Source organism: uncultured Psychroserpens sp. (assembly GCF_947503375.1).
Lineage (GTDB): Bacteria > Bacteroidota > Bacteroidia > Flavobacteriales > Flavobacteriaceae > Psychroserpens.
The window spans coordinates 57,672-115,342 of record NZ_CANNDQ010000002.1 but is presented as its reverse complement, the minus strand read 5'-3'; the positions used below and the strand labels follow the sequence as shown (position 1 = coordinate 115,342).

Here is a 57,671-nt window from a genome sequence, read left to right as displayed (position 1 = left end):
GGTCATCATATGTGGTTTTTAACGTCTTGAATTCTTGTTTGATCTGTTCTGTATCGTTAGTATAAGTAGCCATACCCATAACACCAGTTATAGAAACGTTTTTTAATTCAGAAAAGTCTTCAGATGTAATTAATTCTTTTGCATCTAAAGGAGACATCCCAAATTTACTGTCTTCTTTAGCAATTTTTATTTGTAATAAGCAGTCAATAATTCTATTGTGTTTTTTTGCTTGTTTGTTAATTTCCTTAAGTAATTTTAAACTGTCAACCGCATGGATTAAACTTACAAAATCAGCCATATACTTGACCTTGTTACGCTGTACATGACCTATCATGTGCCATTGTATATCTTTAGGCATTAGTTCATGTTTTTCGACCATTTCTTGAATTTTGTTTTCTCCAAAAATACGTTGTCCAGCAGTATAAGCTTCCATTAGATCACTTACAGGCTTAGTTTTTGATACCGCAACTAAAGTGACATGATTAGGAAGTTGAGCGTTAATATTCTTTAAGTTATCTTGTATATGCATGATCTCCTTTTGATTAAAACTCATAAATAGTGACGCCGCTTCTTAATTTAGGTTCAATGAACGTGCTTTTAGGAGGCATTTTAAGACCGTCGTCTGCAATTTGTTTCATTTCATTAATATCTACAGGAACCATACCAAAACCTACAGCAAACTCACCATTGTCAATTTTATCTTTAACATTGATAATGTCTTTTTTTCCGTTGATATAGTCTATTCTATCATCGTTACGTAGGTCTTCAATACCGAGTAAAGGTTGCAATATTGTATTATATAAGATTTGCGGATCAAGGGCATCTAAGGCTGTCTTAAAATTATAGAGCGATTTTCTAAGGTATAATGAATAAAATTCGCCATCTAAGTACATGCTGAAATGATGTTTCTTTGAAGGCTTGTAAGGCATTATGCCTCGATTTTGAATCCTAAAGATGGTATCAAGTTGTATAAGAAACTCTTCTTTAGTTAAACCATTTAAGTCTTTGACTAACCTATTGAACTCATGTATACGCAATTCTGATTCGGGAATTAAAAACGTCATAAAATAATTATACGATTCTGTACCTTCATGTTTTTCGTTGTCTCGTTTTTCGTCTTTATAGAGTAAATATGATGATGCAGATCTATGATGACCATCTGCAATATAAATTGTAGGCATAGAATCAAATTCATTTTGGATGATCTCAATCAAATTGGGATCTTCTAATTTCCAGAGGTAATGTGTATCTCTGTAAGTTGTCGTGAATTCAAATTCAGCACGTTCTTTTTGTACGTCTTTTATTATTGTTGAAATGGTTTTATTGTCTGGATAGGTGAGTAGTACAGGTTCAGCATTAAATCCTACTGTTTTTAGATAATCTTTAAAAACCTGCTCGCGATACTCGATCGTATCTTCATGTTTTTTAATGACATCCTTTTCATAGTCTTCTGCACTTGCCGCAGCTACAATACCATTAAAGATCTGATGATCTCTGTCAACAATCTTATAAATGTAATACGTTGGAGTGTTATCGTGAACAAAAACATTATCTTCTTTAAACTCCAAATAGCGATTTCTCACTAATGCATAGCGTTCGGTTCCAGTAATTTCTCGGTCGTATTTATACCCAGGATTAACGATGTGTAAAAACGAAAACGGATTATAATCCAAACGTGCTTCACGCTCAGCTTGTGTATAAGTTTGATACGATCGTGAAGCAACAAGGCTTACTTTGTCTCGTGTTGGTCTTACCGCTTTAAAAGGACGTATTTTCGCCATGATTTCGTCTTCAGGTTTAAGCAGATAGATATAGACAATTAATCAAACTCTGCTAATTTTGACTATTTGAATTGTTTCGCTACTTTTTCAGCTTTTCTGCTTTCAGAATAGTCGTAGAAACCTTCACCAGACTTAACACCTAATTTACCAGCTCTAACCATATTCACTAATAATGGGCATGGTGCATATTTTGGGTTTTTAAACCCTTCATACATCACATTGAGAATTGACAAACAGACATCTAATCCAATAAAATCTGCCAATTGTAAAGGTCCCATTGGATGTGCCATACCTAATTTCATAACGGTATCTATTTCATTAACTCCAGCCACACCATTATATAAGGTTTCGATGGCTTCATTTATCATTGGCATTAGTATACGATTTGCCACAAAGCCAGGATAATCATTTACTTCGGTAGGTATCTTACCTAAGGTTTTTGATAATTCCATAATGGTATTAGTCACGTCATCACTAGTGTTATAACCACGAATGATTTCTACTAATTTCATTATTGGAACCGGATTCATAAAGTGCATACCAATTACCATTTCTGGTCTTGAGGTTACTGCTCCAATTTGTGTAATTGAAATTGAAGATGTATTGGTTGCTAGAATGGTATCATCAGGGCAATCTTCATCAAGTTGTTTGAAAATCTTGAGTTTTAGGTCAATATTTTCAGTTGCAGCTTCAACGACAAGCCCAGCATACTCAACACCTTCTGTAATACTTGTAAATGTTGTGATGTTATCTAAGGTGGTTTGTTTATCGGCTTCAGAAATTTTTTCTTTAGCAACCATTCTGTCTAAATTTTTTGCTATGGTATCTAAACCTCGTTTGAGTGATACTTCGCTAATGTCTATAAGTTGTACTTTAAATCCAGACTGCGCAAAGGTGTGGGCAATTCCGTTTCCCATAGTTCCTGCGCCAATTACTGCTACATTTTTCATATTTATAATAACTGTTTATTTTAATTTTTTTCCATGCCATGGACAAAACATCCAATTCCCATTATGCGCTTTTTTATCAACAGGACAAATCTTTTTTTCAACTAAAGATGATAGTGGTAAGTAATAGTCAAAATTTGTAGTGTTTACTTCTAAGGTAAATTTTGATGTTTCAAGATTTGTGGGAATGATATCGTTAGAGTTGTCAAAAACAAAAATCTCAATACTATTACCAAAATCCCCTAACATTTTTGCTAGCATAGGTTTGATACTACTTACTATAGTTTCAATATCATTTGGTAACATCTCAATTGGTGCATATTGCGTATCGTCAACAATTAAATGGATTGATGTTAAGGTATTCTTTTTAATACCAGTTATATGAGAAATAGTGACATCTGTGACTGCAAAAATGCTATAATTTTCTATAACTGCATTAATCTCATCAATCAAGCTTTGATTTCCATAAGGGCTATCTTTGAGTGCTAATTCCCAATATGATTTTGGAAGCCAAAATGCTTGTTTTATATTTTTTTCGTCTTTAGTGGTTTGGATCAAGTTCCTTATCAAGTCTGTTAATTCAACATGTTCGGCTTTGGTTTGAGCACTATAGATGTTAAAGACAAATAAAGCAATGGTAAGAGTAAATAATTTGAAAACTTTCATGATAGACTGCTAAAATTGATTGATTATCATCGTAGCAACGCGTAGTGCTTCTGTGCCATCATGTAAGGTTACAATTGGAGAGGTATTATTATTTATGGCGTCTGCAAAGGTTTCTAACTCATCAAGAATAGCATTATTATTGGCTATCTCTGGGTTGTCAAAATAAATTTGCTTTTTGATGCCTTCTGCATTTTGTAAGATCATATCAAAATCTCCAGGCTGTTCTGGCGCATCTTTCATTTTTACGACTTCACATTTCTTTTCAAGAAAATCGACCGAGATGTAAGCATCTTTCTGGAAAAAACGAGTTTTTCTCATATTTTTTAAAGAAATACGACTTGCTGTTAAATTAGCGACACAACCATTTTCAAATTCAATTCTAGCGTTGGCAATATCTGGTGTGTCACTTATAACTGAAACACCACTTGCAGATACATTTTTAACTTTGGATTTCACAACACTTAATATGATATCAATATCGTGAATCATCAAGTCTAATACTACAGGAACATCTGTACCTCGAGGGTTAAATTCTGCCAATCGATGTGTTTCTATAAACATTGGATTGTTTATCTGATCTCTAACAGCTATAAAGGCAGGGTTAAAACGCTCTACATGACCTACTTGACCACGAATATCATGTTCGGCTAATAATTCTCTAATGTGTTCTGCTTCTTCAACTGTATTAGTAATAGGTTTTTCTATAAAAATGTGCTTGCCTTTGGCAATTGCCTTTTTGGCACAATCGTAATGTGATAATGTAGGTGTTACAATATCTACCATATCAACGGCATCTATAAGTGCTTCAATAGAATTAAAGTATGTGTAACCAAACTCTTCTTCTACTTTTTTAGCGTTAGTTTCATCTGCATCATAGAACCCAATAAGGTCATATTTTTCAGATTGATTGAGAAGTCTCAAATGAATTTTACCAAGATGCCCAGCACCTAGTACACCAGCTTTTAGCATTGTATTACGTTTTCAACAAAAATAAGGTTTTTAGTCGTTTTTTTTTACGAATTCTATAATAAAATATACTAGTTTTTACACCGTTGATAATTCCGATAGATTTAACTTTTAGTATAAAAATGTTTGAATTATTTTTACATGGTAAACCTAACTGCTTTGAAAGACACGTTTAAACATCAAGGACTGCGACAACAACTAGTGAATACTCTAAAAATCAAGGGTATTACCGATGGTTGTGTGTTAGATGCTATCGGGAAAATTCCAAGACATTTATTTATGGATTCCAGCTTTTTAGATCATGCATATCAAGACAAGGCTTTTCCAATTGCTGCAGATCAAACGATTTCTCAGCCTTATACAGTAGCATTTCAAAGTGAGTTACTTCAAATTACTTTAGGTGATAAAGTTTTAGAAATTGGAACAGGAAGTGGTTATCAAACTGCAGTTTTATGTGTATTAGGAGCTAAAGTTTTCAGTATTGAACGTCAACACGAACTTTATAAAAAAACCAGTAAATTTTTACCTAAATTAGGTTACAGAGCCAAAAAACTCATTTTTGGAGATGGTTATATAGGTTTAGAAGAGGAAGCGCCTTTTGATAGTATTATAGTTACTGCTGGAGCACCCTTTGTACCTAAGCCATTGTTAAGTCAATTAAAAATTGGTGGTCGTTTAGTTATTCCGGTAGGAGAAGATGTGCAAATCATGACGTTGTTTATTAGAAAAGGCGCAAAAGAGTTTGAGCAGCATGAGTTTGGGGAGTTTCGATTTGTACCACTGCTTGAGGATAAGAATTAAAAGAACTTCAACCCAAACAAAATGGCATCACTTTGAAATCCGCTTTGATAAGAACGCAAATAATCAATTCGTAAAAATCTAAATTTACCCCAACCAATGTTATCAAGACCAATCGTGTATTCTTGATAAGGTTTATTGTCTGGTGTTGACAAAGCGTGAGCACCAATAACTAAATTGAAATTGAGTTGCTTCAATAGTGGTAGCTTACCAAGAATAAATCCATTAAAATCATGTTCGGCATGCAATTCTACATAAGACTCATTGGTACTTCCTGTATAATATGGTAAGTTATTAAAAACATTTAAGTACGAACCTGAACCTATTTGGGTTTGATTTCCGTTGAAATGTTGAAAATCTACAAATGCAATGTTATCTGCGTTGAAGAATTTTCCAACTCTCATGTTATATTGAAAGCGACCTTTGTCTGCAATATCAAACCCTTGCCTTACACGTAATTTAATTTGATCAAAGTTATAATCATCTACTGATGATGAAACCCCTTTTTCGTAACCTAAAATTACCGTTGGATACTTTGAACTAGGCACATTGAACTTACCATTTGGATAACTCAAATAATTTTGTGCGAAATTGATTCGAGCACTTAGATTTAATTTCAACATATTATGTGTTTGAAAAGGAGCAATACTAAAAGCCGTTTCGTCAATTGGATTGTTACTTGTGTATACTCTATTATCTTGTGGAAACCAAACTTGATCTGTGGTGTTAAATAATGCTTGACGTCTTTGGTAACTTAAACTTGTGTTTATTCTGAAACCATTGAACAATTCGTTTGAATAAACGATCTGTATGTAACTGTTTTCATAGATCTTCATGAAATTTTGTTCAGAAAACAATGAGAAACCATTATTTAGTAATTTTGATATAGGATTACTTGCATTGAATTGTTGCGTAATAATGCCACCAGAAAGTGTTAAGTATGGTCTACTTTTATTATTAAATTTATAAGTAGTAGAAACAGTAGCACGTAAGCGTTGGTCACTAAACCCATAGTTAATATTACCTCTTATACTAAAATAACGTTCAAAGTCATCATAACCCTTTGTATAAAAAGCGCCAATATTAGCATTCCAACCTTGAACAGTATTGAAACTTATGGCCTCTAGCGGTGTCGTTATTCCTACGCGCCAATTCTTATATGAATTATTATAGGTATAACCTCCAATAATATCTCCTAGTTTGAATTTATTATTGACACGATCAACCGAGTCTTGATATATTTTAGAGTCTTTGATAATTTGTATGCTATCTTTCTTTATATAATCTGTAACTTCTTCTTGTGTTAATGGAACTGGTCTTGTGTTGCTCCAAAACAGAGAATCTTTTTTATTTGCTTCATCTGCAAAGCTTACAATTTCTCTTGAGAAATCTTTGCGAGTCAATTCTGGATTAAATAAGTAATTACTATAAACAGCAGTAAAACGGCCATCACCTTTAATACTAAAAAGACCGTATTTAAAATCGATATTCTGAGATATTTTTGCCCAAATACCATCTGTTTCAGAATAGGAGAAATTTTGTGTGATACTAATTTTATCTGCTGCTGGAATTCGAGCTTGGACTCCAGTAATTGTTAGTTCTAAAGCATAAATGGTCCACTGGTCTTCAACAATGTATATAAAGCCCTCAAAAACCGGATCGTTTTCTCGCTTAGGAATTGCTTTAATTTTATTAATTAAATTTCCTCTATCATCATAAAAGACACCTTCAAGTTTATAGCGATAATATCTAAAAGCATTATTTGCAATAGGCGAGATCATTTGGTTTCCTAACTCTATAGTATTGTTATAAAAATCATAGTCGACATCTATGGCATTATTAAAGCTAAAGCCATTATCATCACCGCTTACTTTGGAAGCTATAATATTTTCTTTGAGTTTATCGGGTCTTAAAAAATCCAGTTTTGAAACGGTTTCAGATAAGTAAATAACACCACTTCTTGTTGAATCAAGTCCTCCACCTAAATCACCAAGCTCTTGACCTAGTATTTTTTCAGGAGCTTCTTTAATACGTATTAAACCACGAGAATAAAAATTAGCTTTGTAGCTTTTAATTTTTTCAAGGTTTTCTTTTCGTTTTGCAATAGCTTGTCTTATAATCTTATTTGCAGGATTTTCTTCAGAGTTAATAACCACTTCGTTAAGTGAAATTTCTTCATCTACCATAGTAGTGTCTATCGTAAAAGGGAATGAAGTAATCTTTACGGTTTTCTTTATCGTTTTATAACCTAAAAATTGAAAGACAATAGTATATGTATTGGGTGTTTTGATATTAAGTTCGTAATTGCCATCTTCATTACTAGTGGTACCTGTATATGTGTTTTCAATAAATATATTAACAAACGGTAACGGTTTATTTTTACTATCGGTTACTGTGCCTTTGATTTGAGAAAAACCATTGATTGTAATTAGTAAAAAAAGAAAGAGCGTTACTGGTAGTTTTTGTGTCATTTAGAGTTTAGGTTGTAGGTGTGCAATTATATAGACGACATTTATTGTCAAAAGGTTGCCTGAGCGTTTTTCAAACTTAACTATAAAAGTAAATGTATAATTATAAAGAGGATAAATTACTTATAAATTTTCTTAATGCGATCTAGATTACGCTTATTATCACGATCTTTTATTGTTTCGCGTTTATCAAATAGTTTTTTTCCTTTTCCTAATGCAATTTCTAGTTTTGCTAATCCTTTTTCGTTAATAAAGAGTCTTAATGGAACAATAGCATTACCTTTTATATTGACTTCCTTTTCTAATTTTTTTAGTTCTTTTTTGTTGAGCAACAATTTGCGCTCTGCTTTAGGCTTATGGTTGTAATAATTTCCATAGATGTATTCTTGTATAGTCATATTTATAACAAACAATTCGCCTTTATCATTAAACTCACAAAAACTTTCTGCTATTGAGGCTCTACTATCACGAATGGACTTTATTTCTGTTCCAGTCAAAACAATGCCAGCTGTGTACGTGTCAAGAATTTCGTACTCGAATTTTGCTTTTTTGTTCTTTATATTTACTGGGTTTTGCATAAGATACAAAGGTAATTATTTTTGGTTGTTATTAAAGCATTAATATTCCGACTTAAGAGTAATATTATTTCTTTTGTATGTGAAATCAAAAGATTTACTTTTTCTGAATGTATAATAAATTGAATTATTAATGATGAACCTAAGAATAAAGCTAACCGTAGTATTGATCTCATTTTTGATATGTGGATTAGATAGTAATTCTCAAGAATCTGCACAAGGTATTATAGATAAAACCATTGAAGTATCTGGTGGAGATAACTATCATAATTATATAATGGAATTTGATTTTAGGCATAAGCACTATGTGTCAAAACGAAATAACGGCGTATTTGAATATGCTAGAATAGTAAAGGATAATGGCAAAAAAGTGATTGCTTCCTATGGTAATATGAAGCCTTTTTTACTTACGATTAATGGAGAGCAAAAAGATATTTCAAAAGAAAAAGCTAAAAGTATTCAAAACAGTATTAACTCTGTAAATTATTTTGCGTTATTACCATACGGCTTAAATGATAAAGCGGTATTTAAAACCTATAAAGGTGTAAACATAATAAAAGGTACTAAGTATTATACTATTGAAGTTAAGTTTTCTGAAGATGGTGGAGGAAAAGATTTTGAAGATGTATACCTGTATTGGATTAATACGACAACGTATAAAGTAGATTATTTGGCATATTCCTATTTAGTGGATGGAGGAGGTGTGCGGTTTAGAGAAGCATACAATGAACGTTATGTGAATGGTCTTCGATTTGTTGATTATAATAACTACAAATCGAACGATAAATCTATTGAACTTTCAGAGTTACCTCAATTATTTATGGATGAACAATTAAAACTGTTGTCTAAAATTGAATTAGAGAATATAAGTGTTAATTAATGTGAAGTACTTGGTCTATTTTTTTTTCATCAAAAAGAGTTACAATAAATAAGCTCCCATTGTCATTATCATCCATATATTGATATTTTTGTTCGCCTAAAATGGTATTCACAAAAATTGGAGTTGTATTGCTATGACCAACAATTAGAACAGTTTTACCTTGTGTGTCTTCAGCAAATTCTTCAGAATATAAATGCCTTGGATCGTAGAATTGTAATTCAATGCCTTGAGCTTTAGCTGTAGGTGTAGCAGTTTGCTTGGTTCGGTTGTAATTGGTTGAATAAACAGCATCAAACGTAACGTGCTTAAAAACCTCACTCCAATTGTTTGCTCTTTCATGTCCAGCTTGTGTTAGATTAGGATCTCTATCAGTTTTATCACTTCTATCCTTTTCTGCATGACGAATGAGATAATAGGTCGTAATTTCACTCGTTGTTTCATTATCTTGTGAATATGTAGTAAGTGAAAATAAAGATAAAGCAAGTATTAGTATGTATTTCATTTTTATGAAGCTTGATTGATGTTTTTGATAAAAGTATTTAAAATTTCTTTAATAACTATTTTAGGCAAGTTCTAATGCAATTTCAATCATTTCTTTGAATGTTGTTTCTCGTTCGCTAGAAGTAGTTTTTTCTCCAGTCACTAAAGAGTCTGAAATGGTAAGGATACTCAGCGCATTAACATTATGCTTAGCTGCAATGGTATATAATCCAGCCGATTCCATTTCAACACATAGCACACCAAATTTTGACCATTTTTTGTAAGATTCAAAGTCATCAGCATAAAATTCATCACTAGTTAAAACATTTCCTGCTTTTAATGGAATCCCTTTTTGTTTCGCAATTTCAACAGCACTTTGAAATAAGCCAAAGTCTGCAGTAGGCGCATAATCTGCACCACCAAAGCGTAATTCGTTAACTCCAGATGTGGATGAAGCTGCCATTGCTAAAACAATATCTCTAAGATTAACGTGCTTTTGATATGAACCAGCACTACCAACGCGAATTAAATTTTTTACATTGTACTCTGTGATCAGTTCGTGAGTATAAATAGAAATGCTAGGGACACCCATTCCTGTTCCCATTGTTGAAATAAGCTTCCCATTGTACGTGCCAGTATATCCTAACATTCCCCTTACTGTGTTAAAACATTTAGGGTTTTCAAAAAATGTTTCAGCTATCCATTTGGCTCTTAACGGATCTCCTGGTAGTAATATGGTTTCGGCAATTTCACCTTTCTTAGCTTCTATATGTATGCTCATGAGCTAAAGATAGAAAATTTAGTAGTTTGTTTGAGCTTAAGCTTCAGATAGTTGCTCGTTAATAATAGATACACCTTTAGATGTCCCAATTCTTTCAACACCAACTTCAATATACTTTTGTGCAGTTTCTAAATCTGAAATCCCGCCAGATGCTTTGATTTTTGCTCTATTCTTAATGGTTTTTTTTATAATTTTTACAGCAGTTAATGTAGCACCACTTTTGGTGAAACCTGTAGATGTCTTTATAAAATCTACCTTAGCATCTAAACAAATCTCGCTAGCTTTAACAATATCATTTTTTGAAAGCTCGCTTATTTCAATAATCACTTTTAGAGGTGTTTTACCAATAGCGAGTTTCACATCACTTATATCTTTAAAGACTTCAACAAAATTTTTACTCTTCAGAAAACCTATGTTGATAACCATATCAATTTCATGAGCACCAGCTTCTATGGCATTTGTAGCTTCAAACACTTTTGATTCTGTTGATGTGGCACCTAATGGGAACCCTACAACTGTACAGATTTTTACTGTAGAATCTTTTAACAATTGTTTTGCTAAAGGAATGTAACAACTGTTTATACAAACAGAATAAAATTTATATTTTTTGGCTTCATTACAGAGATCGATGATATCTCTTTCAGTAGCGGAAGATTTTAATAACGTATGATCTATGTATTTAGATACATCCATATATAATGCAGGTTTTAATAAAATTATTGGGTTAAAATTTGGTTAGAATTTTAACTCAATGTATTCATTGATTCTAGGTAAATTGGGAACTAATAGCATACAAATTTAATATATTTATACATTACACTAATGGAAAAACTTAAATTTTATTGTCTTTTTAACGACTTTTTATCTAATTATTAACAGAAACAATTCGCTATTAGATAATTATGTTATCAATTCATTTCATTAATGTTTTTCGCGTTGTTTGGGATCATAAAAAAATTGTTTAGAAATTACTCGTTCATTTTCCCAGATTTGATATGCCAATTCTTCAATATGAGTTGAGGTTCCATCTAGCCATTTGAAACAAAACTTCCAACAAATAATAACACGATTATTTTCTATAAAATAAGGTCTGATGCACTTGGAACTCATAGCCATTGTCTTGGCTAAAATCTTCTTCTCATTCTTAATTAGAAGTGTTCTGCCTTTACGAGGTGCTTCATTGTTTTCTTGTATTGAAGCATTCTCACTATAAAAATTTGCAATGGCTTTATCGTGATTATTAGCTTCTACTTGTGCAATAAATTTTTCTACAGTACTAATACTAGGCATTTTGTATCGTGTTTTTAATTGTTCTTAAAACGGATATTCTATCTTCAAATCTTGTACTATCAACTGGATTTATAATAGATTTAAAAAAACTCATAAATTCTTCTGAATGTGGTTCTTTTTCCTGCTTTAGAAGATTAAAATGTGTGAATCCACACCAGATCACAGATTTCAAGTGACTTTTATCAGAATTGTACATGCGCATTTCAACCTTTAAATTACTGGTGTCAAATGCTATCAGCTGAGATTCTAAGACTACTTTTTCCATTAAAAATGCAGGTTTTAAATAGGCTATTTGATTACTATTAGAAACCCAACTTTTGCCTAAATTTCGAGCCATTTTGTATATGTCTATGTCATATATGTTTATCAATTGATCCTCACGATGATTCATGAAGTAATTGATATAACTGGCATTATTAAGATGATTAAAAGGATCACAATCTTGAAATCTAATTGTTGCTGTACTTGATACTGTTTTTGGTAAATTCATTTTATTAAGTGTTTAAAAATATACCAATCGGTATATTTATAGTTAAAAAATTTTAAGCTTTCATTTCGTTTGAAATCATTTGGTCAATTTGATCCATCGTGTCTTTCATATAAAAATCATCGTTCATTGTATAGGTCATAAACACTGCACCTTGAATCAACGTATCTAAGCGTTTGGCATAATGCATTGCATTTATTTCGGTAGAAATTTCCCCAATTTCGATTCCATCTTCAATAATTGCGGCGACTTGATCTTGTATCCTTTCAACCACTACTCGAACATTTTCAAGTAATAACGTATTTTGATTATTCGCATCAACTCCGACATTCAAAACTGGACAGCCTCCTAATTGTTTACTGTAAGCATAATAATTTCTGTAAAAATCTGATATTAAAAATAACTTCTCAATAGGTGAGTCACTTTTTGATATATATTCAGAAATTTTAGACATCATTTGCTTTACATTATATTTAAATGCAGATATGGATAAAGCTTCTTTATTTTTAAAATGACCATAAATTGCACCTTTAGTAAAACCTGTAGCGTTAGTTATGTCACTCATACTTGTTGCAGCGTAGCCGTTTTTATTGAAAATTGGAGCAACAGTCTGTAATATATGAAGTTTAGTATGTTCTGATTTAGTTAGCATAACACAAATATATAAAAAATATACCGAATGGTATATTTTGCTCAAAAAAGTTAATTAAACAGGCTCAGCATAAGTGGTTTCGTTTTCTTTTTCAATAATCTTATGAACCCATTGTATGGCTTCACTCAAGCTTTCAAAAATACCAAAGGGTCTATTATAAAATTGACTTTCATATTCTGCACTTGCTCGCATTTTTTCGTCGCCAGGAATGATAGCTATTGCCACTAAATTTGAAATTTTTTCAGCTTCCTTATATACCAAAGGATTTACAGAGTAGGAGGTGACTCTGTTAGAAATATAGGCCATGTTTTTATCAGAAAAATGTTCCTTTAAAATAACTTTGAACTCTTCAGTTTCTTCTTGATCAATTAAAGCACCTTCTTTGACTTGTTTGATTAGAAAATCATCAAAAATAAATACCTCTGCGTGACCAATGTCATAATAGCGAAACATGCCCATAAATTTGTGTTTTTAGGATTAGAATATTAAAGTAATAAAATTAGAATTTTTTAAAAAGTTTTCTTTGTAAAAATCGATTAAAAACAAAGTTTTTAAACTATGACTTTTGTCAGATTTTATAATTAGAGTCTAAGTTATTTTTGTGATAAATATTAAATCAAATAGATTATGAAAAAAATAATTTTTAGTGTATTAGCAAGTTGTTTATTTTTATTTAATGCGCAAGCTCAAGATGAAGTCAAATCTGATGGTGACTACAGCAAATGGCAAGCACGTTTTAGGTTGATTGCTGTCGTACCATCTCCAGGTGATGATATTGATGGTGCTGATGTAGACATTTCTACAACGTTTGTGCCAGAACTAGATTTTAGCTATTTCTTAAATAGAAATCTTGCTCTAGAGTTAATATTAGCAACAACAAAACATGAAGTCGAGATAGAAAATGGAGCAGATTTAGGTTATGTTTGGTTATTACCACCAACACTTAATTTTCAATACCATTTTTATGCTGAAGATTTTAAACCTTACGTTGGTGCTGGTATTAATTATACCATATTCTATTCAGCCGATCCAGGTGATCTAAATGCTATTGATTATGAAAACACTGTTGGATTTTCACTTCAGGCAGGAGTAGATTATAATTTAAACGATAAATGGTTTTTAAACCTAGATATAAAAAAACTATTATTAAAAACTGATGTGACTCCAAATAATGATTCGGCGAGTAAAGCAGAGGTTGAAATAAATCCTCTAGTTGTTGGTCTTGGTCTTGGTTTAAAGTTTTGATTGAAATTAGATTAACATGAAGAAAGGGTTGCTTGATAGTAACCCTTTTTTATTAAAAAAGCAACGCTCATTTTTATTTCTAAAACTTACGTTGCTTTTCACTAACCAACCACTTAAAAGACTACTATTAACTTATTTTGTTACAGTTAAATCTTATATTTCTTCTGATATGAAACTGGCTTCATTTCTGAAAACTAATTTATCATCAAAGGCATCTAATAAAATGATACTATCTGTGGTTACTTGACCAGATAGAATCTCTTTACTCAAGGCATTCAAAACCTCTTTCTGAATGATACGTTTAACGGGTCTAGCACCATATTCAGGATTGTACCCTCGTTCAGCTAAGTAACTTATTGCTTCAGGAGTAGCATCAAAGGTTATTCCTTGTTTAGCAATCATTTTTTGCACCCCTTTTAATTGTAAACCAACAATAGCTTTGATATTACTTTTAGTCAATGGCGTAAACATAATGGTATCGTCTATTCGATTCAAAAACTCAGGACGAACACTTTGTTTTAATAGTCCTAATACATCAACTTTAGCAGCTTCCATAGCAGACTCTATGTTGTTTGTAGCCTCAAATCGTTCTTGAATAATTTGACTTCCCATGTTTGAGGTCATAATAATTATTGTGTTTTTAAAATCGGCTACACGACCTTTGTTATCAGTTAATCGTCCTTCATCTAAAACCTGTAACAAGATGTTAAATGTATCTGGATGCGCTTTTTCAATCTCATCGAGCAACACTACTGAATAAGGTTTTCTTCTTACGGCTTCAGTCAACTGCCCACCTTCATCATAACCAACATACCCTGGAGGTGCACCAACTAATCGGCTTACACTATGACTTTCTTGGAACTCACTCATATCAATTCTAGTCATTGCATTTTCATCGTCAAACAAGTACTCTGCCAAAGCCTTGGCTAATTCAGTTTTGCCTACACCTGTAGTTCCTAAGAATAAGAATGTACCAACTGGTTTTTGTGGATTTTGTAATCCTGCTCTGGAACGTCTTACGGCATCACTTACAGCAGTAATAGCCTCTTCTTGGCCAACGACGCGCTTATGTAATTCATCTTCTAACTTTAAAAGCTTTTCACGTTCAGTTTGTAGCATTTTAGTAACTGGGATACCTGTCCATTTTGCTACTACTTCAGCAATATCATCATAGGTAACTTCTTCTTTAATTAATGAACTTTCATTTTGATTTTGCAATAATTCTTTTTGAAGTGCCTCTAATTGCTCTTGTGCCTCTTTTATTTTACCGTATCTAATTTCTGCAACTTTACCATAATCACCTTCGCGTTCAGCACGCTCAGCTTCAAGTTTATAATCTTCAATATTAGATTTTGTTATTTGTATATTATCTACAACTTCTTTCTCACTCTTCCATTTGGCATTAATTTCGTTGCGCTCTTCTTTAATATTCGCTAAGTCTGCGCGTAAAGCTTTTAATTTTGCTTCATCTTTTTCTCGCTTAATGGCTTCGATCTCAATCTCTAGTTGCATGATTTTTCTATCTAATGCATCTAATTCTTCAGGTTTTGAGTTAATCTCCATACGCAACTTTGAAGCCGCTTCATCCATTAAATCTATAGCTTTGTCTGGAAGAAAACGATTGGTAATGTAGCGTTCTGATAATTCTACTGCACCAATGATGGCTTCATCTTTAATACGAACTTTATGGTGTGTTTCATACTTTTCTTTAATACCTCTAAGAATTGAAATAGCACTTTCAGTATCTGGCTCATCAACCATTACTTTTTGAAAACGACGCTCTAAAGCTTTATCTTTTTCAAAGTATTTTTGATACTCATCAAGAGTAGTTGCACCTACTGCTCGAAGTTCTCCTCTTGCTAGAGCAGGTTTTAATATGTTTGCTGCATCCATTGCGCCTTGTCCGCCTCCAGCACCAACCAACGTGTGGATTTCGTCAATAAATAATACAATATCACCTTCACTTGTAGTTACTTCTTTAATGACTGCTTTTAAGCGCTCTTCAAATTCGCCTTTAAATTTTGCTCCAGCAATAAGCGCTCCCATGTCTAGCGCATATATTTGCTTATCAATCAAATTTTCAGGAATATCACCATCTACAATGCGGTGAGCTAAACCTTCGGCAATTGCGGTTTTACCAGTGCCAGGTTCGCCAACTAGAATTGGGTTGTTTTTGGTGCGTCTTGATAAGATTTGAAGTATTCTTCTAATTTCTTCATCGCGACCAATGACTGGATCTAGTTTTCCATCTTTAGCCAATTGATTCAGGTTTTTTGCATACTTATTAAGTGAATTATATGTGTCTTCCTGACTTTGAGATGTTACTCGGTCACCTTTTCTTAGTTCTTCAATAGCGGCTTTTAACCCTTTTTCTGTTATGCCTTGATCTTTAAGCATTTGAGAAATCTTACTGTTCGATTTAAAGATGGCGAGTATTAGATGCTCAACTGAAACATAATCGTCGTTCATTTTTTTAGCAATAATTGAGGCTTCATTTAGAGATTTACTAGCCTCGCGAGAGATCATCAAGTCAGCTCCAGAAACTTTTGGAAAACTTTCAAGTTGTTTATCTAATGTTAATTTTAAGATTTCAATATTAACATTTAACTTTTTAAGTATAAACGGTAATACGTTTTCATCAACTTCAAAAATAGCTTTTGTAATATGCTCGTTTTCAATTTGCTGATGTCCTAAGCTTTGGGCAAGCTGCTGTGCTTGCTGAATGGCCTCTTGAGATTTTATGGTATAATTATTAAAATTCATATATCTATAACTGTTATTTTATTAGTAATTTACGAAAGCATTAAGTCAATAATCTTACCAATTGTATAATGTAAGGATTAAACGACAAAATGACTGAATTAGTGTGTAAAAATATGACGTTTAGTCAGTTTGTAAGATTTACATCTGCCTGCAACTATTAAGATAAAATACAAATGTATAAGGCATAAAAAAAGAATTAAAATGGGATTTTTTAAAAACATATTTGGCACTTCAGACCCTAAAGAAGAAAAAAATTTGCCTTGGCAAGCATTAACTGATGTATCTCAACTTGATGAGATAGAAAAGTGCTCAAAAACCAAAACGCAAGTTATTTTTAAGCACTCTACACGCTGTGGTATTAGTAGTATGGTTATGAATCAATTTGTGAGTATGTATGATATTGATGCAGATTTAGATTTGTATTATTTGGATTTGTTGAGTCATAGAGATGTCTCTAATGAAATAGGATATAGGTTTCAAGTGATGCATCAATCACCGCAGCTGTTAGTCATAAAAAATGGAGTTACAGTAGCTCATGCATCTCATGGAGCTATTACTGATATTGAATTAAGTCGTTTTGAGTAAATAAGCTGTAGTATTTCTAAAAAAAACATACTCGTAGATTTAGACAAGAGATTCATAGATTTGGAAAAGTAAAATCTGTTATAGTTGCTCAACTTTGTATTGTAATTAAAACAATAGAAAACATGAGACAAAAAACAGCGCTTATTACAGGAGCTAGCCGAGGTTTAGGACGAGATATGGCAATAAACCTAGCTAAGCAAGGTATTAATATTATTTTTTCATACCATAGCAACAAATCAAAAGCAAATGAGGTCGTAAGAGAAATTGAAGCTCTAGGGCAAACCGCAACTGCTTTTCAATTTAATGCAAACTACTATAATGGTGGACAAGATTTTATCAATGAAGCTACACAATACCTTCAGAATAAATGCAACGATTCAAATTTTGATTTTTTAATCAATAATGCAGGTACAGGTACTTATAATTTAGTTGAAGATACTTCAGAAGTTCAATTTGATGAAATGATGAATGTACACCTTAAAAGTGTTTACTTTTTAACGCAAGCAGCATTGCCCTACATTAACGAAGGTGGACGAATTATAAATATTTCAAGTGGTTTAGCTCGTTTCAGCTTACCAGGTATGTCAGCTTATGCCATGATGAAAGGTGGAGTAGAAGTTTTTACACGTTATTTGGCTAAAGAGCTTGGGAGTCGTAAGATAACTGCTAATGTTGTTGCACCAGGCGCAATTGCAACTGATTTTGCTGGAGATAGTAATAAAGACAAAGAAAAGTCAGCTTTAATTTCTAGTGTCACTGCGCTAGGTAGAGTTGGGCAAGCTGAAGATATTGGAGGGGTAGTTGCCTTTTTGTGTTCTGAGAAAGCAGGTTGGATTAATGGGCAACGTATTGAGGTATCTGGTGGTATGCTTGTCTAAAATCTTTTCTTTAAATTTATAAAAATGAAAGCAATTAAACATTTTAAAAAAGTAGCAGATTACCATAGACTAGCCAATATTATGGCACCTGAGCATCCTTTGATTAGTTTAATAGACTATGCTCAAGTGAGATATCCAGATGATATCTCAAATTTAAAATGGACTCAAGATTATTATACTATTGGTCTCAAACGTAATGTCTCGTATAAGTTTGTTTATGGGCAACAAGTTTATGATTTTGATGAGGGTATAATGACGTTTGTGTCTCCCAATCAAGTCATGAGCTTAGCTGAGAATCCTAACGTTAAACATGGTGGAGCTTCTGGGTGGTTATTATTGATTCATCCAGATTTTTTATGGAATTCACCAATGGCTGGTCAAATAAAAGCATATGATTTCTTTGGTTATGCTATCAATGAAGCGCTTTTTCTTTCAAAAAAGGAAGAGCAAATGATGACTGAGCTTTTAAAGAATATTCAGCGCGAATACCAATCTAACATAGATAAGTTTAGTCAGAAAATCATCATTTCACAGCTAGAGTTACTTCTTAATTATGCTGAACGTTTTTATGAACGACAATTTATTACACGTCAGATTACTAATCATAGTATATTGGGTAAATTGGAAAAGACGCTGACCGATTATTTTGTTAGTAACAATCTGATTGAAAAAGGTTTGCCAACTGTGCAATGGCTTTCAGATAGCCTCAATTTATCTCCAAATTATTTAAGTTTTATGCTAAAATCTTTGACTGGTCAAAGTACACAACAGCACATTCACGATAAGTTAATTCATAAGGCCAAAGAACAGCTTTCTAATTCAAATTTCACCATTAGTGAAATAGCTTATAGCTTAGGTTTTGAACATCCAGCTTCATTTTCTAAACTTTTTAAGAATAAAACAGCGATGTCTCCTATAGAATTCAGAAAAGCCTTCAACTAATTAAAATTTTACTAGTTAATAAGAAAAAGCTTCCACTATTTGATGGAAGCTTTTTTATACACCTAAGTTAACTTTTTCGTATTTGATATGAATTGATGATGTCTTTTAATTTTAATTTTAGATCTTCTCCTGTATCATATACCATTTGAGCATCAGTAGGGAAGTGAACCCTTCTATTTCTAGTCAAGTTATACTCTCTTCTGTTTAAAGCTCTTTTATCACCTCTAACTGTTGCGTAAACATGCTCAAATACAAATTCGCTGTCAATCGGGAATGCTTCAAGAGTCAGATTTGTTCTCAAATCGGTATAAACTACATCTGCTATTACCTGTGTTGATTTAAATTGGTTCACTTCAAAGTAACGTGCTCTTACATTTATAATCTTATCTATCTTTATCTTGTTTCCAAGACTATCAACCATTATATTGCCATCACTATCTGTTTGGTATTCCCAACCATCGACAATAGCTTTTTGTTTTAACTTTTGCGTTCTGTTAATTTGCTCTGGCGAAATATGGATGCGTTTTAATTGTAGTTGCATTGCATAATCATAGTTTAAGTCTGACACTGAATTAGCATGATAAACAGTCCAAAATTTATTTAAGCCGTAAGTATCGAAGTTTAGTAGATCTACCTCCAGTTGCTGTGGAATAATTTGACGTGTTTGATTTTCAATGGACACAATAACATGATCAATCCCTTTTTGATGCGCCTCGGTCATCAGAATTCTGGTTTCTTCAAAATTTGGATTGATGCTTTCAATATAGTTGAAGATATCATACGCTTTTCTAGCATTGTATTTGTCTTCAGAATCTAGAAGTGTAATACCTTCATCTATTAAATACTCTGAGGTCTTGTATCTATAATCTACAATTTCTGATGTGTAATCGCTAAACTTTAAGCTAAGTGCTTTCCCATTTATTTGTAAAGGTAATACACGTTTGATCGCATCTTGTCTTGCTTTGAGGTCTAAATAGGTTTCATATATGGTTTTATATTGCTCAGGATTTCCATCTTTTTTAAGATGTTCTATCTCTTGCAAGTCTTCTTCTAAAACTTTGTAATATGCGTCTTCGAGCATAACAATATAGTCTTGTTTACGCTTTTTATCTTTGTTGTTTTCGAGTTTACGTAACGCATTATTGATTGCTTGGTCATAATTACCATGACTAATTGCTTGTTCAATTTGTTTTCTTCCGCTACATGATGTTAGTACCAGAAGAAGTACTGTTGTAAGTAGTAATTGCTTCATAATTCTGGATTTTTAATTGATTGTTTGTAGTATGAAATCCAAATATGATGCCAAACAAAAACGCAATGTGGAAACTGTTGGTCTCCACATCGCGTTTGAGGCTTTTTATAAACTATAAATTATTTCTTTTTCTTCGGGTTAAAAACAGGTAATAGTTGTGTTTTTACAGAACCAAACCCAATTCGAGTGCCATCGTTTTCACAGTAACCTCTCATGATGACAGTATCGTAATCATTTATGAATTTACGTTCAGTGCCATCTTTCATTTTTAGAGGTTTAGTACCTTTCCATGATAACTCTAACATAGAGCCATAAGAATCTTCTGTAGGGCCAGATATGGTTCCACTTCCCATCATATCACCTGAGTTAACAGGACAGCCATTAACCGTATGGTGTGCCAATTGTTGAGACATGTTCCAATACATATACTTGAAGTTAGATTTACAAACAGTAGTTTCCTTTGCGCCTTTTGGCTGAATTGCTGCCTCTAAATGAATGTCAAAACTCTTTTTACCTTTAGATTGTAAATATTCTAATGGTTTAGGGTCTTGCTTAGGGCTCTCAACTCTAAAAGGTTCAAGTGCATCAAGGGTAACAATCCATGGCGACATTGAAGAGGCAAAGTTCTTTCCTAAAAAAGGACCTAATGGAACATATTCCCACTTTTGTATATCACGAGCAGACCAATCATTGAATAGTACTAATCCAAAAATGTATTCTTCAGCTTCTTCAATAGGAATTGGTTCTCCAAGATCATTAGCATCAGTAGTAACAAATGCCATTTCCAATTCAAAATCTACAAGCTTTGAAGGGCCAAATACTGGAGAGGTTGCGCCTTCAGGCATAGTTTGACCTTGAGGGCGATGAATAGGAATACCAGAAGGAATGATAGATGAGCTACGACCATGATAGCCTACAGGCAAATGAAGCCAATTAGGCATAAGTGCATTCTCTGGATCTCTAAACATCGTCCCAACATTTGTAGCATGCTCTTTACTCGCATAAAAATCTGTGTAATCACCAATTTGAATAGGTAATTGCATCTCTATCTCATCTAACCTGAATAATACAATCTCTTTGTGAGGATTGTTGTTTTTTAAAGTATCGTTTTCTACATCAAAAATTTCAGCAATTCGATTTCGTACCAATCGCCATGTTTTTCTACCATCAGCTATAAAGTCGTTTAATGTATCCTGAAGGAAAATATCATCAGTAAGTGGGATTCCTTTAAAATATCCCAATTGATGTAAAGCTCCTAGGTCTATTGCTGTATCTCCAATTCGAGTACCAATTGTGATAATGTCATCTCGTGTTAAAAATACTCCGAAAGGAATATTTTGGATAGGAAAATCTGAATTCTTTCCCACATGCAACCAAGATGTACGATCAGGATTATTTGCTGATAAAGGCATAATTTAATGTATTGCGTTGTTATAATTTTCTATTCAAACCTACATATTTTTTTTGTTTTTGATTGTATAAAATCACAAAAAATAGATTTAAGATTCAACTGTTGATAACCTGCTCATAAAACACTGCGTTAAACTAAATTTTTTAAAACCTTTTAAAGTAATGATTTCTTATTTTTGATAAATTTTTAATTTAAACTCGATATATGCAACGCGATCAACAAATTTTCGAACTTATAGATGCTGAAAACGATAGGCAGATAAACGGATTAGAACTTATTGCTTCTGAAAACTTTGTAAGTAATCAAGTTCTGGAAGCTGCTGGTTCTGTATTAACAAATAAATATGCTGAAGGGTATCCAGGTAAGCGCTATTATGGTGGTTGTGAAGTTGTTGACGAAGTTGAGCAAATAGCGATAGATAGAGCTAAGGCTTTATTTGGTGCTGCATGGGCAAATGTACAACCACATTCTGGAAGTCAGGCCAATACTGCGGTATTTGCTGCATGCCTAAAGCCTGGAGATACTATTTTAGGATTTGACTTATCTCATGGTGGACATTTAACTCACGGTTCACCAGTAAATTTCTCAGGAAAATTATACAATCCTACATTTTATGGTGTCAAAAAAGACACAGGTCGTATTGATTATGATATGCTATCTGATGTAGCAGAAAAAGAAAAACCAAAACTTATTATAGCTGGCGCCTCTGCATATTCAAGAGATATGAATTTTGCTAAATTTAGAGAGGTTGCTGATAATGTTGGTGCAATCTTGCTTGCCGACATTTCTCATCCTTCAGGATTAATTGCCAAAGGGATTTTAAGCGATCCATTGCCACATTGCCATATCGTAACTACTACTACGCATAAAACACTCAGGGGTCCGAGAGGAGGTATGATTATGATGGGTGAGAATTTTGAAAACCCATTTGGGCTACGACTTAAAAACGGGAACCTTAGAAAGATGTCTGGTTTGTTAGACTCAGGAGTGTTCCCAGGAAATCAAGGTGGACCATTAGAACACATCATTGCAGCTAAGGCTATTGCTTTTGGTGAGGCACTTTCTGATGATTTTATGCATTATATGCTTCAAGTTAAACACAATGCTACTGCTATGGCTAAAGCTTTTGTTGAAAGAGATTATCATATCATATCTGGCGGAACGGATAATCATATGATGTTGATTGACCTAAGAAATAAAGACGTTACTGGTAAAGATGCTGAAGAAGCTCTTGGTAAGGCAGATATTACAGTTAACAAAAATATGGTGCCTTTTGATGATAAGAGTCCATTTATAACTTCAGGAATTAGAGTTGGAACAGCTGCTATAACAACAAGAGGTTTAAAAGAAGCAGATATGGAAACTATAGTTGGCTTTATAGATGAAGCCATTGTAAACCATCAAGATGATACTAAGTTAGAAGCCATAGCTGAAAAGGTAAATGAAATGATGCACACTAAGCCTTTATTTGTTTAACTTAAGAGATGATCTGAAAAAGCCTTTCAACAGAAAGGCTTTTTTTTAATCTTCATCTAATGTAGTATGTTGGTAAGCTCCCAGATCTGAAGGTGTACTTCTATTCATTCCTAAAAGGTCTGTGGGTATAACAAACATTGGATTTCCTTGAGCATTAGCTGCCGAATTATCTCCAATTCTCATATCATTTTCAAAAGGAAGTTTGAAATCTGGATCATCATTTAAAATGATATTATCAAAACGAGTGATGTCGTTAAAATTTAGCGGACTGTTATTAACATCATATCTAATTAAACAGTTTGTGAATTTGAAATTGAAATCACTACCGTTTTCACTAGAAGCATCTATTTCGGCATTGTCGTTTCCATAAATAATACAATTGTTGAAATTCGCCTCTTCAAGATTGTTTGTAAGCACTGAATTGTCTGGGTTTACAAAGAAGTTATTCACTAAAACAGACGGAAATTGTCTAAAACTTGAATTCCAATAATTAGCTAAAGTACAATGCGTAAAATTATATTTCCCACCGAAAGTGCCAGCAAATGACGATTGCCCAGAATTATTGATTACGAGGTTTTCAGCAGTTATAGAAGTTGCACGTGCAAGAATACCAAAATTACTTGAATTATAGATCTGCGAATTGGTGATGGTCAATTTGTCTTCTGAAGCACTTTGATCACCTTCACATAGAATGCCAACAGTACTGTTTTTAATTGTAGCGTAATTGATATCGTTGTCAACACTTCCGTTAAATAAATAAATTGCAGACCATTGTCCAGGCACATCTTCAAAAATAGGTTCGAGACGATCACCTTCAAAAATGACTTCGTTTTCTAATAGATCTTGATCTGTACTTAAGGCGCCATTGACCTTTAACGAAGCATTATTAGTGACTAATAATCCTGAATTGGCATGAAAATGTACACGAGCACCAGCTTCAATAGTGAGAACATCACCATCGTCTACGGCAGCAAAACCATAAATTACATATGGTTTTTCATTTGTGAATGTGAGCTCGCTATCTTCAAGAAAACGTCCTTGAAGATTTGTTTGGTCTGGTGTGCCATCACCATCAACATCAAAGGTTAGTGTTTCAATGATGCCTGTACTATTGTCTCTATCTGGAAAAATAAATACGGCGTCTTTAACTAGTGTTACTAGTTCTACTTTTTGAAGGTTGTTACCACTATCAAACTCAATAGCATCTGTATATATAAATTGGTTATCTGCCGCTACTACTGATGCAATATCGAATGTGGTTTCTATGAATATAAATAAACTGTCATTAGCCAAGAGTTCAACATTTTCAAATACTTTACCAGGCATTCCATCTACATTTAGCCTATAATTTGATGCTTCACCTTCAGCCAGTCTAACACTTGGAATAGAAATATCATCATCACTTCTATTGTATACTTTTAAATTATAGGTGCTTGAGCCTATATTTGTAAATACAGTATCTAAATACACCGTATCTTTTGAGAATGTAAGATTTCCAGTACTTGGTGAGAAATCAAAGTCTTTTCGACAAGAACTCCAAAATATTAAAATAACTAATGTAAGTAGGACGTAAAAAAATCTTTTCATAGATATAAATTGAGTAATTAAAAATACTCTAGTGCTATTTATGTGCTAAAAATATAACTTTTGAAGTCAATATATAGTATAAAAACAGATTTTTAGTTCAAATATTATATATTTCAATTTTGTTTTTTTGAAGCTTCAATAAGTGCTAAAAACTCTTCGCTACAGGTGACAAGGATTTCTAATAACTCTACCTGTTTATCTTTTGCTAATAATTTTGAGTCTATGCCTTTGGCATCACAATAATCAAAGAATAATGGTTGTATTTCTTCAGTGATGTTCAAGTCAAAAGCGAGTAACTTTTTATTAAAGAACCGATCGTTTTCAAAAAGTGTGTTTAGATCTTGATATGTTATTGGAACTAAGCGTTCCTCTTCAATTTTTTTCTTTTTAAAAAGTTTACCAATAAGACCAATTATGGCAAGGATGTTTCCACCATTTGCTGATGGTTTTGAATACAGGTGAGGATTACGTTTCATATCCTCTTTGATTTGAGATTTTAGTCTTGTTCCTAGTACAATAGAGTCAAATTCTTTTTCGCGTTCATCCCTTAGTAATACTTCATCTAATTCATTTACAGCCTTTTTGATTTCTATAACAATGATGTCATCAAAATGTTTTTTCTCAATGACCATAAAAGCTTTAGTATGAAAAAGTGAACTTACATATAATGAATCTTTAACTGAGGCTTTAATTTTAAAATCACCTTTATCATCAGTATACGTAATACTGTTTTGAGTAATATTGACTACTAGAGCACCTTTAACTGTTGTTTCGGCATCATATACCTTTCCGTTAATATTTTGTGAGATAACCGTTATAGGAAATATAAAGAACAATAGAGCTGCAAGTTTCTGCACTGGCATTATTTTGAATGGTTAGTTATTCAAATAAATACATTTAAAATGATACCGAATTCCTTATTAAGAGAATTTAACAGGTAGTTTAAATTATTTTTAACTAAATAATGTTTTTATTTCTGGAATAATTCGAGTTGGACGATTGGTTTCAACAGCCATTAAGCACCAAATTGTTTCTGAAGTCGTCAATAATTTATTCGAATTATAATTATAGACCTCTACAATACGTGTAGACTTAACACCATCAGATAAAGTGACAAAAGTTTTAAGTAGAAGCTCATCACCAAGTAAAGCTTCACCTTTATAATGAATATGGTGACTAATCATTACCCAATAATAGGTGTTTAATAGATTTGCTGATGCTTCTATATTCCAATGTTGCTCTGCAATGTCTTGAACCCATTGTACGTAACGTACATTATTCACATGTTTGCGCTCGTCTAAATCTTTAGATGAGACTATAATTTGTTTTTCAAAAATTTGCATGAGCGCTTATTTGATCACGCTAAAATTAACTATTATTCTTTCTTTCTGAAAATATTTGATAGCGAATACAAGAGTTTGCCAACGACGGTGCGTTCTATTTTACCATCTCGTATTTGTTGCCGTTTTAATTTTTGAAAGGTTTTTTCTTCTTGAAGCTTTCTTTTATAAAACGCAAAATAATTTTTGGTTCTTTCTTTTCGTTTTTTTATTTGATAATTTACTGTTTCATTAGTATAACTATATTCAGTATCGGAGGATGTAGAAATCATACCTACAAACACAACATCTCCCATAAGATCTTCTTCTAATGCAACGTTTAATTTATTATTTCTAGATTGTAATATTCTCATTTCTTTTGTTTCGAAACCTAAGAAACTAAACTCTAGAACTTGACCAGACTTAACTTTTAACTTGTAATTGCCATCAAAGTCAGTTTGAGTGCCTGTAGTCGTTCCTTTTATAACAATGTTTACTCCAGGCAGAGGAAGACCATCATATTCGCTAATTACAGTTCCAGAGATCACTTTTTCTTTTAAGATGGAAGCTACGACCTTTCCTTTTAAATGCTTGTGATTTATAGAGTCTGTTTGTGTAATTTTTGGAGTATTTTGTGCCTTTATTTCTTGAGTTCCAAAGACTAAAAATGTAAATAAAGATGAGGCAATGAAAGACAAATAGTTATTTTTTTCTTTACGACGTAATACGAGCCCTCTATTGAGTTGAGTGCTTTTAAAACGACCACAAATTGCCAGGTTTTGTTCAAAGGCTTTTACGATATGTTCGTCTGTTTTAGCTGTGAAATCAAAAACAGTCTTTTCACAGGCCTTACAATGACGACCTTTCTCTTGAGGTGTCATTTGGCTCCAGTCTTCATGACATGGTTTAGGGATGTTAACGGTTAGTGTTTTTCTCATAGTACAAAGAACCATAAGAAAAATTATTTTTTAAACAGCCAATTAGTAAAATGGTCGTTTGAGTGAGTGAGCGCTACTTTTTGAATACTTCTACCTCAAATAGTTTATCCCAACGTTTACCTGTTACAAAAATGGTTTTAGTTTCAGGGTTATAGGCAATACCATTCAATACATCTAAACCTTGATGTTGTGTAACAAGTTTGCGAAGAGGAGAAAAGTCTATCACACCTTCTACAGCACCATTTTTTGGGTTAATTATAGCAACACCATTTTTTTGATAGCGGTTGGCATAGATCTTTCCATCTACCCATTCCATCTCATTAATACCTATAATCTTTCCTTTGTTAGTATAGACTTGAATTTTGGAGTCTTCAGTTAATGTTTCAGGGTTTAATAACCAAATAGTTTCTGTACCATCAGATTTGTATAGTGTTTGTCCATCATTACAAATTCCCCAACCTTCTTTACTCTTTCCGTATTTAAAGCTACTTGTCTTTTCAAATGTGTCGACGTCATAAACAAAACCGGTATTTTCTTGCCATGTGAGTTGATATATATGGTTATTTAGAACGGTTAGTCCTTCACCAAAATATTGTTTGGATAAGTTTATATTCTTAATTACATCACCAGTTTTGTAGTTTACTTTTCTAAGTTTAGACTCACCATATTGCCCTGTACTTTCGTAAAGTTCGCCATTATGAAACTCTAAACCTTGAGTGTAAGAGGTAATATCATGAGGGTATTCATTTATAATTTTATAACCATAAATTTCAGGAAGTTTATCATTTAGAATAGTAATTGTAGTAGATATTTCTTCTTGAGTATCGTTGTACTTGACTATTGCTGTTATAGTTTGTTGACCTAACTTTTCGGTATCTAATAGAATAGATTCATCAATGGTTTTGCCATTCAATTGATAGGTAATCGAAGAAATGTCAATATGATTTGGGTTTCCGATAGAAAGTGTAAGGTTTTGACCAACTTTGATGATATTATCTTTAGCATTTGTAGTTATGGAGAAGCTATTTGTTTTACTATTTGAGTTTCCACAGGTAACTAAAAAAGTGCATAAAACAATGATAATGAAAGGTTTAATTAAGGACATTAGGTATCAAATTTTGATGCAAGGTATTTAAAAAATTCGGTTTAAAAAATCATTGCAAAAGTATTAAAAGATTGTATCTTTGCACTCGGCAAGTCCTACACAACCAGCTCCTGCTCAATCCTCCAGGTCGGGAACGAAGCAAAGGTACGCGGTCGTAGCGGTGTGATGTAGGTAGCTTGCCTTTTTTTGTGCGCAAAACTTACCTAATTATATTGTATTTTTAACTTCAAACTTTTAACTCATAAAAATGTCTAAAGTTGTACTTATTACAGGAGGCTCTACAGGAATTGGAAAATCAATAGGAGAATTTTTAATATCTAAGGGTTACGAAGTGTTTGGAACCAGTAGAAATCCTAAGCGTTATCCATATTCAAAATTTAAACTAATCGCTTTAGATGTTGCTAATAATACTTCAATAGAATCTGCCGTAAAATTGGTTATTAATACTGCTGGAAGAATTGATGTGTTAATTAATAATGCTGGAGCTGGAATTACAGGTCCAATTGAAGAAATTCCTGAAGAAGAAATCAAGCGTAATTTTGAGACCAACCTTTTTGGACCTATTAACGTGATAAAATCTGTTTTACCTCAAATGCGATTACAAAATTCAGGTTTGATCATTAATATCACCTCGATCGCTGGATATATGGGTTTGCCTTATAGAGGGATATATAGTGCTAGCAAAGGTGCTTTGGCGTTGGTTACTGAAGCATTTCGAATGGAAATTAAAGATTTCAATATTCAAATGACGAATATAGCTCCTGGAGATTTTGCAACTAATATTGCAGCTGGTCGATATCACGCTCCAATAATTGAAGGTTCTCCTTACGAGATTAAATATGGTGCTACTTTAAAAACTATAGATGACCATGTGGATGAAGGAAGTGACCCGATGATGGTATCAAAAATAGTGTATAAGATTATTAATACAGCCAATCCTAGAGTTCATTACAAAGTAGGTGCTTTTATGCAAAAATTTTCTATTGTTTTAAAACGAGTATTACCAGACCGAATTTATGAAAAGCTTCTATTGAATCATTATAAGGTATAATAATGGTATGTTTTTTGATGTCAAGAGTTTTATAATTAACGATTATGAAACAACGACTACTTCCTTTACTTTTTTTATCGCTAGTCATGTTTTCTGGTTGTGACGATTTTCTAGAATGCATTATTGATCGTAGACCAGAAATTCATAAAACAACTTTTAGTGATGGGCGAGTTGATATTTATTATTATCACGAAGTTACCGTAGAAATTAAAAACGAAACACGAGACAATGATTATGATTACTATTTCGAGATTGGCGGTCAGCTACCTGATGGTTTAGAGATGTTTGTCAACTACAGAACTGTTTCATTTGAAGGCACTCCAGAGGTCTCTGGAACGTATAGGTTTACATTGTTTCTTTATGTTGATCCGCTATTTAATAATGGTGGTGATTGTGATTGTGAAGAATTTCTATGCTCAGATTCTACTTCTAGGGAATTTACAATTACAATCAATTAGTTAAATATAATATAGGATGAGTTGTTAATATGTTTTGAAAAAAACATGAGTTCTAAGGTATGTTAAAGTTGTAAATTCGTAGCAGTAAATTATTCACAATTAAATAATACACACAACAAATGAAATTTTTTATTGATACAGCAAATCTAGACCAAATCAAAGAAGCTCAAGATATGGGTATTTTAGATGGCGTAACTACAAATCCATCATTAATGGCCAAAGAGGGAATAACGGGTCATGATAATATCATGAAGCACTATGTTAACATTTGCAATATTGTAGATGGTGATGTTTCTGCTGAAGTTATATCAACAGATTTTGAGGGTATGGTTAGAGAAGGAGAAGCCTTAGCTGAGTTACATGATCAAATTGTAATAAAACTACCAATGATCAAAGATGGCGTTAAAGCATGTAAATATTTTAGTGACAAAGGCATTAAAACCAATGTTACCTTAGTTTTTTCTCCTGGTCAAGCACTATTAGCAGCTAAAGCAGGTGCAACTTACGTATCTCCTTTTATTGGTAGATTAGATGATATTTCTACAGATGGATTAAATTTAATTGCTGAAATAAGAATGATTTATGATAATTATGGTTTTGATACCGAAATTTTAGCCGCATCTGTACGACATACAATGCATGTCATAGACTGTGCTAAGTTAGGAGCCGATGTAATGACTGGTCCTTTGAGTTCAATTGTTGGGTTATTAAAACACCCATTAACAGATATTGGGTTAGAGAAATTCTTAGCCGATTACAAAAAAGGGAACTAACTAAGATTAGTTATTATATAACTGTTTATGAAAAGACACATTAAACAATATGTGTCTTTTTTATTAGTAAGATGTAGAGACTAAATTATGAAGGTCTCGCTTCATTTTTTCACCGAAAAGGTTAGCATCTGAACTTATAATTTCACCTTTTTTATTAACTATGAAAACCTTATGAGTAAATGTGATCACATATTTTTCTATAGCTTCTGAAGGGTCTTTAAATTTGTATTCGTTGTCTTTAGGATAGTTTATTACTTTAACTGTATTCTTCCAATACTCCATTTTATTGTCATTGAAATTAATGGCCAAAAAGTTAACATCGGGATATTGAGACTTAAGATTTTTTATCATGTAATGACTGTTTCTATAGTGCATCTTAAAATTAGAAGACCAGCAATACACAACAGTTGGCTTATCTATTAATGAACTTAAAGTCAATGTATTTCCATCAAAATCTATAAGCTTCGTGTCTGGGATTTTATTTCCAGGCTTTAACTTGCTAGAAGCAAGGTATAGGGTTTTAAGATAAGATTTGTCTTCAGTATTGGTACTTTTCTCAAGATAATAATCTAAAATATCAACTGAAGCTTCTTGGTTGTCACTATTTAAAATAAAGTCTCGTGTTACGTGCTTTGAGAGATAATTCTTAATTGGTTCACTTGTTAAACTACTATCAATAAGTCTTAGTTTTTCAATATTGTAATCTAAAGACATTCTATCAAAGGCATGGTGGCTTCCGTTGTCGTAATATTTTTTTAAAGCAATGTTATTAAAATGCCAGAATAAAAATCGGTTATAGATATATAACTCACTTAAATTTTCATTGTCAAGATCGATATCCGCTCTGTAATCATAAAAATCTTCAGGTAAATCTTTTACATGTACCAACTTATTGTTACCATAATACCCAAATGGATACATTTCATGATAGGCATAATGGTTATAATCTATACTTGATTTAGCAATGTTTGTAAAAATTTTTGAGCTTGGAATTTTTTCAAGAAACTCATCAAGATACTTAATCTTACGCTCCTTTAATTCATCCATATGAGTTATAAAAGCTTCAGGTTCTAACTGATGGAGTTTCATGAATTTTTTATTCTCCTCCTCGTCTTTTAAAAATGATTTGATGAGGTAATTGTTCTTTTTAGATCCTTGACCAGTAAACACGAGTGATTCGTCAAAATCATTCGTGTTCAATCTAAATAGTAAGCTGTCATTTTCTTCTAAAACAATCATTTGAAATTCACCACCATGTGTGAATGAATAAAGACCAGGTTTTATATCAGAGATTTTATGAAGAAATCTATTGTTTTCATCTAGATAAATAGTATCTGTCCCAGTAAATCTATTGTTAAGGGTTACATAGTTATTACTTGGGTTAATGATTTCACCGCCAAAATATACATATTCACCCTCTTTATGAGCTGCATTTTCACAACTTATAAATAGTGTTATTGCTATAAGAATAACAGAGTATAATTTCATAATTAGATTGTAGGTAGTTCTATATGTTAACAAAAATAGAGGTTGCAAGTAACAACTCTTGTTAATACGTTGTTAAATCTTGGTTCACAGGTGTTTTTGTAGTCTTTTTTTTGAATACAAAATTAATGACCAGTTGTTTCTCTCAGTGAATTGATTTTTCTACTTTTGCACAAATTTAAAATACACATTATGTTATCAGTATCTAACCTTTCAGTTCAATTTGGAAAACGTGTACTTTTTGATGAAGTTAATACAACTTTTAATAATGGAAATTGCTATGGGATTATTGGTGCCAATGGTGCAGGCAAATCAACTTTCTTGAAGATTTTAGCTGGCAAACAAGAACCTACTTCAGGTCATGTTCATTTAGAACCAGGAAAGCGTATGTCTGTACTTGAACAAAATCACAATTTATATGATGAGCATACAGTTCTAGAAACAGTGATAATGGGAAACAAACCTTTATATAAGCTTAAATCTGAAATTGATGCGCTATATGCAGATTATACCGATGAAAATGCTGAAAAAATTGGTGAACTTCAGGTGCAATTTGAAGAAATGAATGGCTGGAATGCCGATAGTGATGCGGCTGCAATGCTTTCAAACCTTGGGATTAAAGAGGACATGCATTACACCATGATGAAAGACTTAGATGGAAAACAAAAAGTACGTGTATTATTGGCTCAAGCTCTTTTTGGTAACCCAGATGTACTAATAATGGATGAGCCAACCAATGATTTAGATTATGAAACGATCTCATGGTTAGAAAATTTCTTAGCCAATTATGATAATTGTGTGATTGTCGTATCCCATGATAGACACTTTCTTGATGCAGTATGTACACATATTTCTGATATAGATTTTGGAAAAATCAACCATTATTCTGGTAATTATACGTTTTGGTATGAGTCATCGCAATTAGCTGCTAGACAACGTGCACAACAAAACAAAAAAGCAGAAGAGAAAAAGAAAGAACTAGAAGAATTCATTAGACGATTTTCTGCTAATGTCGCAAAGTCTAAGCAGGCAACAAGTAGAAAGAAAATGATTGATAAGCTTAATATTTCTGATATTAAACCATCTAGTAGACGTTATCCAGCAATTATTTTTGAGCGCGAGCGTGAAGCAGGAGATCAAATTCTAAATGTTGAAGGGCTAGCAGCATCTATTGATGATGATGTCTTATTTCAAAATATAGATATAAATCTATCTAAAGGTGATAAGGTGGTCGTGTATTCAAAAGACTCTAGAGCTACAACAGCTTTTTATCAGATTATCAATGATAAAGAAAAAGCAGACTCAGGGAAATATAGCTGGGGAATTACAACGACCCAATCTTATTTACCGCTTGATAATAGTGAGTATTTTAATAATAAACTCACACTTGTTGATTGGTTAAGACAATGGGCTACTACCGAAGAAGAGCGCGAAGAGGTATATATAAGAGGTTTTTTAGGAAAAATGATTTTTAGTGGAGAAGAAGCTCTTAAAACTTCAGACGTTTTATCTGGTGGAGAAAAAGTACGTTGCATGTTGAGTAGAATGATGATGATTAGAGCTAATGTATTGATGCTAGACGAGCCTACTAACCATTTAGATCTTGAGAGTATCACTGCTTTTAACAACTCTCTTAAAAATTTTAAAGGCACTGTATTATTTACAACCCACGATCATGAGTTTGCTCAAACTGTAGCAAATAGAGTCATTGAATTAACCCCTAATGGAGTCATTGATCGTTATATGAGCTTTGACGAATATATGAATGATAAGAAGATTAAAGTGCTACGAGAGAAAATGTATGCCGTAACAGCATAATTATCAGGTCTTAAAGTAATTCAATTCAAGATTTTTATGCTTCAAGCTCTTCCTTCACTTCTTCAATAATTCGTACAGCATTATCTAACTCCTCGTTACTTACGTATAGTTCTTGATAGCCCTGTATTGATGCCCCAAAGCCAGCTAAGCGCCCAGATTCAGATTCATCTTTAATGATAGCATTAATACCTGCACTCTCTAAGCGATCCTTCGCTAATTGAACAACTATAAAATTTCCTGAAAAAATTTTTATATAATTGGTGTCTGTCATAATAGTTTAGATTTGATTTATTCTATAAGTTACGAAAAATTTGTCAGTTCTAATATTGTTTATTTATAAGTGCAAACGTTAATATTTTTATAAATAATTATTTTTTGTTTAATTATTTTGTAAATTTGTTAAACAATAAATAAAATTATCGCTAGATAATATTTTGATTGATTTAGTTAGGTTGTTTTAAAAGCCACATTATTTAATGTGGCTTTTTGTATATTAAACAGTCTCTTATCATGATGTATCAATTTATTTATGTAATTCTTTTCTTAGGTTTCATTAATTTTATCAATAATTACATAATTTATTAAAATACGCTCAATTTATAATTTGGAGTGTAATTTTCCTAACTTTATACAGTTCACAATTAATCACTTTTAAAAAATAAGATACAATGGAAAATAACCCACATTCTAATGGAGAAGCATGGAATATTAACGAATCAGATGCTAGTCAATGTCCTTTCTTAAGTGGGCAGCAAAAGAAAACAGCAGGAAGAGGTACAAGTAACCGTGACTGGTGGCCTAATGAGCTAAAACTAAATATTTTACGACAAAATGCGACTAAATCTAACCCTATGGGTGAAGATTTTAATTATGCAGAGGCATTTAAGAGTCTAGACTTTGCAGCTTTGAAACAAGATGTTATTGATTTGATGACAGATTCTCAAGATTGGTGGCCAGCTGACTATGGTCATTATGGTGGATTTATGATTCGTATGGCTTGGCATAGTGCTGGCACCTATCGTGTAGGAGATGGTAGAGGTGGAGCTGGTTCTGGAACACACCGTTTTGCACCATTAAATAGTTGGCCAGATAATGGAAATTTAGATAAAGCACGTTTATTACTTTGGCCTGTTAAAAAGAAATATGGAAATAAAATTTCTTGGGCAGATCTGATGATTCTTGCTGGAAATTGTGCATTAGAATCAATGGGCTTTAAAACATTTGGTTTTGCAGGAGGTAGAGAAGATGTTTGGGAGCCTGAGCAAGACATTTATTGGGGAAGTGAAACAGGATGGTTAGATAATGATGAACGATATGATACGAGTGACGGAGATTTAGAAGGACACTTAGGAGCTGTGCATATGGGACTAATTTATGTAAATCCAGAAGGTCCTAATGGTAACCCAGACCCTTTAAAATCAGCACATGATATTCGTATAACTTTTGGTCGAATGGCAATGAACGATGAAGAAACAGTAGCTTTAGTTGCTGGAGGACATACATTTGGCAAAGCACATGGTGCTGCAGATCCTGAAAAATATGTTGGCGTTGAGCCACATGGTGCTTCAATAGAAGAAATGAGTACAGGTTGGAAAAATACTTTTGGAACAGGTGTATTAGACGACACTATTACTAGCGGATTAGAAGGTGCATGGACACCACACCCAACACGATGGGATGACGAGTATTTTGATGTATTATTGAATTATGACTGGGAATTAACGAAAAGTCCAGCTGGAGCACATCAGTGGACACCTACTGCTGAATCAAATGCTAAAATGGCTCCAAAAGCTGGAGATCCAAACGGTAAACAAGCATTGATGATGTCTACAGCCGATATGGCTTTGAAAATAGATCCTGAATTTTTAGAAATATCAAAACGATTCCATAAAGATCATAAAGCTTTTGAAAATGCCTTTGCTCGTGCTTGGTATAAATTAACGCATAGAGATATGGGACCTATTGATAGATACCTAGGGCCTGAAGTGCCAAAAGAAGAATTAATTTGGCAAGACCCAATTCCTAAAGTGAGTTATACACTAACCAACTCTAATATTGAATCTCTAAAGAAAATGGTTTTGGCTTCAGGGTTGTCTGTGTCTCAATTGGTAACTACAGCTTGGGCATCAGCCTCTACTTATAGAGGGTCTGATAAACGAGGTGGTGCTAATGGAGGACGCTTACGTCTTGAGCCACAACGCAGTTGGAAAGTTAATAACCCAAAACAATTAAATGCGGTTTTAAATGTGTTAGAAGGAATTCAAAAAGAGTTTTCTGGTACGATTTCAATGGCAGATTTAATCGTGTTAGCTGGAGTTGCTGGTGTAGAAGAGGCTGCACGAAAAGCTGGTCAATCTATTTCTGTACCTTTTTCTCAAGGCAGAGGAGATGCATCTCAGGAGCAAACTGACCTAGAATCTTTTGGTTATTTAGAGCCTTTAGCGGATGGATTTAGAAATTACATGAATTCAGACTTACATGTTACTGCTGAAGACTTACTCGTAGATCGAGCTAATTTATTGACATTGTCAATTCCTGAAATGACCGTTTTAGTAGGTGGACTAAGAGTATTAGGAGCTAATTATGATGGATCAAATCATGGAGTATTTACAAATCAAGTTGGAAGCCTAACAAACGATTTCTTTACTAATATTCTTGATTTTACTTATACATGGAGCGCAACTTCTAATGATGATAGTCTTTTCGAAGGACGTGATCGTAGAACTGGTAAAGTGAAATTTATTGGTACTAGAGCTGATTTGATTTTTGGATCCAATACTGAATTAAGAGCAGTATGTGAAGTATATGGCGCAAACGATGGTCAAGAAAAATTTGTAAATGATTTTGTTGCCGCTTGGACTAAGGTCATGAATTTAGATCGATTTGATTTAGACTAATTTAAGATCAATACATCAAAATAAGGAATGATGCGTTAGTAATCATTCCTTTTTAGTTAAAATAGATTGAGATGACCAATACTGAATTATTATTTGAAGCAATACAGACAAACGATTGTATTACACTTGAAAACCTTTTGAAAAAGAATCCAGCTTTAGTTAATGTTAAAGACAGTCGTGGTTTTACACCATTAATCTTTGCAACTTATTTTGATAACGAGCAAGCAACCAAAATCATACTTGATTATGGAGCTGAAATTGATGCCAAAGATGCTACAGGTAATACAGCTTTGATTGGTGTATGTTTTAAAGGAAATATAAGGTTTGCAAACATGCTTTTGAAACACGGTGCTCATATTAACGCTCAAAATAATTTAGGGACCACACCATTGATTTTTGCAAGTATGTATAATAAAGAGAAGATGGTGGGTTTTCTATTGCAAAATGGTGCTGATAAGGCTAAAGTAGATAATGAAGGAAAGACAGCTTATGATAGAGCTAAAGAAAAAGGGTATATAACTTTGCTAGAATTACTCAAATAAAGTAAAGCCACTTTTTATAAAGTGGCTTTCTTTATATTAAATGAATTTTATTTAATTCACATGTTTTTCTAAAAACTCTGCAACACCTTCATGAGTAGCTTGCATTCCAGTTTTTCCTTTATTCCAATTTGCAGGACAAACTTCACCGTTTTCTTCTACAAATTGTAGTGCATCAACCATGCGTAAAGCTTCGTCAACATTTCTTCCTAATGGTAAGTCATTAACTATTTGATGACGAACAATTCCTTCTTTATCAATTAAAAACAAGCCTCTGTAAGCTACTAATTCTCCATCAGCTTGAAGCATATCATTTTCATCATAAAAATAATCTCCAGCTAATACGTCATAGTTTTTTGAGATGGTCTTATTTGTGTCAGCAACCAAAGGATAAGTAATGCCTTTAATACCACCTTGGTTTTTCTCCATTTGTAACCACCCGAAGTGTGATTGTTCTGTATCTGTAGATACAGCAATTACCTCAGTATTTCTTGATTTGAACTCTTGTAGTTTTTCTTGAAATGCATGTAATTCTGTCGGGCAAACAAATGTAAAATCTTTTGGGTAAAAGAATAATACAACATGCTTTTCTCCAATAAATTGACCTAAAGAAAAATCGTTTACAAATTCGCGACCATTCACAACCGCTTGAGCATTAAATTGAGGTGCTTTTTTTCCTACTAATACTGCCATATTTTAATATCGTTTTTTGAGTTAAATTTTAAATTTGGCTGCAAAGATATCTATTGTCATGGGACTGACAATGCCGAAGTATTTTAAAAATTTATCTAATTATGAATTAATTAAATTCACCTTTAATTTGCTTGATTTTTATATTAAAACCAGCAAATAATAAGGTCATAAATGGACTTATAATACTAAAAAAAGCATAAGGTATGTAAGCAGTTGCACCAGCATACCCAAATAATACTTTTGAATGATAAGCTCCACAGGTATTCCATGGTATGAGTACTGACGTAACTGTACCAGAATCTTCAAGTGTTCGACTTAGGTTTTCTGGAGCTAAACCACGATCTTCGTAAGCTTTTTTGAACATTTTTCCTGGTACAACTAATGCTAAATACTGATCTGAAGCAGTTAAGTTTAAAGCCAAACAACTAGCTACTGTGCTTGCAAATAAGCCAAAGGTTGTTGTTGCTAATTTTAATAATGATCTTGTAATTCTAGACAATGCACCAATAGCATCCATTACACCACCGAAAACCATAGCACAAATAATTAACCAAATGGTGTCTAACATACCTTTCATTCCTCCAGCAGTAAACAAGTCATTTAACTCGGCACTAGAGGTATTAACAGCTGTATCTATTGTTAAAGCATTCATAATACCTTTGTATGCAGATTGAAAGGTCAAAGATTCAGCACCAGCTATATTTATAACTATTTGTGGTTGAACTATTATTGCTGTAAACCCTCCAAGGAGCGCTCCTAACATGAGTGCTATAAGTGGAGGTGTCTTTTTTATTATCATAATAATTACTAGAACAGGTACAATAAATAGCCACGGACTTATGTTAAATGCTCCATCTATTGCATTTAATTTATCTTGAATTACTGGAGTTCCATTCGTGTCAATATTTAGCCCAATTACAATAAATATTATTAAGGTAATTACTATTGTTGGTATTGTTGTTAAAGCCATATATTTTATATGAGAAAACAATTCGCCCCCAGCCATTGCTGGTGCTAAATTAGTCGTATCGCTTAGAGGTGACATTTTATCACCAAAATATGCGCCAGATAAAACAGCACCAGCTGTCATTCCAATTGAGATCCCAAGAGTTTCTCCAATTCCAATTAATGCAATGCCAACTGTAGCTGATGTAGTCCAAGAACTGCCTGTAGCAATCGATATAATTGAGCAAATAATTACGCAAGCTGCAAGAAAGATAGTTGGATTTAAAATTTGTAAACCATAATAAATCATTGTTGGAATTATCCCACTTATTAACCATGTTCCAGCAAGTGCGCCAACCATTAATAAAATTAAAAGCGCTCCAGTAGTAGACTTTACATTTTCTGCAACTTCTTCTAGCATTCTTTTGTATGGTGTTTTATTTTTAAATCCAATTATAGCTGCTATAGCTGCACCTAATAAGAGCACGAATTGATTGCTGCCACTTAAAGCATCATCTCCAAAAACATAAATATTGTAAGCCAACATTCCTACTAAAGCTATAACGGGTGTAAGAGCTTCCCAAATGCTTAATTCTGTATTATCTATGATTTTTTGATCTTGAATTTTAAATTCTGAAATATTTTTGTCTTCGTTCATTTGACTTTAGTGACAGTTAGTGTTTGTAATGTTACAATAATGTTGGCTATTCTGCAAATCATAATTGTTACGTACTTTTGCACTTTAATATTTACTATCTAAATGGATTCATTAACTCAAATTGTACTAGGCGCTGCTTGTGGAGAAGCCGTTTTGGGAAAAAAAATAGGTAATAAAGCTTTATTATTTGGCGCAATTGGAGGAACGATACCTGATTTAGATGTTTTTGTTGGAAGCTTGTTATATAATAATGAAATTGATGCAATGCTATTTCATAGAGGGTTTATGCATTCTATTTTATTTTCAATTTTTGCTGCTTTTTTGCTGGGTTGGTTGATTCATAGATTGTATAATTCGGGTAGTCGACTAAATTCTACAACTCAAAAAGATTGGATATTACTATTTTTTTGGACGTTATTTACACATCCAATTTTAGATTGTTTTACACCTTATGGGACACAATTATTTGCACCATTTTCTTCATACAGAGTAGCATTCAATACTATAGCAGTAGCAGATTTGCTATATACAACTCCATTTTTGTTGTGTATGCTTGTTTTGATGTTAATCAAACGGCAGAACCCTAGACGTCGATTTTGGTTAAAACTCGGTTTAGGTATAAGTTCGGCATATCTGTTGTTTACTATTTTTAACAAAGTTTATATTGATAATGTTTTTAAGTCATCGCTAGAAGATAATGCTATTTCATACAAGCGATTTAGTACACAGCCTTCAATTTTAAATAATATTTTATGGTATGGTATTGCTGAAACGGACAATGATTATAAAGTGGCTTTTTATTCTTTACTCGATAAATCGAATCGGTTTTCAGAATGGAAAACGATTCCTAAGAGACGTGTATTAAATAAGTTTTATGATGAAGATATTGATTGTTTAGCTTGGTTCAGTAACAATTATTATAACGTTGAAGCTTTGTCTAATGGTGAATATCTATATAATGATTTAAGATATCCGTTAGTAAAAACAAGAGAAGGTTATAAATCTGTTTTTAATTTAAAACTTTATGAGGCTAATGGACGTCTAAATATGAAACCATTTGAACCAGAGTTAGAAGACTTTGAGTATACTATGACCGCACTTTGGGAGCGATTAAAAGGAAAGTAAAAGCCTTTTAATCACTAAAAGGCTTATTATACTTTACTATTTGTTTATATTAAAGCTGTCTCTTCTTTTTTACTTAAAATATTCAATTCCTCCATACACTCACGCATCATTTTATATGTGCGCTCAATATCTGCATCTAATCCTATTGAAAAACGAATTAAACCATCACTTAATCCCATCGCTTGTTGTTCGTCTTCAGGAATTTCAGAAGAGGTAGAGCTACCTGGAGCAGAAAATAAAGTTTTATAGAACCCTAGGCTTACAGCTAGGTAACCTAAATTACGTTCTTGCATCATTTCCATAAATTCATTAGCCTTATCTAAACTTCCAACATCTATGGTTAACATACCTCCAAACCCATATTTTTCATTCATCATTGACTTAAATAATTCGTGAGATGGATGCGATGCTAATCCAGGGTATACAGTCTTTAAGCCATCTTCTTCAAATTTTTCAGCTAAATATGTTGCATTAAAACTATGTTGTTGCATGCGAATATGTAATGTTCTTAAGTTTTTTAATACTGACGCAGCGCGTAGGCTATCCATTGTAGAGCCTAATAGCATAGATGCGCCATCATTTACATTTCTTAAATCATCAATGAATTCTTGAGAGCCGCAAATCACACCACCAACCGTGTCACTCGATCCATTTATAAATTTGGTTAAACTATGTATCACTACATCTGCTCCAAGTTTAGCTGGAGAAATAGATAAAGGTGAAAATGTGTTATCTACCACAAGTTTTAAGTTATGTCGTTTAGCAATAGCTGCTAAGCCTTTTATATCTGCCACTTCTAATAGAGGGTTGCTTACCGATTCACAATATAAAATCTTAGTGTCTTTTGTTATTGCTGCTTCTACAATATCAAGTTTAGTAATATCTACAAACGAAGTGCTAATATTAAAGCGAGGTGTAAAGTTTTTAAGGAATGCATAAGTACCTCCGTAAATCGTTCTACTTGAAACAATATGGTCGCCTGCGTTACAAAGCTGTAATAGTACAGGTGTAATAGCTCCCATTCCTGAGGCAGAAACATTTGCGGTTTCAGTGCCTTCCATGGCAGCTAGAGCTTCGCCTAGGTAGAGATTTGAAGGTGATGAATGTCTTGAGTATAGGTAGCATCCATCTGCATTCCCTTCAAAAGTATCAAACATTGTTTTTGCAGATAAAAATGTATAAGTTGATGAATCTGAAATTGAAGGATTCACTCCTCCGAACTCTCCGAAATATTGTAAATCCTGTATGTTATTTGCTGGTTTAAAAGCCATTAGTTTAAATTATTTAGTTAAAATCACATCAAATATCGTTATATGTAGATTTTTAATCAATAATTATTTATAAAATAAGAAAATAAAACTTTAAAAATTATATTTTATAGTTATTTTTACATAAATTAATATTATTTAATGATTTACACCGAAAATTTTTCAAAATGATTCAACTAGACGTAACCGATAAAAAATTACTATACTTTTTGCAAGATGATAGTAAACAAACCAATAAAGAATTGTCAGGTAAACTGAACCTTTCAGTTACTGCTGTATACGAACGTATAAAAAAGCTAGAGCGAGAAGGCATCATAACTAAATATGTAGCTCTAATTGACAACAAGCGTATTGATAAAGCATTTGTAACCTTTTGTAGTATCAAATTATTACAGCACACAAAAGCTTATGTCATGCAATTTGAAAAGGAAGTTGCTAAATTGAATGAAGTTTTAGAATGCTATCATATAAGTGGTGATTATGATTATTTATTGAAAGTTATTGTAGCTGATATGGATGAATTTAGAGATTTTATGGTAAAAAAACTAACAACCATCAGTCATATAGGAAGCACACACAGTGCTTTTATGATTAACGAGGTTAAGCACACAACATCTATTCAAGTATAATCTTAATTGTTTATATTTAAGTATGCAATCTACCTTATATAAACTTGTTGAACTCTTTATTTTTTTTGTATTAATTCCGGCAAGCTTCGGTTTGAGTTATCCAATATGGATCAAATTGCTAATAGGTATATTTGGTTTTTTGTATGTTGTATTTGTATTGTTGCGAATAGAAAAAAATAAATTCAAGATTGCATCAGGCCTTGATTGGGCAAGTTTCTTTAAGCGCGCATTGATGCAGTTAATAGTAATAGCGATCATTACAATTATTTATATGTGGTTAGTAGACCAATCTAATCTTTTTGTCGTGATTTTAAATAAGCCTTTACTTTGGTTAACTATTCTATTTATTTATAGTTTTTTTTCTGTCTACCCACAAGAATTAATATACAGAACTTTCTTTTTTCAGCGTTACGGAAGCCTATTTAATAACCAATGGCTTTTCATCATTATAAATGCGACATTGTTTTCTCTAGCTCATATATTTTTTAGAAATGGTTTGGTCATGGTATTTACATTTATTGGAGGAATTTTATTTGCTTTAACTTATAAAAAAACAAAATCTACACTTTTAGTATCAATTGAGCACGCTATTTATGGTTGCTGGTTATTTACAGTTGGTATGGGTGAGATGTTGGGTTTCCCTTCTTAGGTTTAACATAAACCAACGCTAAAGTGCCTCATGGATACACATTGTTGCACCATACAGAAAAAGGAGGAGAAGATGCTGAAGAGACAAAAGGATATCTTCTTTCCCTTGGATTAAAAACCGGTAGAACTCCATTATATTAGGCCCTATTTTTTTATTGCCTTCCCACAAAACATTCGTATTTTTGTATTCGATTTTTAACGAACACAAAAACAGATTTTATGAAATCATACGATGTAGCAGTAATAGGTTCTGGACCTGGTGGTTATGTGGCAGCAATTCGCTGCGCACAATTAGGAATGAAGACAGCTATTATAGAAAAATACTCTACACTTGGAGGTACTTGTCTAAATGTAGGTTGCATTCCGAGTAAGGCGCTTTTAGATTCATCTCATCATTACGAAGATGCTGTTAAGCATTTTGAAGAACATGGTATCGAAATTCCTGGTGATATTAAGGTCAATCTTGAGAAAATGATAGCGCGTAAACAAGCAGTTGTAGATCAAACTACTGGAGGTATTGATTTTTTGATGAATAAAAATAAGATTGATGTTTATGAAGGTTTAGGAAGCTTTAAAGATGCAACTCATATTAAAATTGATGGTAAAGATGCTGGAGAAATTGAAGCAAAGCATACCATTATAGCAACAGGTTCAAAGCCATCAAATCTTCCATTCATTGCATTAGATAAAGAACGTATTATTACTTCTACTGAAGCATTAAAACTTAAGGAAATCCCTAAGCACATGATTGTAATAGGTGGTGGAGTGATTGGTCTTGAGTTAGGTCAAGTATATCGTCGTTTAGGTTCTGAAGTGACAGTTGTTGAGTATATGGATAGAATCATTCCAACTATGGATGCAGGTTTATCAAAAGAACTTAATAAAGTCTTTAAAAAGGCGAAATTCAAAATGAATATGTCTCATAAAGTAAAATCTGTTGAGCGAATAGGTGATGAGGTGATTGTTAAAGCGGATAATAAGAAAGGTGAAGAAGTAGAGTTTAAAGGCGACTATTGTTTGGTCTCTGTAGGTCGTCGCCCATATACTGATGGTTTAAATGCTGAAGCTGCAGGTGTTAAACTGAACGAGAGCGGACAAGTAGAGGTTAATGCGCATTTGCAAACCAGTACTAGTAATATATATGCTATAGGTGATGTAATCAAAGGTGCAATGTTAGCTCATAAAGCTGAAGAAGAAGGTGTTTTTGTTGCTGAAACCTTAGCAGGACAAAAACCTCATATTGATTATAATTTAATTCCTGGTGTGGTTTACACATGGCCAGAAGTTGCAGCTGTTGGTAAAACCGAAGAAGAATTAAAAGAGGCAGGAATTGCATATAAATCTGGTCAATTTCCTATGCGTGCTTTAGGAAGAAGTAGAGCAAGTATGGATCTAGATGGTTTTGTGAAAATTCTTGCAGATAAAAATACTGATGAAATTTTAGGGGTGCATATGATTGGTGCACGATGTGCAGATTTAATAGCCGAAGCTGTTGTAGCTATGGAGTACAGAGCATCGGCTGAAGATATTTCAAGAATGTCTCATGCGCATCCTACATTTACTGAAGCTATTAAAGAAGCTGCACTAGCAGCTACTGATGATAGAGCATTGCACATATAAAAATAGCATTGCTATAATTTTAAGCGAACCTAATGGTTCGCTTTTTTTTGAATATATTTTATAATTTTAAATAAAACCATGAACGAGCTTACACTAACAACACCTGCACTTTTATTTTCTGCTATATCGCTAATTATGTTGGCTTATACCAATAGGTTTTTAGCATATGCAGCTGTGATTAGGAATTTACATGACAAATACTTAGAGCAGATGGACTCGTCGTTGATTCAACAAATAAATAATTTAAAGCTTAGACTAAATTTAACACGTTGGATGCAAATTTTTGGAATTTCAAGTTTATTACTATGTGTATTAACCATGTTTTTAATCTATATCAATTATCACATGTTAGCGGTTTGGATATTTGGTCTCGCTCTTATATTACTTATAGTTTCTTTAGCATTATTGATAAAAGAAATACAAATCTCAGTTCAAGCGCTAAGTTTACATATTAGCGATATTGAAGATCATTTAAAAGCAAAATAAGCACCTTCTTTAAAGTTCTTTCATTAGATCAATAATTCTTAAGCGATTGCTATAATCGTTTTCATTAATATCACGAACAAAACAATACCAACTTATTTCATCTTTTTTTACTTTTTCAGAAAGCTGCTCAACAGTAAATGGACCAAATTCTTTGGACTTCTCAATATAATAAAATTGATGAGTATAAATTAAATCAGAAACTTTTTGCTTGTACTTTTCCTTTAAAAATAATTGCACGTCTTTAATAGAGTTGAGCTCTTCTTTATAGTTGGTGGTGTTTATAAATAAAGCAAACTCTTCTTTGTTTTGATGATTCAGTACTAATACATCATTATCTTTAAAATAGGCTTTAACAGTTATAAGTCCGTCTTCAGTTTCAATCGAAAAAATATTATTAATACTAAGGGTCCATGAAGTCTTAATTACAGATTCTTTTCTAGAAATTTCTAAGATATTATCTTCTCTGAATGTATAAATAGATTTTTTTTCAGAAATACCATTTACCAAAACCCATTTTTGATTAATAAAAAGTGAATCATGGTGTTGCGAATAATTAAACGGCTGTAAGTTAGGAATAACATTGTGTAGGTCTTCTCTCATTAAGCAGGCTTTTTACAAAAGTAGTTATTATTTGAAAAAACGTAAAATCATATCGTTTTATTGAGTTAGCGTTATAATTATATGTTTGTTATTTTTCTTTTTGTTTAGAAGAGGACTTATTAAGACATTAAAATTTCATAAATTTAATAAGAGCCACACTTTTATGTGACTTTCAAAAAGAATAGGTGTCTTAAAATTAACCTTAGTTATAATCCAAGCATTTTTGGAACCCTTAAAAGATATTCATAACATAACAGATGAAGCGCTAGTGAGAGCCATTGTTAAAAACAATGATACGCTGTTATTTGAAGTATTGTATGACAGATACGCCAATTTGGTTTATAATAAATGTTACGGATTTGCTAAAGACTCAGACGAAGCTAAAGATCTAACACAGGATGTTTTTTTAAAACTTTTTGTAAAATTGGCTAGTTTCAAAGAGAAATCTAAATTTTCAACTTGGTTGTATGCATTTACCTATAATCATTGTGTAAACTATGTAACTAGAAATACAGCTAAAAAATTTGAAAAGCAATCTGTTGATTATGCAGATATAGAAAACATATCAGAAGAAGTAGATGATGTTGATTTTAGTGATATGAGATTAGATAAACTAAAACAAGCATTAGAGTTAGTTTCTCCAGATGAGAAAATGATACTCTTATTAAAATACCAAGACAATCTATCTATTAAAGAGATTGAAAGTGTTTTAGATATAGGTGAAAGTGCAGTTAAGATGAGAATCAAGCGTGCAAAAGACAAGTTGTTAACAGTTTACGAAAATAACCTAGTATAATGGAAAATTTATTTAGAGACATAGATAAGCCATTGAAATCAGTACCGCCAGAACTGAAGTCTAAGGTTATGAATGATATAGCCATAGCAAAGTTACTCATGGAATTAGCAGAACTGTTTTCTTACAACATAGGTGACGTTATAGAAACAGTAATGAATAAAAGAGATAAAAATAATAATTAATCACATTTAGGACATGGATAAAATTTCAGAATATAAAGATACAGCCATAGATTCATTCACAAGTATGTGGCCAGAAATCGTAAAGGTATCAACTAACATTCTAGTGGCAATAATTGTATTACTTATTGGTTGGTTAATAGCTAAGCTTGTTGTAAAACTTGTTAAAAAAGCTTTGAAGCTTGCTAAAGCAAATACATTAGATGATAAATTAAATGCTATAGAAATTGTTGAAGGCAAACAACTTAATTTTAATACAATTAAGATTGTTTCAACTTTTATAAAGTGGATTATCTATATCATGTTACTAATCGTCGTATCAGATATTTTGAATCTGAATATTCTCTCAGAACAAATTAGCAACTTCTTAGGCTATTTACCACAACTTTTTGTGGCACTCGTTATTTTTACATTAGGACTATTGTTCGCTAATTTTGTAAAAAAAGGATTGCGAGCATTCTTTGACTCAATGGATTTATCTGGTGCCAAAATAATAAGTCAAATCGTTTTTTTCTTACTGCTAATTTTTATTTCTATTACTGCACTAAATCAAGCTGGTGTAGATACAAATATCATTACAAACAATCTGACGCTCATTTTAGGTGCATTTCTACTTGCTTTTGCATTGGCCTTTGGCTTAGGAGCTAAAGAGGTGATTAGTGATTTACTAAAGACTTTTTACACTAGAAAAACATTTGAAGTAGGCAAGAAGATAGAATTTAATAATTCAATTTTTGAAATTGACGCTATAGACAATATTTCTGTAATACTTAAAAATAAAGAAGGCAAACTTATTGTACCAATTAAAGATATAGTTGAAAGTCAGATTAAGGTTATGGAATAAATATAATTTTTAGGGTTAAAGGTTAGTATATTATATTTCTTTGACTTTATAATGGCTTTTAGCTTTCCCTTTTCAAGTCATTGGAAAGGGATTTTTTATTTCCTTTTATTTCGCTTATTGTAATTTTTGTCGCCACGTGTTTTTGGCTTCTTATATTTTGAAGCAATTTTAAATTTATAAGAACCACCAAGATTTTCTTTTTTGTTCTTGTCTTTCTTTTCGTGAAAAGCTGGTCCAATAGTATCCTCAGTTCTTCTTTTAATTGGGTTATTACGTTCTCTAATTTGTGGACGCTCTTCTTCGATCAATTGCTTTGAAATCTCAACATTATCTGGCACGTCAAGTAACGCAATTTTTTTGTCCATGTAGCTTTCTATAGTTTCTATAGCTTCAATTTCTTTATCTGTAGAGAAGGTCAATGCTTTCCCTTGCTGTTCTGCACGACCAGTTCTACCAATACGATGCATATAGTTTTCAGGATATTTTGGAGTGTCAAAATTGATTACATGGCTTATGTTTTCAATATCTAAACCTCTAGCCATAACATCTGTAGCTATTAAAATTCGATGCTCACCAGACCTGAATTGTTCTATACTTCGTAATCTGTAGTTTTGAGTCTTGTTTGAGTGTATGACACAAGCTTCGCTAGGAAAACGTTCTTCAATTTGATCAAATAATAAATCGGCAAGTTTTTTAAAGGCAACAAAGATCAAAACCTTATGATAGGTCTGTTCATCTTCTAATAAATATTCTAAAAGATTCACCTTAGTATAAAAATTAACGACTTTATATCGTTGTTGCTCAATATTATGTAAAGGTGTCCCAGAAACTGCAATCGTTACACGTTTTGGTTTAATGAAAAAATCAGTGATGAGTTCATCTACGTCTTCAGTCATAGTTGCTGAAAACATTATATTTTGTCTACGCTCAGGTAAAATATCGAAGATGTTTAATAATTGATGCCTGAAACCTAGATCGAGCATAACATCGACTTCATCTATAACTAATTTTTGTATAGATTTCAATTGTAATACGTGGCTAACAGCTAGATCAAATAGGCGTCCAGGAGTTGCTACTATTATATCTTGCCCTTGTGCAACGGCCTGTTTTTGTGTATTGATATTAGTGCCGCCATAAACACCTAAAACTCTAATATTTATGTATGCAGCCAACTTCTCTACCTCTTCTACAACCTGAACTACCAGTTCACGTGTAGGCACTAAAATAAGAACTCTTGGGTTTTCTTGAGTAGAGAATTTTAAATGACGCAAAATGGGTAACATGTAAGCAAAGGTCTTACCTGTACCAGTCTGAGCAATACCAACAACATCTTTTCCCGAAGCCACTACATTGTATGCTTGAGCTTGAATAGGTGTTGGTTGAGTAAAACCTAGATCGTTAAGCGCATTGTATAAAGGCGTATTAAGATTTAAGTCCTCAAAAGTTGGTGCATCGTTTTCCATGTTGCAAAAGTAACCCTATTTACAACAATTATTAAAATTAATAACCATATTCAATTAAATCTGGAATCAAATCTAGTGCTTGTTGCTTCCAGTTTTTTTCTGGAGATTCCCAATTTGAATAAGAGATATAACGAGAAAAATCATTGTCTTGAGTGATTGGTTTTCCAATTTGTACAATGGCTAGGTAAGAGGTGTCTTCTTCAGATTCATCCTCAGAAATATAGGTGCAAGAAAAGGCATAATATGCTTTACCGTCCTTAGTGACTTTGCCTAAAGTTTCAATATGATCTGGATAGCTGTAGTCTTCACCAATAAAATCATGTAGAGATAATTTTGCAAAGGATTCTGGTTTTATATACTTTTTTGGAACTCTATTAAACTGATTTATTTTATGGTATCCCCTTAAAATATCCATCCTAGAAGATAGGCTGTCCATTTGATCTTCTAAAAATGTTCGCTCTAAAGGTTGGTTGTTTATAATACGAGCCGTAATTGCTTTTACTTGTAGCCATCTGTTTTTTTCTTCATTGATCATGGCAGAAGTAAAGGCATCAGTTTGCTCATTTTTATATTGAACAGTATTGAGTAGATCCAAATAGGAATAAATTAAATTGTTATAAGTATAATTGGTATCTTCTGACTCGTTTTGTTGTACATCTTGGTATGCCCTCAAGTCTGAGGCAGCATGTTTAAATAATGTGTCAAAATATTCTGCAACAAATGAAGCATCATCATTCTTTTCTTTAATTAACGAAATTGAAATATCTAATACATCTTCTCTATAATGCTGATGGTCTATTAGTTTTATAAAATCTTTGTAGTTAGCATTAGTAAAATCTAACGAATCTCTAAATGGTGTTAAAATCGACCAACCATAGTTATTATCGTTTTCTTCTGGAGGAGAATTAAGCAAAAGTGTCTTGTATATGTTTAATCTGTTTTCATTTTTTAAATGAGGAATAGTTGTAATAATCGATGCTTTAATTGTTTCTGATGAAGATGGATTGATATATAACTTTTGTAACACTTCTAATGTAGTGCTATCATTAACATTAGCTAACTCATCAATGATTTTAACTTTTACAGCATTGTTTCTTATGACGTTAGTATAGTTGATTTTAAGTTCATTGTGTAATTTTGAAACATCGGCTTTTGGTTCAAATTCATAATAATTGAAAGCACCTAAAGCATCGTTGTAAACAATAGTGTCATTTGATTTTAAATGTGCTAGTATAGCATCAGTCTTTGAAGCGTAATAGTCGAAAGTTGTCTCAGTTTTAGCAGGTTTGAACGACTTGAAGATCGAATCGCTTAAAGCGCTGTTCAATTCTTCTTTACCAGCGTAAAGCGACATGAAAAATAAGTGTTTATCATTTAGCCACATTTGGTGTCGCGTGGTGATTTTTGTCTCGTTATTTTGTAAAAGTAATTCTACAGCATCAGTATTAGCTATTTTTATTTCTTTTTTGCTTAGTATAGTATCGTTCCAATTCTTAATAACGTCAATATTGGTATCATAAAACGTCTGCATATCTGTAATTTTAAAATACGGTTTTAACTCACTATATCCAAACTGATATACACCACCAGTGTTAGGGTTTTTTGCAAAATAATCTGCTGATCCTTTTAAATAAGAATCATTATAATCTACGGTGTCAATTGTAGATGTTCTGTCTTCAAAGAATAAGGTTTCAAAACTTTCACCTTCAGGACTAAAACGGATCGTTTCAGATGGAAGATATGGCTCAAACTTGAATTCAGTAAAAAATGGATGATCTCTAGTTACTTTTTCAGAGGCAACTAATTTTTGTTTGAGTAATAAGTAAGTTCTATTTCCTCTAAAGTATACTCTACAAATTGTATGGTATTGGTCGTCAATTAATAGTTCGTATTCTTTTCCTTCATAGCCATCTAAATAAATAGTCTTTGGTTCAGCGACTAAGCTAGCTTTACCAGTTAGAGAATTTTCCATTTCTATGAAACTTGTTTCAGGATCTTCCATATAGTATCCTGCTGGTAAGTCGTTATATCTAAAGAGGTAATTATCATTATTATTAAAATCTGATGATAAGTACATGTTCAGTTTATAAGGTTCACCATTTTCATCTATAGGATTAGGCACTTCTCTAGAGATGTCTTGTGGCTCAATTGGTATTGGTAATGAAAAAGCACCTTTGTCATTTTTATAAACTATAGGTGATTTTGCTTCAAGAGGTTCAGGAGCATTTATTCTTAAAGAATTAAAAAAGGTATCAATATCTTTAGAAGTCATCTTTGCTTCTACATCTTCAACAGATAAATAACACATAATATCATTTTTAAGGGTAATCTGTGAACGCATCATATTCACTTCGTTGACCTTTATTTGTATTTGATATTTTAAACCTCCTTTGTATGGAATTTTCTCTTTATCGATGAGTTTGCCATTAATATTGTTTATGGTATTGGTAATAAAATCGTCAATTATAGTTTGGTTCTCTTTCTTATTATTTAATTGTCTAAAATCTAAAGCAAAGAATGAAAACACGGTTTTTGCATTTGGTTTACTGTAGCTATAAATTGTAAAAGATTCATATTCATCATTATAATTAGGAGCTTCGGGTAATTGTAATGTGAATCCTAATTTGCTATCCTCATGTGTATACCATTGAAAAGCATACGTATTAATGCTCAATGCAAATAGAAAGAAACAGAATTGATTAAATTTTAAAAGGGATAATGTTCTAGAGTTCATAAATAAGTAGATAAAATAATAATGGTCTTGTAATGCAATTTTATTCTGAATATATGATAGTTTCTTAATACATTTGAAAGATTAAGAATATCATCTTATTTTGAGGAGAATACAAACGCATCACATCAATAATGTTGAGCAATATAAACAAAAATTATTGTTTTGGAGTCAACAGTTCTATGAAGTTGTATGGCTAGATTCTAATAGCTACGAACATAATTATTCTAATTATGATGCTGTATTAGCAGTGGATGCATTTACCAGTTTTCAAACAGATTACTACAATGCTTTTGAGCAGTTAAAAGACTACCAATCGGTGACTAAAGACTGGATTTTTGGATATCTGTCCTATGATCTTAAAAACGACTTAGAAGCGTTGACTTCTAACAATAATGATGTATTATGTTTTCCTGAACTGTATTTTTTTCAGCCTAAACGATTATTTTTAATAAAAGGTAATACCGTAGAAATGCATTATATAAATGTTGTGGCTAACGAAATAGATCAGGATCTTAAGGCAATAGAAAAGATTAATGTTTCTGAAGAATTATCAGAGCACACTGAAGATCAAATTAAAATCAAATTACGCATTCATAAAGATGATTATTTTAAAAAAGTGAACGAAATGTTAGCCCATATTTATAGAGGCGATATTTATGAAGCTAATTTTTGTCAAGAATTTTATGCCGAAAACACAACACTTAATCCAATAGTAACTTACCAAAAGCTTAACGGAATATCCAAGCCACCTTTTGCAACTTTTTTAAAGGTTTATGACAAGTACTTGATGTCTGCATCACCAGAACGCTATCTTAAAAAAGAAGCTCAGAAAATAATTTCGCAACCTATAAAAGGTACAGCAAGACGCTCGAAAGATAGTAATGAAGACGAAATTTTGAAGCTAAGATTGGCTAAAGATGAGAAAGAGCGTAGTGAAAATGTAATGATTGTAGATCTAGTACGTAACGACCTTTCAAGAACAGCGACCAGAGGAAGTGTTATAGTAGAAGAGTTTTGTAAAGTGTATAGTTTTGAACAAGTGCATCAAATGATCTCAACTGTCGTTTCAAATGTAAATAGCAGTACACATCCTGTTGATATTATTAAAACCACATTCCCAATGGGAAGCATGACAGGAGCACCAAAGCTATCTGCTATGAAAATTATAGAAAACTTAGAGGTAACTAAGCGCGGTTTATATTCAGGAACAGTAGGTTATTTTACACCTAATAATGATTTTGATTTTAATGTAGTGATTAGGAGTATTCTTTACAACAGTACACACAAATATATATCTTACTCTGTTGGAGGCGCTATTACTGCAAAAAGTGATCCTTTAAAAGAATACGAAGAATGCTTAGTGAAAGCCAAAGCTATGCGTGAGGTTCTAGAAAATTAGCTAGTAAATAAACATTTAAAGATTTACCTTTGAATTCGTGCTAGAAAAATTCAAAAATCATATCAACCAGAAGTTTAAGTTCTTAACTGAGAGTAGAAGTATTATTGCTGTTTCTGGCGGATTAGATAGCGTAGTGCTTACGTATTTGTGCCATGAGCTTGATTTTAACTTTGCATTAGCGCACTGTAATTTCAATCTTAGAGGAAATGAGAGCGATGAAGATGAAATTTTCATGGTTAATCTGGCAAATCAATTAAATATTGAAATTTTTAGTGAAAGCTTCCATACAAAAGATTATGCTAAATTAAATAAATTGTCAACACAAATGGCTGCTCGTGAGTTACGTTACAATTGGTTTTACGACTTAGCCGAAAATTTAAACTTCAATTATATTCTAACAGCACATCATGCAGATGATAATTTAGAAACATTTCTAATCAATTTATCTAGAGGAACTGGTATAAATGGACTTACTGGTATTCCTGAAATAAACGATAAGTTAGTTCGTCCATTATTGCCATTTACAAGAGAAGAAATTGAGGAGTATGCTAAAGCCAATCATCTAAGATGGAGGGAAGACAGTAGCAATGCGTCTGATAAGTATCTTCGTAATAAATTAAGACATCACGTCATTCCAGCCCTTAAAGAAACACATCCAGAATTACTAGTTAATTTCAAAACAACTCTAGACCACCTTAATGATACAGCAGATATCGTTGAAGAAAGTTTAAATGCTGTTGCGAAACGAGCAATTGATTTTATAGATGAATCTCAAATAAAATTTAAAGTTTCAGAGTTTAAAAAAGTGAATAATCCTAAAGCGTATTTATTTGAAATGTTTAAATCATATGGTTTTACCCAGTGGACAGATATTGTAGATTTGTTAGAAGCACAATCTGGTAAACAAGTTTTATCAAACTCACATCGTTTAATTAAAGATAGAGCGCACCTTATTTTAACAGATTTAACTTCAGAAGCATCAGAATCTTTTTTAATAAAAGCCAATGCTAAAGAGTTTCAAACACCAAAAGGCATTTTATTTTTTGATGAAGCTGATGCAATATCTCAGCATTCTAGTACCACTATTTATGTTGACAAAGCTGGTATTCAGTTCCCATTAATAGTTAGAAAATGGAAAGATGGTGACGTTTTTTTTCCAATTGGAATGAAAGGCAAAAAGAAACTCAGTAAATATTTTAAAGATGAAAAATTCTCTTTAGTAGATAAAGAGAACACGTGGCTGTTATGTTCAAATAATGACATTGTATGGATCATTGGGAAACGAGCAGATAACCGCTTTAAGGCATCACGTGAAACCACTGAAATTTTAAAAATCACACTCGATTAATTATAGCGTTTTAATGAAAAGAATACAAGGTCAAATCGTAAACATTAAGAACAAATATATCTATAAAGGAGAAGTCGTTATTGATAACGGGAAAATAATAGCTATAGAAAAAAAAGACCATGATATCAAACATTACATACTCCCAGGTTTTATTGATGCGCATATTCATATTGAAAGTTCTATGTTAGTGCCAAGTGAGTTTGCTAGAATAGCTGTAAATCATGGAACAGTCGCTACAGTTTCTGATCCTCATGAAATTGCAAATGTTCTGGGTGTTAAAGGCGTAGATTTTATGATCAACAATGGTAATCAAACCCCTTTTAAATTTAATTTTGGTGCGCCATCCTGTGTGCCTGCTACATCATTTGAGTCTGCTGGAGCAATTATAGATTCCGACGATATAAAGGAACTCATGTCTAGATCAGAAATTAAATACCTTGCAGAAATGATGAATTATCCTGGTGTTTTATTCAATGACGAAGACGTACTTAAAAAAATAGCTTGGGCAAAGCATTACAAAAAGCCAGTTGATGGTCATGCGCCAGGAGTTATTGGCGATAACATAACCAAGTATATTAATGCTGGAATTTCAACAGATCATGAGTGCTTTACTTATGAAGAAGGTTTAGAGAAGCTTCAAAAAGGGATGAAAATACTCATACGAGAAGGAAGTGCAGCTAAAAATTTTGAAGCATTAATAGGTTTATTACCAGAGTACGCTACTCAAATGATGTTTTGTAGTGATGATAAACATCCAGATGATTTACTAATAGGTCATATCAATCAACTCTGTGCAAGAGCAATTAAGAAAGGTATAGATGTGTTCAAAGTATTGCAAGCAGCTTGCGTCAATCCAGTTGAACATTATGGCTTAGATGTTGGGTTATTAGAAGTTGGAGATGCTGCTGACTGTATAGTTGTAGATAACTTAAAGGACTTTAAAGTACTACAAACTTATATAGATGGAAAGTTGGTTAGTGAAAATGGCAAATCGATGATCGAGTCTACCAGTTTTGAAACTCTTAACAATTTTAATACCAAGAAGAAATCTATTTCTAATTTTAAAATTGCGCCAAAAACAAAGCGTATAAGAGTTATTGAAGCCATAGAAGGTCAGTTAGTTACCAATGAATTAATAAAAGACGCTACTATTGAGAATGATAATCTCGTTTCTAATGCAACATCAGATATTTTAAAAATGACTGTGGTTGATCGATACAATGATGATGATCCAGCGATAGCATTTATTAAAAACTTTGGTTTGAAAGAAGGCGCAATCGCTTCATCTGTTGGCCATGATTCACACAATATCATTGTAGTTGGTGTTTCTGATGAAATGATTTGCAAAGCTGTTAATCTTATTATTGAAAATAAAGGTGGTATTTGTGCAGTTACAGAAAATGAAGTACAAATAGTTCCGTTGCCTGTTGCTGGAATTATGAGCGATCAAGATGGAGAGACAATTGGCAAGCACTATGCCAAATTAGATGCAATGGCTAAAGAGCTTGGTAGTACTTTAAATTCACCTTACATGACATTATCGTTTATGGCATTGCTTGTTATTCCTGCTCTAAAATTGAGTGATAAAGGACTGTTTAATGGTGACACTTTCAAGTTTACTAGTTTACAAGTATAAATTCACAACACCTATGCCAATAATAGAATCGACCTACAAACCACCTTTTCAATTTAAAAACGGATTTATTGCCACTATATATTCTGGATTATTTCGTAGAATTAAGAACTTAGAGCAAAAACGAGAACGTATAGCAACTCGTGATAACGATTTTTTAGACTTGGATTGGAGTTATTCTGAAAGAAAATCTGACGCAGTTATCATTTTACTTCACGGATTAGAAGGTCATGCACAACGACCTTATGTCACAGGAGCAGCAAAATTATTTAACCAAAATGGAGTAGATGCAGTTTGTGTCAATTTTAGAGGATGCAGTGGCGAAGGTAACCGATTTTATTATAGCTACCATTCAGGAGCTACTAACGATCTTGATGATGTAGTTAAACATTGCATTGAAGAAAAAGGTTATTCAAAACTATATATTAAAGGCATCAGTTTAGGTGGAAACATTACGCTTAAATATTTAGGCGAAGGCAGAGTTGTACCAAACGAAATCAAAGCAGCTATAGCTATTTCTGTACCTGTTCATCTCAATGGTTCTGCAATAGAATTGCATAAATTGAAGAATAAAGCGTTTGCCATTCGGTTTAAAAAGCATCTGGTCGATAAACTAAAATTGAAACTCAAACAATTCCCTGATCAAATCACTGAGGAAAAGATCAATTCAATTAAAACCTTAAGAGATTTTGATGAGGTATACACCTCGCTAGCACATGGTTTTAAGAATGCCTCAGCGTATTATGAAAAATCTAGTAGTTTACAATTTTTAAAAAACATAAAAGTACCTACACTACTAATCAATGCCTTAAATGATTCGTTTTTATCTCCAGAATGTTTTCCAGTAAAAGAAGCCAAGCAAAATGAAAACTTATATTTAGAAATGCCTAAACATGGTGGTCATGTTGGGTTCATTCAGAAGAATAATGTCTATTATAATGAAAAAAGAGCTTTAACGTTTGTTAAGAAATTAACGTAATAATTCTTTTGGGAAACCATCCACAGTTATTTGCCAAAGCTCTGGTAGTAGAAAGTACACAAATAGTGTGACTATTATAATTGAGATGAGATTCATTACAATACCTTTGCTTACCATATCTGGAATTCGTAAATAACCAGAACCAAATACAACCGCGTTAGGAGGGGTTGCTACAGGAAGCATAAATGCACACGATGCAGCTACAGCTGCACCTACCATTAGAACAAATGGATGGATATCAACACTAAGTGCCATAGGTGCTAAAACAGGTAAAAGCATAGCAGTAGTTGCTAGGTTTGATGTGATCTCAGTTAAGAAGTTGACAGCCGCT

Annotated in this window: 56 protein-coding genes and 1 other RNA gene (2 of these 57 cut by a window edge); 26 read left to right on the top strand and 31 right to left on the bottom strand. The window is 32.6% G+C overall.

The genetic code is table 11. The features are described 5' to 3' along the window. The 5 genes from Q0876_RS03740 to Q0876_RS03720 all read right to left on the bottom strand — a co-directional run. Nucleotides 1-529 carry the 5' portion of a YggS family pyridoxal phosphate-dependent enzyme gene (locus Q0876_RS03740; protein WP_299224284.1) on the bottom strand. 134 nt of this gene lie to the left of the window's left edge, so 529 of the gene's 663 nt are visible here — the first part of the coding sequence; the start codon lies at nt 527-529; its stop codon lies off the left edge, out of view. A gap of 13 nt (nt 530-542) precedes the next feature. Next, nucleotides 543-1,781 (bottom strand): DUF1015 domain-containing protein, encoded by a 1,239-nt coding sequence (locus tag Q0876_RS03735; protein WP_299224283.1) that lies wholly within the window; start codon nt 1,779-1,781, stop codon nt 543-545. A gap of 62 nt (nt 1,782-1,843) precedes the next feature. After that, nucleotides 1,844-2,731, bottom strand: a complete 888-nt coding sequence (locus tag Q0876_RS03730; protein WP_299224280.1) for a 3-hydroxybutyryl-CoA dehydrogenase — start codon at nt 2,729-2,731, stop codon at nt 1,844-1,846. A 15-nt stretch (nt 2,732-2,746) separates the two neighbouring features. Beyond that, nucleotides 2,747-3,394: a hypothetical protein gene (locus Q0876_RS03725; RefSeq protein ID WP_299224277.1), complete on the bottom strand. Its 648-nt coding sequence runs from the start codon at nt 3,392-3,394 to the stop codon at nt 2,747-2,749. Between the two features lie 9 nt (nt 3,395-3,403). Continuing rightward, nucleotides 3,404-4,363, bottom strand: coding sequence for a Gfo/Idh/MocA family oxidoreductase (locus Q0876_RS03720; RefSeq protein WP_299224272.1), 960 nt, complete (start codon nt 4,361-4,363; stop codon nt 3,404-3,406). 156 nt (nt 4,364-4,519) lie between these two features. Between Q0876_RS03720 and Q0876_RS03715 the strand changes: the two genes are divergently transcribed. Further along, on the top strand, nt 4,520-5,161 hold the full coding sequence (locus Q0876_RS03715; RefSeq protein WP_299225165.1) for a protein-L-isoaspartate(D-aspartate) O-methyltransferase: 642 nt from the start codon (nt 4,520-4,522) through the stop codon (nt 5,159-5,161). On the opposite strand, the gene Q0876_RS03710 is transcribed toward Q0876_RS03715, so the two are convergent. Continuing rightward, on the bottom strand, nt 5,158-7,629 hold the full coding sequence (locus tag Q0876_RS03710) for a DUF5686 and carboxypeptidase regulatory-like domain-containing protein (protein ID WP_299224269.1): 2,472 nt from the start codon (nt 7,627-7,629) through the stop codon (nt 5,158-5,160). The genes Q0876_RS03715 and Q0876_RS03710 overlap by 4 nt on opposite strands. 116 nt (nt 7,630-7,745) lie before the next feature. Beyond that, nucleotides 7,746-8,204 (bottom strand): SsrA-binding protein SmpB, encoded by a 459-nt coding sequence (smpB, locus tag Q0876_RS03705; protein WP_299224266.1) that lies wholly within the window; start codon nt 8,202-8,204, stop codon nt 7,746-7,748. 130 nt (nt 8,205-8,334) lie between these two features. Between smpB and Q0876_RS03700 the strand changes: the two genes are divergently transcribed. Further along, complete coding sequence (locus Q0876_RS03700; RefSeq protein ID WP_299224263.1) at nt 8,335-9,081, top strand: DUF6503 family protein; 747 nt, start codon at nt 8,335-8,337, stop codon at nt 9,079-9,081. Here the strand turns inward: Q0876_RS03700 and Q0876_RS03695 are convergent. The 7 genes from Q0876_RS03695 to Q0876_RS03665 form a co-directional block, all read right to left on the bottom strand. Further along, nucleotides 9,074-9,583 carry a histidine phosphatase family protein gene (locus Q0876_RS03695; RefSeq protein WP_299224260.1) on the bottom strand — a complete coding sequence of 170 codons (510 nt, stop codon included), beginning with the start codon at nt 9,581-9,583 and terminating at the stop codon, nt 9,074-9,076. The genes Q0876_RS03700 and Q0876_RS03695 overlap by 8 nt on opposite strands. Before the next feature lie 60 nt (nt 9,584-9,643). Next, the gene (gene deoD / locus Q0876_RS03690; RefSeq protein ID WP_299224257.1) at nt 9,644-10,342 is read right to left on the bottom strand and encodes a purine-nucleoside phosphorylase; all 699 of its coding nucleotides are present in this window, start codon (nt 10,340-10,342) and stop codon (nt 9,644-9,646) included. A gap of 36 nt (nt 10,343-10,378) precedes the next feature. Continuing rightward, nucleotides 10,379-11,035: a deoxyribose-phosphate aldolase gene (gene deoC / locus Q0876_RS03685; RefSeq protein WP_299224254.1), complete on the bottom strand. Its 657-nt coding sequence runs from the start codon at nt 11,033-11,035 to the stop codon at nt 10,379-10,381. Nucleotides 11,036-11,263: 228 nt separating this feature from the next. Further along, complete coding sequence (locus Q0876_RS03680) at nt 11,264-11,632, bottom strand: nuclear transport factor 2 family protein (RefSeq protein ID WP_299224251.1); 369 nt, start codon at nt 11,630-11,632, stop codon at nt 11,264-11,266. Beyond that, complete coding sequence (locus tag Q0876_RS03675; RefSeq protein ID WP_299224248.1) at nt 11,625-12,122, bottom strand: thioesterase family protein; 498 nt, start codon at nt 12,120-12,122, stop codon at nt 11,625-11,627. Before Q0876_RS03675 ends, Q0876_RS03680 begins: the two co-directional genes overlap by 8 nt. A gap of 52 nt (nt 12,123-12,174) precedes the next feature. Beyond that, on the bottom strand, nt 12,175-12,771 hold the full coding sequence (locus Q0876_RS03670) for a TetR/AcrR family transcriptional regulator (protein WP_299224245.1): 597 nt from the start codon (nt 12,769-12,771) through the stop codon (nt 12,175-12,177). A gap of 54 nt (nt 12,772-12,825) precedes the next feature. Further along, entirely contained in the window at nt 12,826-13,230 is a 405-nt protein-coding gene (locus Q0876_RS03665; RefSeq protein ID WP_299224242.1) for a hypothetical protein, read from the bottom strand. Between the two features lie 168 nt (nt 13,231-13,398). Here Q0876_RS03665 and Q0876_RS03660 point away from each other — a divergent pair, with 168 nt between their 5' ends. Further along, entirely contained in the window at nt 13,399-14,016 is a 618-nt protein-coding gene (locus tag Q0876_RS03660) for an OmpW family outer membrane protein (RefSeq protein WP_299224239.1), read from the top strand. 153 nt (nt 14,017-14,169) lie between these two features. Here Q0876_RS03660 and clpB read toward each other — a convergent pair whose 3' ends face one another. Next, on the bottom strand, nt 14,170-16,779 hold the full coding sequence (clpB, locus tag Q0876_RS03655; RefSeq protein ID WP_299224236.1) for an ATP-dependent chaperone ClpB: 2,610 nt from the start codon (nt 16,777-16,779) through the stop codon (nt 14,170-14,172). Nucleotides 16,780-16,980: 201 nt separating this feature from the next. Between clpB and ytxJ the strand changes: the two genes are divergently transcribed. The 3 genes from ytxJ (at nt 16,981) to Q0876_RS03640 (ending at nt 19,184) form a co-directional block, all read left to right on the top strand. Next, nucleotides 16,981-17,364 carry a bacillithiol system redox-active protein YtxJ gene (gene ytxJ / locus Q0876_RS03650; protein WP_299224233.1) on the top strand — a complete coding sequence of 128 codons (384 nt, stop codon included), beginning with the start codon at nt 16,981-16,983 and terminating at the stop codon, nt 17,362-17,364. A gap of 122 nt (nt 17,365-17,486) precedes the next feature. After that, a complete protein-coding gene (locus Q0876_RS03645; RefSeq protein WP_299224230.1) occupies nt 17,487-18,242 on the top strand; it encodes an SDR family oxidoreductase in 756 nt (251 codons plus the stop codon). Nucleotides 18,243-18,266: 24 nt separating this feature from the next. Next, nucleotides 18,267-19,184 carry an AraC family transcriptional regulator gene (locus Q0876_RS03640; RefSeq protein WP_299224227.1) on the top strand — a complete coding sequence of 306 codons (918 nt, stop codon included), beginning with the start codon at nt 18,267-18,269 and terminating at the stop codon, nt 19,182-19,184. Nucleotides 19,185-19,251: 67 nt separating this feature from the next. Here the strand turns inward: Q0876_RS03640 and Q0876_RS03635 are convergent, their stop codons facing one another. Beyond that, nucleotides 19,252-20,436, bottom strand: a complete 1,185-nt coding sequence (locus tag Q0876_RS03635) for a hypothetical protein (RefSeq protein WP_299224224.1) — start codon at nt 20,434-20,436, stop codon at nt 19,252-19,254. A gap of 119 nt (nt 20,437-20,555) precedes the next feature. Next, a complete protein-coding gene (fahA, locus tag Q0876_RS03630; protein WP_299224222.1) occupies nt 20,556-21,848 on the bottom strand; it encodes a fumarylacetoacetase in 1,293 nt (430 codons plus the stop codon). 203 nt (nt 21,849-22,051) lie between these two features. On the opposite strand from fahA, the gene glyA reads away from it, so the two are divergent. Then, the gene (gene glyA, locus Q0876_RS03625; RefSeq protein ID WP_299224219.1) at nt 22,052-23,323 is read left to right on the top strand and encodes a serine hydroxymethyltransferase; all 1,272 of its coding nucleotides are present in this window, start codon (nt 22,052-22,054) and stop codon (nt 23,321-23,323) included. A 45-nt stretch (nt 23,324-23,368) separates the two neighbouring features. Here glyA and Q0876_RS03620 read toward each other — a convergent pair whose 3' ends face one another. The 5 genes from Q0876_RS03620 to Q0876_RS03600 all read right to left on the bottom strand — a co-directional run bounded on the left by Q0876_RS03620 (nt 23,369) and on the right by Q0876_RS03600 (nt 28,272). Then, a complete protein-coding gene (locus tag Q0876_RS03620; RefSeq protein ID WP_299224216.1) occupies nt 23,369-24,910 on the bottom strand; it encodes a right-handed parallel beta-helix repeat-containing protein in 1,542 nt (513 codons plus the stop codon). Between the two features lie 113 nt (nt 24,911-25,023). Beyond that, nucleotides 25,024-25,767 carry a hypothetical protein gene (locus Q0876_RS03615; protein ID WP_299224213.1) on the bottom strand — a complete coding sequence of 248 codons (744 nt, stop codon included), beginning with the start codon at nt 25,765-25,767 and terminating at the stop codon, nt 25,024-25,026. 96 nt (nt 25,768-25,863) lie between these two features. Further along, complete coding sequence (locus tag Q0876_RS03610; protein ID WP_299224210.1) at nt 25,864-26,253, bottom strand: thioesterase family protein; 390 nt, start codon at nt 26,251-26,253, stop codon at nt 25,864-25,866. 32 nt (nt 26,254-26,285) lie between these two features. Beyond that, a complete protein-coding gene (locus tag Q0876_RS03605) occupies nt 26,286-27,167 on the bottom strand; it encodes a carboxypeptidase-like regulatory domain-containing protein (RefSeq protein ID WP_299224207.1) in 882 nt (293 codons plus the stop codon). 73 nt (nt 27,168-27,240) lie between these two features. Beyond that, complete coding sequence (locus tag Q0876_RS03600; RefSeq protein WP_299224204.1) at nt 27,241-28,272, bottom strand: glutaminyl-peptide cyclotransferase; 1,032 nt, start codon at nt 28,270-28,272, stop codon at nt 27,241-27,243. Between the two features lie 86 nt (nt 28,273-28,358). Here Q0876_RS03600 and ffs point away from each other — a divergent pair. The 4 genes from ffs to fsa all read left to right on the top strand — a co-directional run bounded on the left by ffs (nt 28,359) and on the right by fsa (nt 30,554). Then, nucleotides 28,359-28,457: signal recognition particle sRNA small type (ffs, locus tag Q0876_RS03595), an RNA gene on the top strand. A gap of 62 nt (nt 28,458-28,519) precedes the next feature. Then, nucleotides 28,520-29,323: an SDR family oxidoreductase gene (locus Q0876_RS03590; protein ID WP_299224201.1), complete on the top strand. Its 804-nt coding sequence runs from the start codon at nt 28,520-28,522 to the stop codon at nt 29,321-29,323. 44 nt (nt 29,324-29,367) lie between these two features. Then, the gene (locus Q0876_RS03585) at nt 29,368-29,781 is read left to right on the top strand and encodes a hypothetical protein (protein WP_299224198.1); all 414 of its coding nucleotides are present in this window, start codon (nt 29,368-29,370) and stop codon (nt 29,779-29,781) included. A 119-nt stretch (nt 29,782-29,900) separates the two neighbouring features. Further along, nucleotides 29,901-30,554, top strand: a complete 654-nt coding sequence (gene fsa / locus Q0876_RS03580) for a fructose-6-phosphate aldolase (RefSeq protein WP_299224195.1) — start codon at nt 29,901-29,903, stop codon at nt 30,552-30,554. 63 nt (nt 30,555-30,617) lie between these two features. Here the strand turns inward: fsa and Q0876_RS03575 are convergent, their stop codons facing one another. Further along, a complete protein-coding gene (locus Q0876_RS03575) occupies nt 30,618-32,042 on the bottom strand; it encodes a redoxin domain-containing protein (RefSeq protein ID WP_299224192.1) in 1,425 nt (474 codons plus the stop codon). 189 nt (nt 32,043-32,231) lie between these two features. Here Q0876_RS03575 and Q0876_RS03570 point away from each other — a divergent pair, with 189 nt between their 5' ends. Further along, on the top strand, nt 32,232-33,857 hold the full coding sequence (locus Q0876_RS03570) for an ABC-F family ATP-binding cassette domain-containing protein (protein ID WP_299224189.1): 1,626 nt from the start codon (nt 32,232-32,234) through the stop codon (nt 33,855-33,857). A 34-nt stretch (nt 33,858-33,891) separates the two neighbouring features. Here Q0876_RS03570 and Q0876_RS03565 read toward each other — a convergent pair whose 3' ends face one another. Continuing rightward, nucleotides 33,892-34,128 carry a DUF2007 domain-containing protein gene (locus tag Q0876_RS03565; RefSeq protein ID WP_299224186.1) on the bottom strand — a complete coding sequence of 79 codons (237 nt, stop codon included), beginning with the start codon at nt 34,126-34,128 and terminating at the stop codon, nt 33,892-33,894. Between the two features lie 397 nt (nt 34,129-34,525). Here Q0876_RS03565 and katG point away from each other — a divergent pair, with 397 nt between their 5' ends. Together katG and Q0876_RS03555 are read left to right on the top strand one after the other, a co-directional pair. Further along, nucleotides 34,526-36,754: a catalase/peroxidase HPI gene (gene katG, locus Q0876_RS03560; protein ID WP_299224183.1), complete on the top strand. Its 2,229-nt coding sequence runs from the start codon at nt 34,526-34,528 to the stop codon at nt 36,752-36,754. A gap of 71 nt (nt 36,755-36,825) precedes the next feature. Then, complete coding sequence (locus Q0876_RS03555; protein WP_299224180.1) at nt 36,826-37,296, top strand: ankyrin repeat domain-containing protein; 471 nt, start codon at nt 36,826-36,828, stop codon at nt 37,294-37,296. Nucleotides 37,297-37,347: 51 nt separating this feature from the next. Here the strand turns inward: Q0876_RS03555 and Q0876_RS03550 are convergent, their stop codons facing one another. Both Q0876_RS03550 and nhaC read right to left on the bottom strand, forming a co-directional pair. Continuing rightward, nucleotides 37,348-37,986, bottom strand: coding sequence for a peroxiredoxin (locus Q0876_RS03550; RefSeq protein ID WP_299224177.1), 639 nt, complete (start codon nt 37,984-37,986; stop codon nt 37,348-37,350). A gap of 106 nt (nt 37,987-38,092) precedes the next feature. Further along, nucleotides 38,093-39,589, bottom strand: a complete 1,497-nt coding sequence (nhaC, locus tag Q0876_RS03545) for a Na+/H+ antiporter NhaC (protein WP_299224174.1) — start codon at nt 39,587-39,589, stop codon at nt 38,093-38,095. A 102-nt stretch (nt 39,590-39,691) separates the two neighbouring features. On the opposite strand from nhaC, the gene Q0876_RS03540 reads away from it, so the two are divergent. Then, nucleotides 39,692-40,714 (top strand): metal-dependent hydrolase, encoded by a 1,023-nt coding sequence (locus Q0876_RS03540; RefSeq protein ID WP_299224171.1) that lies wholly within the window; start codon nt 39,692-39,694, stop codon nt 40,712-40,714. A 44-nt stretch (nt 40,715-40,758) separates the two neighbouring features. Here the strand turns inward: Q0876_RS03540 and Q0876_RS03535 are convergent, their stop codons facing one another. Next, a complete protein-coding gene (locus Q0876_RS03535; protein ID WP_299224169.1) occupies nt 40,759-41,985 on the bottom strand; it encodes an aminotransferase class I/II-fold pyridoxal phosphate-dependent enzyme in 1,227 nt (408 codons plus the stop codon). Between the two features lie 167 nt (nt 41,986-42,152). Between Q0876_RS03535 and Q0876_RS03530 the strand changes: the two genes are divergently transcribed. The 4 genes from Q0876_RS03530 (at nt 42,153) to Q0876_RS03515 (ending at nt 45,365) form a co-directional block, all read left to right on the top strand. Beyond that, a complete protein-coding gene (locus Q0876_RS03530; protein WP_299225164.1) occupies nt 42,153-42,611 on the top strand; it encodes an Lrp/AsnC family transcriptional regulator in 459 nt (152 codons plus the stop codon). Nucleotides 42,612-42,633: 22 nt separating this feature from the next. Then, on the top strand, nt 42,634-43,260 hold the full coding sequence (locus tag Q0876_RS03525) for a CPBP family intramembrane glutamic endopeptidase (protein WP_299224166.1): 627 nt from the start codon (nt 42,634-42,636) through the stop codon (nt 43,258-43,260). A 218-nt stretch (nt 43,261-43,478) separates the two neighbouring features. Beyond that, complete coding sequence (gene lpdA / locus Q0876_RS03520) at nt 43,479-44,879, top strand: dihydrolipoyl dehydrogenase (protein ID WP_299224163.1); 1,401 nt, start codon at nt 43,479-43,481, stop codon at nt 44,877-44,879. A gap of 78 nt (nt 44,880-44,957) precedes the next feature. Then, nucleotides 44,958-45,365, top strand: coding sequence for a DUF2721 domain-containing protein (locus tag Q0876_RS03515; RefSeq protein ID WP_299224160.1), 408 nt, complete (start codon nt 44,958-44,960; stop codon nt 45,363-45,365). Between the two features lie 9 nt (nt 45,366-45,374). Here Q0876_RS03515 and Q0876_RS03510 read toward each other — a convergent pair whose 3' ends face one another. Next, nucleotides 45,375-45,965 (bottom strand): hypothetical protein, encoded by a 591-nt coding sequence (locus tag Q0876_RS03510; RefSeq protein ID WP_299224157.1) that lies wholly within the window; start codon nt 45,963-45,965, stop codon nt 45,375-45,377. Nucleotides 45,966-46,188: 223 nt separating this feature from the next. On the opposite strand from Q0876_RS03510, the gene Q0876_RS03505 reads away from it, so the two are divergent. From Q0876_RS03505 to Q0876_RS03495, 3 genes are read left to right on the top strand one after another with little or no spacing between them, the layout of a single operon-like run. Next, nucleotides 46,189-46,761: a sigma-70 family RNA polymerase sigma factor gene (locus Q0876_RS03505; protein ID WP_299224154.1), complete on the top strand. Its 573-nt coding sequence runs from the start codon at nt 46,189-46,191 to the stop codon at nt 46,759-46,761. A gap of 32 nt (nt 46,762-46,793) precedes the next feature. Continuing rightward, nucleotides 46,794-46,943, top strand: coding sequence for a hypothetical protein (locus tag Q0876_RS03500; RefSeq protein WP_299224151.1), 150 nt, complete (start codon nt 46,794-46,796; stop codon nt 46,941-46,943). A gap of 13 nt (nt 46,944-46,956) precedes the next feature. Next, nucleotides 46,957-47,784, top strand: a complete 828-nt coding sequence (locus Q0876_RS03495; protein ID WP_299224149.1) for a hypothetical protein — start codon at nt 46,957-46,959, stop codon at nt 47,782-47,784. 95 nt (nt 47,785-47,879) lie between these two features. Here the strand turns inward: Q0876_RS03495 and Q0876_RS03490 are convergent, their stop codons facing one another. Next, nucleotides 47,880-49,247, bottom strand: a complete 1,368-nt coding sequence (locus Q0876_RS03490; RefSeq protein WP_299224146.1) for a DEAD/DEAH box helicase — start codon at nt 49,245-49,247, stop codon at nt 47,880-47,882. 37 nt (nt 49,248-49,284) lie between these two features. Then, the gene (locus Q0876_RS03485) at nt 49,285-51,981 is read right to left on the bottom strand and encodes a hypothetical protein (protein WP_299224143.1); all 2,697 of its coding nucleotides are present in this window, start codon (nt 51,979-51,981) and stop codon (nt 49,285-49,287) included. Between the two features lie 100 nt (nt 51,982-52,081). Here Q0876_RS03485 and Q0876_RS03480 point away from each other — a divergent pair, with 100 nt between their 5' ends. From Q0876_RS03480 to Q0876_RS03465, 4 genes are read left to right on the top strand one after another with little or no spacing between them, the layout of a single operon-like run. Then, complete coding sequence (locus Q0876_RS03480; protein WP_299224140.1) at nt 52,082-53,380, top strand: anthranilate synthase component I family protein; 1,299 nt, start codon at nt 52,082-52,084, stop codon at nt 53,378-53,380. Nucleotides 53,381-53,417: 37 nt separating this feature from the next. After that, nucleotides 53,418-54,728 (top strand): tRNA lysidine(34) synthetase TilS, encoded by a 1,311-nt coding sequence (gene tilS / locus Q0876_RS03475; protein ID WP_299224138.1) that lies wholly within the window; start codon nt 53,418-53,420, stop codon nt 54,726-54,728. A 13-nt stretch (nt 54,729-54,741) separates the two neighbouring features. Continuing rightward, on the top strand, nt 54,742-56,364 hold the full coding sequence (ade, locus tag Q0876_RS03470) for an adenine deaminase (RefSeq protein WP_299224135.1): 1,623 nt from the start codon (nt 54,742-54,744) through the stop codon (nt 56,362-56,364). Between the two features lie 13 nt (nt 56,365-56,377). Next, nucleotides 56,378-57,340 carry an alpha/beta fold hydrolase gene (locus tag Q0876_RS03465; protein ID WP_299224132.1) on the top strand — a complete coding sequence of 321 codons (963 nt, stop codon included), beginning with the start codon at nt 56,378-56,380 and terminating at the stop codon, nt 57,338-57,340. Here the strand turns inward: Q0876_RS03465 and Q0876_RS03460 are convergent. Then, nucleotides 57,332-57,671, bottom strand: partial view of an SLC13 family permease gene (locus Q0876_RS03460; protein ID WP_299224129.1) — the end only. The gene runs 1,130 nt beyond the window's last position; the window shows 340 of its 1,470 coding nt (coding positions 1,131-1,470); its start codon lies beyond the right edge, outside the window — the gene reads right to left on this strand; it ends in the stop codon at nt 57,332-57,334. The genes Q0876_RS03465 and Q0876_RS03460 overlap by 9 nt on opposite strands.

Bases quoted from the DNA above. Each gene is read 5' to 3' on its own strand.
- Q0876_RS03735 (WP_299224283.1), bottom strand. From the start codon at position 1,781: ATGGCGAAAATACGTCCTTTTAAAGCGGTAAGACCAACACGAGACAAA.
- Q0876_RS03730 (WP_299224280.1), bottom strand. From the start codon at position 2,731: ATGAAAAATGTAGCAGTAATTGGCGCAGGAACTATGGGAAACGGAATT.
- Q0876_RS03725 (WP_299224277.1), bottom strand. From the start codon at position 3,394: ATGAAAGTTTTCAAATTATTTACTCTTACCATTGCTTTATTTGTCTTT.
- Q0876_RS03720 (WP_299224272.1), bottom strand. From the start codon at position 4,363: ATGCTAAAAGCTGGTGTACTAGGTGCTGGGCATCTTGGTAAAATTCAT.
- Q0876_RS03710 (WP_299224269.1), bottom strand. From the start codon at position 7,629: ATGACACAAAAACTACCAGTAACGCTCTTTCTTTTTTTACTAATTACA.
- smpB (WP_299224266.1), bottom strand. From the start codon at position 8,204: ATGCAAAACCCAGTAAATATAAAGAACAAAAAAGCAAAATTCGAGTAC.
- Q0876_RS03700 (WP_299224263.1), top strand. From the start codon at position 8,335: ATGATGAACCTAAGAATAAAGCTAACCGTAGTATTGATCTCATTTTTG.
- Q0876_RS03695 (WP_299224260.1), bottom strand. From the start codon at position 9,583: ATGAAATACATACTAATACTTGCTTTATCTTTATTTTCACTTACTACA.
- deoD (WP_299224257.1), bottom strand. From the start codon at position 10,342: ATGAGCATACATATAGAAGCTAAGAAAGGTGAAATTGCCGAAACCATA.
- deoC (WP_299224254.1), bottom strand. From the start codon at position 11,035: ATGGATGTATCTAAATACATAGATCATACGTTATTAAAATCTTCCGCT.
- Q0876_RS03680 (WP_299224251.1), bottom strand. From the start codon at position 11,632: ATGCCTAGTATTAGTACTGTAGAAAAATTTATTGCACAAGTAGAAGCT.
- Q0876_RS03675 (WP_299224248.1), bottom strand. From the start codon at position 12,122: ATGAATTTACCAAAAACAGTATCAAGTACAGCAACAATTAGATTTCAA.
- Q0876_RS03670 (WP_299224245.1), bottom strand. From the start codon at position 12,771: ATGCTAACTAAATCAGAACATACTAAACTTCATATATTACAGACTGTT.
- Q0876_RS03665 (WP_299224242.1), bottom strand. From the start codon at position 13,230: ATGGGCATGTTTCGCTATTATGACATTGGTCACGCAGAGGTATTTATT.
- Q0876_RS03660 (WP_299224239.1), top strand. From the start codon at position 13,399: ATGAAAAAAATAATTTTTAGTGTATTAGCAAGTTGTTTATTTTTATTT.
- clpB (WP_299224236.1), bottom strand. From the start codon at position 16,779: ATGAATTTTAATAATTATACCATAAAATCTCAAGAGGCCATTCAGCAA.
- ytxJ (WP_299224233.1), top strand. From the start codon at position 16,981: ATGGGATTTTTTAAAAACATATTTGGCACTTCAGACCCTAAAGAAGAA.
- Q0876_RS03645 (WP_299224230.1), top strand. From the start codon at position 17,487: ATGAGACAAAAAACAGCGCTTATTACAGGAGCTAGCCGAGGTTTAGGA.
- Q0876_RS03640 (WP_299224227.1), top strand. From the start codon at position 18,267: ATGAAAGCAATTAAACATTTTAAAAAAGTAGCAGATTACCATAGACTA.
- Q0876_RS03635 (WP_299224224.1), bottom strand. From the start codon at position 20,436: ATGAAGCAATTACTACTTACAACAGTACTTCTTCTGGTACTAACATCA.
- fahA (WP_299224222.1), bottom strand. From the start codon at position 21,848: ATGCCTTTATCAGCAAATAATCCTGATCGTACATCTTGGTTGCATGTG.
- glyA (WP_299224219.1), top strand. From the start codon at position 22,052: ATGCAACGCGATCAACAAATTTTCGAACTTATAGATGCTGAAAACGAT.
- Q0876_RS03620 (WP_299224216.1), bottom strand. From the start codon at position 24,910: ATGAAAAGATTTTTTTACGTCCTACTTACATTAGTTATTTTAATATTT.
- Q0876_RS03610 (WP_299224210.1), bottom strand. From the start codon at position 26,253: ATGCAAATTTTTGAAAAACAAATTATAGTCTCATCTAAAGATTTAGAC.
- Q0876_RS03605 (WP_299224207.1), bottom strand. From the start codon at position 27,167: ATGAGAAAAACACTAACCGTTAACATCCCTAAACCATGTCATGAAGAC.
- Q0876_RS03600 (WP_299224204.1), bottom strand. From the start codon at position 28,272: ATGTCCTTAATTAAACCTTTCATTATCATTGTTTTATGCACTTTTTTA.
- Q0876_RS03590 (WP_299224201.1), top strand. From the start codon at position 28,520: ATGTCTAAAGTTGTACTTATTACAGGAGGCTCTACAGGAATTGGAAAA.
- Q0876_RS03585 (WP_299224198.1), top strand. From the start codon at position 29,368: ATGAAACAACGACTACTTCCTTTACTTTTTTTATCGCTAGTCATGTTT.
- fsa (WP_299224195.1), top strand. From the start codon at position 29,901: ATGAAATTTTTTATTGATACAGCAAATCTAGACCAAATCAAAGAAGCT.
- Q0876_RS03575 (WP_299224192.1), bottom strand. From the start codon at position 32,042: ATGAAATTATACTCTGTTATTCTTATAGCAATAACACTATTTATAAGT.
- Q0876_RS03570 (WP_299224189.1), top strand. From the start codon at position 32,232: ATGTTATCAGTATCTAACCTTTCAGTTCAATTTGGAAAACGTGTACTT.
- Q0876_RS03565 (WP_299224186.1), bottom strand. From the start codon at position 34,128: ATGACAGACACCAATTATATAAAAATTTTTTCAGGAAATTTTATAGTT.
- katG (WP_299224183.1), top strand. From the start codon at position 34,526: ATGGAAAATAACCCACATTCTAATGGAGAAGCATGGAATATTAACGAA.
- Q0876_RS03555 (WP_299224180.1), top strand. From the start codon at position 36,826: ATGACCAATACTGAATTATTATTTGAAGCAATACAGACAAACGATTGT.
- Q0876_RS03550 (WP_299224177.1), bottom strand. From the start codon at position 37,986: ATGGCAGTATTAGTAGGAAAAAAAGCACCTCAATTTAATGCTCAAGCG.
- nhaC (WP_299224174.1), bottom strand. From the start codon at position 39,589: ATGAACGAAGACAAAAATATTTCAGAATTTAAAATTCAAGATCAAAAA.
- Q0876_RS03540 (WP_299224171.1), top strand. From the start codon at position 39,692: ATGGATTCATTAACTCAAATTGTACTAGGCGCTGCTTGTGGAGAAGCC.
- Q0876_RS03535 (WP_299224169.1), bottom strand. From the start codon at position 41,985: ATGGCTTTTAAACCAGCAAATAACATACAGGATTTACAATATTTCGGA.
- Q0876_RS03525 (WP_299224166.1), top strand. From the start codon at position 42,634: ATGCAATCTACCTTATATAAACTTGTTGAACTCTTTATTTTTTTTGTA.
- lpdA (WP_299224163.1), top strand. From the start codon at position 43,479: ATGAAATCATACGATGTAGCAGTAATAGGTTCTGGACCTGGTGGTTAT.
- Q0876_RS03515 (WP_299224160.1), top strand. From the start codon at position 44,958: ATGAACGAGCTTACACTAACAACACCTGCACTTTTATTTTCTGCTATA.
- Q0876_RS03510 (WP_299224157.1), bottom strand. From the start codon at position 45,965: ATGAGAGAAGACCTACACAATGTTATTCCTAACTTACAGCCGTTTAAT.
- Q0876_RS03495 (WP_299224149.1), top strand. From the start codon at position 46,957: ATGGATAAAATTTCAGAATATAAAGATACAGCCATAGATTCATTCACA.
- Q0876_RS03490 (WP_299224146.1), bottom strand. From the start codon at position 49,247: ATGGAAAACGATGCACCAACTTTTGAGGACTTAAATCTTAATACGCCT.
- Q0876_RS03485 (WP_299224143.1), bottom strand. From the start codon at position 51,981: ATGAACTCTAGAACATTATCCCTTTTAAAATTTAATCAATTCTGTTTC.
- ade (WP_299224135.1), top strand. From the start codon at position 54,742: ATGAAAAGAATACAAGGTCAAATCGTAAACATTAAGAACAAATATATC.
- Q0876_RS03465 (WP_299224132.1), top strand. From the start codon at position 56,378: ATGCCAATAATAGAATCGACCTACAAACCACCTTTTCAATTTAAAAAC.